The sequence below is a fragment of the Laedolimicola ammoniilytica genome (assembly GCF_025567165.1).
Lineage (GTDB): Bacteria > Bacillota > Clostridia > Lachnospirales > Lachnospiraceae > Laedolimicola > Laedolimicola ammoniilytica.
Map to the genome: position 1 here is coordinate 114,951 of NZ_JAOQKC010000005.1, position 57,671 is coordinate 172,621.

At 52.1% G+C, this 57,671-nt stretch carries 49 protein-coding genes and 1 tRNA gene (2 of these 50 cut by a window edge); 12 read left to right on the forward strand and 38 right to left on the reverse strand.

Annotation, left to right across the window (positions count from 1 at the left end; all coding sequences use genetic code 11):
- The 4 genes from argF to OCV63_RS05380 all read right to left on the reverse strand — a co-directional run.
- Positions 1 to 626 carry the 5' portion of an ornithine carbamoyltransferase gene (argF, locus tag OCV63_RS05365; protein WP_158362503.1) on the reverse strand. Its footprint begins 364 nt before the window's first position, so only the first 626 of its 990 coding nucleotides appear in the window; it begins with the start codon at positions 624 to 626; its stop codon lies beyond the left edge, outside the window.
- A gap of 104 nt (positions 627 to 730) precedes the next feature.
- On the reverse strand, positions 731 to 1,666 hold the full coding sequence (locus OCV63_RS05370) for an SPFH domain-containing protein (protein ID WP_158362505.1): 936 nt from the start codon (positions 1,664 to 1,666) through the stop codon (positions 731 to 733).
- Positions 1,667 to 1,668: 2 nt separating this feature from the next.
- Complete coding sequence (locus OCV63_RS05375) at positions 1,669 to 2,109, reverse strand: NfeD family protein (RefSeq protein WP_158362507.1); 441 nt, start codon at positions 2,107 to 2,109, stop codon at positions 1,669 to 1,671.
- Between the two features lie 184 nt (positions 2,110 to 2,293).
- The gene (locus OCV63_RS05380; RefSeq protein ID WP_158362509.1) at positions 2,294 to 3,313 is read right to left on the reverse strand and encodes an SH3 domain-containing protein; all 1,020 of its coding nucleotides are present in this window, start codon (positions 3,311 to 3,313) and stop codon (positions 2,294 to 2,296) included.
- 399 nt (positions 3,314 to 3,712) lie between these two features.
- Between OCV63_RS05380 and OCV63_RS05385 the strand changes: the two genes are divergently transcribed.
- Entirely contained in the window at positions 3,713 to 4,486 is a 774-nt protein-coding gene (locus OCV63_RS05385) for a LytTR family DNA-binding domain-containing protein (RefSeq protein ID WP_158362511.1), read from the forward strand.
- 27 nt (positions 4,487 to 4,513) lie between these two features.
- On the opposite strand, the gene OCV63_RS05390 is transcribed toward OCV63_RS05385, so the two are convergent.
- The 4 genes from OCV63_RS05390 to coaBC form a co-directional block, all read right to left on the reverse strand.
- The gene (locus OCV63_RS05390) at positions 4,514 to 5,299 is read right to left on the reverse strand and encodes a TrmH family RNA methyltransferase (RefSeq protein ID WP_158362513.1); all 786 of its coding nucleotides are present in this window, start codon (positions 5,297 to 5,299) and stop codon (positions 4,514 to 4,516) included.
- Positions 5,300 to 5,313: 14 nt separating this feature from the next.
- On the reverse strand, positions 5,314 to 6,294 hold the full coding sequence (gene pfkA / locus OCV63_RS05395; RefSeq protein ID WP_158362515.1) for a 6-phosphofructokinase: 981 nt from the start codon (positions 6,292 to 6,294) through the stop codon (positions 5,314 to 5,316).
- A gap of 83 nt (positions 6,295 to 6,377) precedes the next feature.
- A complete protein-coding gene (locus OCV63_RS05400; RefSeq protein WP_158362517.1) occupies positions 6,378 to 9,860 on the reverse strand; it encodes a DNA polymerase III subunit alpha in 3,483 nt (1,160 codons plus the stop codon).
- A gap of 66 nt (positions 9,861 to 9,926) precedes the next feature.
- Positions 9,927 to 11,141 carry a bifunctional phosphopantothenoylcysteine decarboxylase/phosphopantothenate--cysteine ligase CoaBC gene (gene coaBC, locus OCV63_RS05405; RefSeq protein WP_158362520.1) on the reverse strand — a complete coding sequence of 405 codons (1,215 nt, stop codon included), beginning with the start codon at positions 11,139 to 11,141 and terminating at the stop codon, positions 9,927 to 9,929.
- Between the two features lie 174 nt (positions 11,142 to 11,315).
- Here coaBC and OCV63_RS05410 point away from each other — a divergent pair, with 174 nt between their 5' ends.
- Both OCV63_RS05410 and OCV63_RS05415 read left to right on the forward strand, forming a co-directional pair.
- Positions 11,316 to 11,924 carry an ECF transporter S component gene (locus tag OCV63_RS05410; RefSeq protein ID WP_158362522.1) on the forward strand — a complete coding sequence of 203 codons (609 nt, stop codon included), beginning with the start codon at positions 11,316 to 11,318 and terminating at the stop codon, positions 11,922 to 11,924.
- Between the two features lie 59 nt (positions 11,925 to 11,983).
- Entirely contained in the window at positions 11,984 to 12,763 is a 780-nt protein-coding gene (locus OCV63_RS05415) for a type III pantothenate kinase (RefSeq protein ID WP_158362524.1), read from the forward strand.
- A 71-nt stretch (positions 12,764 to 12,834) separates the two neighbouring features.
- Here the strand turns inward: OCV63_RS05415 and OCV63_RS05420 are convergent, their stop codons facing one another.
- From OCV63_RS05420 to OCV63_RS05430, 3 genes are all read right to left on the reverse strand, one after another.
- The gene (locus OCV63_RS05420) at positions 12,835 to 13,068 is read right to left on the reverse strand and encodes a polya polymerase (RefSeq protein ID WP_087163641.1); all 234 of its coding nucleotides are present in this window, start codon (positions 13,066 to 13,068) and stop codon (positions 12,835 to 12,837) included.
- Positions 13,069 to 13,162: 94 nt separating this feature from the next.
- On the reverse strand, positions 13,163 to 13,999 hold the full coding sequence (locus OCV63_RS05425) for a CvfB family protein (protein ID WP_158362526.1): 837 nt from the start codon (positions 13,997 to 13,999) through the stop codon (positions 13,163 to 13,165).
- 181 nt (positions 14,000 to 14,180) lie between these two features.
- Positions 14,181 to 14,882 (reverse strand): acyl-[acyl-carrier-protein] thioesterase, encoded by a 702-nt coding sequence (locus OCV63_RS05430; protein ID WP_158362528.1) that lies wholly within the window; start codon positions 14,880 to 14,882, stop codon positions 14,181 to 14,183.
- Positions 14,883 to 15,069: 187 nt separating this feature from the next.
- Here OCV63_RS05430 and OCV63_RS17530 point away from each other — a divergent pair, with 187 nt between their 5' ends.
- Positions 15,070 to 15,414 carry a hypothetical protein gene (locus tag OCV63_RS17530; RefSeq protein ID WP_331485520.1) on the forward strand — a complete coding sequence of 115 codons (345 nt, stop codon included), beginning with the start codon at positions 15,070 to 15,072 and terminating at the stop codon, positions 15,412 to 15,414.
- Between the two features lie 208 nt (positions 15,415 to 15,622).
- Here the strand turns inward: OCV63_RS17530 and OCV63_RS05440 are convergent, their stop codons facing one another.
- The 4 genes from OCV63_RS05440 to OCV63_RS05455 all read right to left on the reverse strand — a co-directional run bounded on the left by OCV63_RS05440 (position 15,623) and on the right by OCV63_RS05455 (position 18,431).
- Entirely contained in the window at positions 15,623 to 16,324 is a 702-nt protein-coding gene (locus OCV63_RS05440; RefSeq protein ID WP_158362530.1) for an HIRAN domain-containing protein, read from the reverse strand.
- Positions 16,325 to 16,368: 44 nt separating this feature from the next.
- On the reverse strand, positions 16,369 to 16,860 hold the full coding sequence (locus OCV63_RS05445; RefSeq protein ID WP_262670654.1) for a HipA domain-containing protein: 492 nt from the start codon (positions 16,858 to 16,860) through the stop codon (positions 16,369 to 16,371).
- 163 nt (positions 16,861 to 17,023) lie between these two features.
- Positions 17,024 to 17,095, reverse strand: a tRNA-Gln gene (locus tag OCV63_RS05450).
- A gap of 157 nt (positions 17,096 to 17,252) precedes the next feature.
- A complete protein-coding gene (locus OCV63_RS05455) occupies positions 17,253 to 18,431 on the reverse strand; it encodes a cation diffusion facilitator family transporter (protein WP_158362532.1) in 1,179 nt (392 codons plus the stop codon).
- Between the two features lie 255 nt (positions 18,432 to 18,686).
- On the opposite strand from OCV63_RS05455, the gene OCV63_RS05460 reads away from it, so the two are divergent.
- Positions 18,687 to 20,141, forward strand: a complete 1,455-nt coding sequence (locus OCV63_RS05460; RefSeq protein WP_158362533.1) for a nicotinate phosphoribosyltransferase — start codon at positions 18,687 to 18,689, stop codon at positions 20,139 to 20,141.
- A gap of 89 nt (positions 20,142 to 20,230) precedes the next feature.
- Here the strand turns inward: OCV63_RS05460 and OCV63_RS05465 are convergent, their stop codons facing one another.
- On the reverse strand, positions 20,231 to 21,181 hold the full coding sequence (locus tag OCV63_RS05465; protein ID WP_158362535.1) for a LysR family transcriptional regulator: 951 nt from the start codon (positions 21,179 to 21,181) through the stop codon (positions 20,231 to 20,233).
- Positions 21,182 to 21,317: 136 nt separating this feature from the next.
- Between OCV63_RS05465 and aspA the strand changes: the two genes are divergently transcribed.
- Together aspA and OCV63_RS05475 are read left to right on the forward strand one after the other, a co-directional pair.
- Positions 21,318 to 22,745, forward strand: a complete 1,428-nt coding sequence (aspA, locus tag OCV63_RS05470; protein WP_158362537.1) for an aspartate ammonia-lyase — start codon at positions 21,318 to 21,320, stop codon at positions 22,743 to 22,745.
- Positions 22,746 to 22,875: 130 nt separating this feature from the next.
- Positions 22,876 to 24,249, forward strand: coding sequence for a sodium-dependent transporter (locus tag OCV63_RS05475; protein ID WP_158362539.1), 1,374 nt, complete (start codon positions 22,876 to 22,878; stop codon positions 24,247 to 24,249).
- A gap of 148 nt (positions 24,250 to 24,397) precedes the next feature.
- Here OCV63_RS05475 and malQ read toward each other — a convergent pair whose 3' ends face one another.
- From malQ to OCV63_RS05525, 10 genes are all read right to left on the reverse strand, one after another.
- Positions 24,398 to 25,864, reverse strand: coding sequence for a 4-alpha-glucanotransferase (gene malQ / locus OCV63_RS05480; RefSeq protein WP_158362541.1), 1,467 nt, complete (start codon positions 25,862 to 25,864; stop codon positions 24,398 to 24,400).
- A 6-nt stretch (positions 25,865 to 25,870) separates the two neighbouring features.
- A complete protein-coding gene (locus OCV63_RS05485) occupies positions 25,871 to 26,110 on the reverse strand; it encodes an HPr family phosphocarrier protein (protein WP_158362543.1) in 240 nt (79 codons plus the stop codon).
- A 35-nt stretch (positions 26,111 to 26,145) separates the two neighbouring features.
- Positions 26,146 to 27,243 carry an ABC transporter ATP-binding protein gene (locus OCV63_RS05490; RefSeq protein WP_158362545.1) on the reverse strand — a complete coding sequence of 366 codons (1,098 nt, stop codon included), beginning with the start codon at positions 27,241 to 27,243 and terminating at the stop codon, positions 26,146 to 26,148.
- Between the two features lie 88 nt (positions 27,244 to 27,331).
- A complete protein-coding gene (locus OCV63_RS05495) occupies positions 27,332 to 28,342 on the reverse strand; it encodes a LacI family DNA-binding transcriptional regulator (protein ID WP_158362547.1) in 1,011 nt (336 codons plus the stop codon).
- 8 nt (positions 28,343 to 28,350) lie between these two features.
- Entirely contained in the window at positions 28,351 to 29,193 is an 843-nt protein-coding gene (locus OCV63_RS05500; RefSeq protein WP_158362548.1) for a carbohydrate ABC transporter permease, read from the reverse strand.
- A gap of 1 nt (position 29,194) precedes the next feature.
- Positions 29,195 to 30,046 (reverse strand): carbohydrate ABC transporter permease, encoded by an 852-nt coding sequence (locus OCV63_RS05505; protein WP_158362550.1) that lies wholly within the window; start codon positions 30,044 to 30,046, stop codon positions 29,195 to 29,197.
- An 87-nt stretch (positions 30,047 to 30,133) separates the two neighbouring features.
- The gene (locus tag OCV63_RS05510; protein WP_262670655.1) at positions 30,134 to 31,480 is read right to left on the reverse strand and encodes an ABC transporter substrate-binding protein; all 1,347 of its coding nucleotides are present in this window, start codon (positions 31,478 to 31,480) and stop codon (positions 30,134 to 30,136) included.
- A gap of 191 nt (positions 31,481 to 31,671) precedes the next feature.
- Positions 31,672 to 31,941 (reverse strand): hypothetical protein, encoded by a 270-nt coding sequence (locus OCV63_RS05515; RefSeq protein ID WP_158362552.1) that lies wholly within the window; start codon positions 31,939 to 31,941, stop codon positions 31,672 to 31,674.
- 80 nt (positions 31,942 to 32,021) lie between these two features.
- Positions 32,022 to 32,570, reverse strand: coding sequence for a stage V sporulation protein T (spoVT, locus tag OCV63_RS05520; RefSeq protein WP_158362554.1), 549 nt, complete (start codon positions 32,568 to 32,570; stop codon positions 32,022 to 32,024).
- A gap of 407 nt (positions 32,571 to 32,977) precedes the next feature.
- A complete protein-coding gene (locus OCV63_RS05525) occupies positions 32,978 to 33,949 on the reverse strand; it encodes a 2-hydroxyacid dehydrogenase (RefSeq protein ID WP_158362556.1) in 972 nt (323 codons plus the stop codon).
- Positions 33,950 to 34,172: 223 nt separating this feature from the next.
- On the opposite strand from OCV63_RS05525, the gene OCV63_RS05530 reads away from it, so the two are divergent.
- Positions 34,173 to 35,360: an acetate/propionate family kinase gene (locus tag OCV63_RS05530; RefSeq protein WP_158362558.1), complete on the forward strand. Its 1,188-nt coding sequence runs from the start codon at positions 34,173 to 34,175 to the stop codon at positions 35,358 to 35,360.
- Between the two features lie 261 nt (positions 35,361 to 35,621).
- On the opposite strand, the gene OCV63_RS05535 is transcribed toward OCV63_RS05530, so the two are convergent.
- The 9 genes from OCV63_RS05535 to OCV63_RS05575 form a co-directional block, all read right to left on the reverse strand.
- Positions 35,622 to 37,565, reverse strand: coding sequence for a glycoside hydrolase family 25 protein (locus OCV63_RS05535; RefSeq protein WP_158362560.1), 1,944 nt, complete (start codon positions 37,563 to 37,565; stop codon positions 35,622 to 35,624).
- A gap of 139 nt (positions 37,566 to 37,704) precedes the next feature.
- Entirely contained in the window at positions 37,705 to 38,241 is a 537-nt protein-coding gene (locus OCV63_RS05540) for a DUF3877 family protein (protein ID WP_158362562.1), read from the reverse strand.
- A 7-nt stretch (positions 38,242 to 38,248) separates the two neighbouring features.
- Positions 38,249 to 39,310 (reverse strand): peptidylprolyl isomerase, encoded by a 1,062-nt coding sequence (locus OCV63_RS05545; RefSeq protein ID WP_158362564.1) that lies wholly within the window; start codon positions 39,308 to 39,310, stop codon positions 38,249 to 38,251.
- A gap of 283 nt (positions 39,311 to 39,593) precedes the next feature.
- The gene (locus OCV63_RS05550) at positions 39,594 to 40,649 is read right to left on the reverse strand and encodes a SurA N-terminal domain-containing protein (RefSeq protein ID WP_158362566.1); all 1,056 of its coding nucleotides are present in this window, start codon (positions 40,647 to 40,649) and stop codon (positions 39,594 to 39,596) included.
- The gene (gene mfd / locus OCV63_RS05555) at positions 40,646 to 44,002 is read right to left on the reverse strand and encodes a transcription-repair coupling factor (RefSeq protein ID WP_158362568.1); all 3,357 of its coding nucleotides are present in this window, start codon (positions 44,000 to 44,002) and stop codon (positions 40,646 to 40,648) included. Before mfd ends, OCV63_RS05550 begins: the two co-directional genes overlap by 4 nt.
- 169 nt (positions 44,003 to 44,171) lie before the next feature.
- A complete protein-coding gene (pth, locus tag OCV63_RS05560) occupies positions 44,172 to 44,747 on the reverse strand; it encodes an aminoacyl-tRNA hydrolase (protein ID WP_158362570.1) in 576 nt (191 codons plus the stop codon).
- 542 nt (positions 44,748 to 45,289) lie between these two features.
- Positions 45,290 to 45,565: a septation regulator SpoVG gene (gene spoVG, locus OCV63_RS05565; RefSeq protein WP_158362572.1), complete on the reverse strand. Its 276-nt coding sequence runs from the start codon at positions 45,563 to 45,565 to the stop codon at positions 45,290 to 45,292.
- Positions 45,566 to 45,638: 73 nt separating this feature from the next.
- Entirely contained in the window at positions 45,639 to 46,757 is a 1,119-nt protein-coding gene (glgD, locus tag OCV63_RS05570; RefSeq protein WP_158362573.1) for a glucose-1-phosphate adenylyltransferase subunit GlgD, read from the reverse strand.
- Positions 46,757 to 48,028, reverse strand: a complete 1,272-nt coding sequence (locus OCV63_RS05575) for a glucose-1-phosphate adenylyltransferase (RefSeq protein ID WP_158362575.1) — start codon at positions 48,026 to 48,028, stop codon at positions 46,757 to 46,759. The genes glgD and OCV63_RS05575 overlap by 1 nt, the downstream gene beginning before the upstream one ends.
- Positions 48,029 to 48,517: 489 nt before the next feature.
- On the opposite strand from OCV63_RS05575, the gene murC reads away from it, so the two are divergent.
- From murC to OCV63_RS05595, 4 genes are all read left to right on the forward strand, one after another.
- Positions 48,518 to 49,897 (forward strand): UDP-N-acetylmuramate--L-alanine ligase, encoded by a 1,380-nt coding sequence (gene murC, locus OCV63_RS05580; RefSeq protein WP_158362577.1) that lies wholly within the window; start codon positions 48,518 to 48,520, stop codon positions 49,895 to 49,897.
- Between the two features lie 335 nt (positions 49,898 to 50,232).
- A complete protein-coding gene (locus tag OCV63_RS05585) occupies positions 50,233 to 51,324 on the forward strand; it encodes a DnaD domain protein (protein ID WP_158362579.1) in 1,092 nt (363 codons plus the stop codon).
- Positions 51,325 to 51,338: 14 nt separating this feature from the next.
- On the forward strand, positions 51,339 to 52,310 hold the full coding sequence (locus OCV63_RS05590; RefSeq protein WP_158362581.1) for an ATP-binding protein: 972 nt from the start codon (positions 51,339 to 51,341) through the stop codon (positions 52,308 to 52,310).
- A 19-nt stretch (positions 52,311 to 52,329) separates the two neighbouring features.
- The gene (locus OCV63_RS05595) at positions 52,330 to 53,520 is read left to right on the forward strand and encodes a ribose-phosphate pyrophosphokinase (RefSeq protein ID WP_158362583.1); all 1,191 of its coding nucleotides are present in this window, start codon (positions 52,330 to 52,332) and stop codon (positions 53,518 to 53,520) included.
- A 260-nt stretch (positions 53,521 to 53,780) separates the two neighbouring features.
- Here OCV63_RS05595 and OCV63_RS05600 read toward each other — a convergent pair whose 3' ends face one another.
- The 3 genes from OCV63_RS05600 to OCV63_RS05610 form a co-directional block, all read right to left on the reverse strand.
- On the reverse strand, positions 53,781 to 54,470 hold the full coding sequence (locus OCV63_RS05600) for a response regulator transcription factor (RefSeq protein WP_158362585.1): 690 nt from the start codon (positions 54,468 to 54,470) through the stop codon (positions 53,781 to 53,783).
- On the reverse strand, positions 54,467 to 55,963 hold the full coding sequence (locus OCV63_RS05605) for a sensor histidine kinase (RefSeq protein WP_158362587.1): 1,497 nt from the start codon (positions 55,961 to 55,963) through the stop codon (positions 54,467 to 54,469). Before OCV63_RS05605 ends, OCV63_RS05600 begins: the two co-directional genes overlap by 4 nt.
- A 192-nt stretch (positions 55,964 to 56,155) precedes the next feature.
- Positions 56,156 to 57,671 carry the 3' portion of a hypothetical protein gene (locus OCV63_RS05610; RefSeq protein ID WP_158362589.1) on the reverse strand. Its footprint extends 230 nt past the window's final position, so the window shows 1,516 of its 1,746 coding nt (coding positions 231-1,746); its start codon lies beyond the right edge, outside the window; the stop codon is at positions 56,156 to 56,158.

Sequence of the window (57,671 nt, forward strand, 5' to 3'; positions counted from 1 at the left end):
GTCGCTCCGGTCTCCTTCGCCACGCCTTCGCAGTAAGCCACCAGCTCCGCGTTCGGGAAATAAGCCTTCGGTGCGCAGGCGGTAAAGTGCATACCCATCTTCGCGCAGGCGATCATCAGGGAATTACCCATGTTGTAGCGGGCGTCGCCCATGTATACCAGCTTCACGCCCTTCAGATGGCCCAGGTGCTCCTTTACGGTAAGCAGGGTCGCCAGCATCTGGGTGGGATGATATTCATTGGTCAGGCCGTTCCAGACCGGTACGTCGGAATACTTCGCCAGTTCCTCTACGATCTCCTGGCCGAAGCCACGATACTCAATACCGTCGAACATACGGCTCAGGACACGCGCAGTATCCGCGATGCTCTCCTTCTTGCCAATCTGGGAGCCTGACGGATCCAGATAGGTGGTTCCCATGCCCATATCGTGGGCCGCCACTTCAAAAGCGCAGCGGGTACGGGTGCTGGTCTTTTCGAAAATCAACGCTACATTTTTACCGCGCATATCGCGCTCTACGATACCGGCTTTCTTGCGCGCCTTCAGGCTTGCCGCCAGATCTACCAGATATTCGATCTCCTCCGGTGTAAAATCTTTTAATGTCAGAAAATCGCGTCCTTTTAAATCCATTTCTTTCGTCCTCCACCAACATGTCACTGTGAACCAAGTGAACAGTAACAATCAGGCTGCTGGCAGGAAATTCTCCTGCCGCAGCCCTTTTTCTTTCGTAATCATTAGTTTTCCTTCGCTACTTCTGTTACTGCCTTTACCATACCGGCCAGTCCCTGAATGTCGGACGGGATGATGATCTTCGTCGCCTGCCCGTCCGCTGCCTTAGCAAAAGCTTCCAGGCTCTTCAGCTGCAGTACCGCGCTGTCTGCGGAAGCCTCTTTGAGCATCTTCAGACCGTCTGCGTTCGCCTGCTGTACCTTCAGGATAGCCTGAGCCTGACCTTCCGCCTCGCGGATGGTCGCTTCCTTCTTCGCCTCCGCCCGAAGGATAGCTGCCTGCTTCTCTGCCTCTGCGTCCAGAATTGCGGATTCCTTCTGTCCTTCCGCCACCAGAATGGTGGACTTCTTCTCACCTTCCGCACGGAGAATGGCTTCACGACGTTCACGCTCTGCCTTCATCTGCTTCTCCATGGCGTCCTGAATTGCAGCCGGAGGGATGATGTTCTTAAGCTCCACACGGTTTACCTTGATACCCCAGGGGTCTGTGGCGATATCCAGAGACGCGCGCATCTTGGTGTTGATAACCTCGCGGGAGGTCAGTGTCTGATCCAACTCCAGGTCTCCGATGATATTACGAAGGGTGGTCGCTGTCAGATTCTCGATGGCCATAATCGGATTCTCCACGCCGTAAGCGAACAGCTTCGGGTCGGTAATCTGGAAGAATACGACGGTATCAATCCGCATGGTTACGTTATCCTTGGTGATAACGGGCTGGGGAGCGAAATCTACGACCTGCTCCTTTAAGGTCACGCGCTTCGCCACCCGATCGATGAACGGCGCCTTGAAATGAATTCCCACACCCCAGGTTCCCATGTACGCGCCCAGACGCTCGATAACCAGTGCCTGTGCCTGGGGAACGATCTTGATGCAGGAAGCAATGATCAACAGAATAAATACTACCAGTACCAATACTAAAACAGTTCCTACAAAATTCGGCATAATCAGCCCTCCTTCTTCTCTCTCACAATCAGCTTCACGCCTTCTACGGCAATGATTTCCACATGGGCGTCCTTCGGAATGACTTCAGAATCCTTCTCTGTCCGGGCCGTCCAGGTCAGGCCATTTACAAAGACCTCTCCCCGGCCTTCCAGATTATGAATCTCAGCCGTCACCACGGCGGTCTTTCCAAGCAGGCTGTCCACATTGGTCTTCTCCTGCTTCTGACTGTTGAAAAACCGAAGCGCCCAGGGTCTGGTTCCAAAAAGCAGCGCCAGAGACACCGCGCAGAACACTACCCACTGAATCACAGGCGAAACGTCCAGCATCGCGAGAATAAACGTGACCAGAGCCCCTCCGGCAAACCAGATGGTGGTCAGGCCCAGCGTAATAATCTCAATCACAACCAGTACAATCAGTAATATCAGCCAGTACATGGCATTCATCGCTCTGCACTCCCCTTTCGTATCTGTCTACAGATTGTTGTGAATCTTAGCCCTATGATACTATAGTTTTCCCTTTTGCACAAGAAAAATTATTATTAAGAATTCCGAATGAAAATCCCGAAAGGGGCCGCCGCGCTGCCACGGTGACCCCTTTCAAATCATTTCCTGTTCTCTTGTAAATGCTTTAGTAAAATACGTGATTTCCGATTACGATGGAATTCTCTCCCGCTCCAAGACTCGCGTTCTTGAAGTGGGTGTAACCGCCGATATTCGTGTAGCCGTTGATGGCCTCCTGCGCCGCCTGTCTGCAGCTGGCCTTGGGATTGCTCAGATAGCGTCCGATGCTGCCGTTGCTGACTACGCCGAACTGACCCGGCGCGTAAATCACCGCCATAATGCTGCCGTAGCGTCCGCTGCGCACACGGTTCATCACCACCGCGCCCACGGCCACCTGGCCTTCATAAGGCTGATTGCCCGCCTCTGCCTGAATCAGCGCTGCCAGAAGCGTTACCTCGTCGCCGTTGGCCTGCAGCGCGGAGAGCTGCTGCTTCAGCTTCTCTTTCTTCTCTTCAGCTTCCTTTTTCTTTATCTCATCCATAGTCATGGCTTCGCCCAGCTCATAATTCACATCCACATATTCCGCTGAGACATAGCCTGTTTTCTCCTCGGCATACTGCACCATAACCCACTCGTCGCCATCCTCCAGAACCTCCAGCTTGGCTCCCTCTTCCACATTCTTCAGAATTTTAGAATCGGCGCTGGCTTCAGAACGGATCCGAAGTCCTCCGGTCAGGGATGTGGCTGTCAGCGTGGCTGCGTTCTTGGATTCCTCATAGGCGTCTGCTCCGAAATGCAGATACTCATCGCTGACGTAGCCCTCCACATTACCGGAGTGAATCAGGGTCCAGCCTGTGTCGGTCCGGGCCAGCACTTCGCCGCCGTCGCCTTTGAACATCCGCCCCACTGCCGTGGAATCGGCGCTGGGTTCCTGGCGGACGGTCACATAGTCCTCCACCTTGGCCAGTACCTTTTCTTCCCATTCATCCTGTATCTTCAGTGTTTCAAAATCTTCGCCTGTCAGATCCGCCATCACGGACTCGATACCTGCAGATGTCTCTACTTCCAAATTGTCAAAGCCACAGCCCAGAATCCAGAGACCTGCCACTGCCAGAAACAGCGGTATCTTTTTGTTGATTGCGTTCATAAAAACCTCCTGTAAGTCTTAACTGCAATGATGTGTACGGTTGATATTTAACATTTCTATGTCACATATTACAATTATTATTACAAATGTTACGTTTTTGTTACAAGTGGTATTGTAGCAGAGTAAAAAGGATTTGTCAATATTTTAGACATTCCTAACCTTTTATCCCCAATAATACTGCAAAAGACGGCTGTCAGTCACCCGACAACCGTCTTCTGATTTTTGAAAAACACCACATCTGGATTCCCCTTAATTCAGGAAAATAGCAAAGGTTCAAGTGTTACCGACTTTCCTGAATTGCATTTCATTATATTGTTTTATGACAAAATATGCAATATAATATGCCTATACCACTTGTTTTTATGAAAAAATAACTTGTCCGACCAAGGAGGAACTCTTATGAACATCACTGCCCTGGTAAACCGTTCCGCCGATATTATCACGCAATATTATCAAAATAACATCACGCCCTTCCTGGAAGCCTTCCATGATGACGCGCTCTGGATAGGACCTGCCGAAAAACAGATCCTTCGAACCCGGGATTCCATTCTGGAGGCTTTCGCCCAGGAAGAGCATTCCCTCCATTTCATTCTGCACGATCTGACCCTGATCCCGCTGACCGTAGGAAGCAGACACGCCTGTGAAATCATGGTCTTCTACCGGGTGGACACCATCTGGCCCGATGGCAGCTCCAATCAGGTCATTCAGCGTGTACAGCTCACCTGGTGCCTGCAGAACGGCGAACCGCGTATCCGGGTCTGCCATATCTCCAACGCTATTTCCTACGATGAACGCGACAACATTTACCCGGTACATTACGCCGAAACCTTCCGCACTATGACGTTAGCCGGGGAGACACGTTCCGAACGCCTCTCTTTCCGCGGAATGGATAAATCTCTCGTTTATCTGAATCTGGCCCATATCATCTATATCGAGACCAATGGCCGCCATACTACCGTGCATACCATCGACGGCAACTACGCGTCCCTGGACAGCCTGCCTGCCATCGAAAAGCGTTATCCGCACTATCTGGTCCGCAGTCATCAGAGCTATCTCGTTAATCCGGAGCACGTCATTCAGCTCCGGCGCTTTCAGGTACAGTTGACCGGCGGTGTGACCCTGCCGATTCCGGAAAAAAAATATACTGCTGTTAAGGCGAAGCTTGTGAAATAAGATGGATGAAAATTCAGGCAGTTTTATTTATCTTCTCTGTCTGTATGCCTCGTACATCAGAATCGCCGACGCCACGCCCGCATTCAGGGACTCAAGCTTCCCTTCCATGGGAATCCGAATCAGCGTATCCGCCTGTTCTGTCAGCTCTTCTGTGAGCCCATTTCCCTCATTTCCTATGAGAAAGGCCGTACCGCCCCGGTAATTCTCCTGGTCGTAGAAGTTCACGCCCTTCAAATGGGCCGCGAACGACCGGATTCCATGGGCTTTCAGCAGTTCCACGGTTTCGCATAAATTCTCTGTATACAGGGTCGGAACCCGGTACACGGAACCCATAGTGGATCGGATAGTCTTTGGATTATACAGATCCACGCAGCTTTTGCTTAAAATGACGCCGGTGACACCGGCGCCCTCAGCGGTCCTGAGAATCGTTCCCAGATTGCCGGGATCCTGCAGGTTCTCAAGCAAAAGCAGTAGCGGCTTCTCCGCCCTCAGAAGCGTCGGAAGGTCGCTTGCCTGCTGCCGCACGATGCAAAGCACGCCCTGGGGCGTCTGGGTATCGCTGGCTGTCTTGAAAATGTGATCCTGCATTACCTCAAACTCCAGCCCGTCCGCCTGAATCCGCTTTATCAGCGTCTCCTTATGTTTCTCATAAAAAGTCTCTGAAAAATAGACTTTTTCGATGCGCTCTTTCGGCGCTTCCCGGAACATTTTCGGGCCTTCTACCACAAAGACGCCCCGCTCGTCCCGGAGTTTTCTCTTTTTATTTAACTGAACCAGCAGTTTTACCTGCTGGTTCGCCGTACTTGTTATCATATAGTAAGTGTCTCCTAACAATGCTTGGACAGGTCTTTTGCCACCTGATACTGGTACGGGTCGATGCCCTTTACCATGGCAAGCGCCTCGTCAATATCGAAATCCTGGAAGCGTCCGTGCTGGTATCCTACCACGCGGTTGGTCTTGCCCTCGCAGAGCAGGTCTGCCGCCATGGCTCCCATCATGGAAGCGTAGACGCGGTCTTTACAGGTGGGGCTTCCGCCTCGCTGCATGTGTCCCAGAATCGTCGCCCGGGTCTCGATGCCGGTGGCCGCTTCGATCCGACGCGCCATACTGGTGGAATGTCCGACGCCCTCCGCGTTTACGATGATATGATGCTTCTTGCCACGTTTCCGGTTGGCAATAATATTGTTGATAATCTTCTGCTCGTCGTAGTCGTAATTCTCCGGAAGCAGAATGTCCTCGGCACCGTTGGCGATACCGCACCACAGGGCGATATAGCCTGCGTTACGTCCCATAACCTCAATGATACTGCACCGCTCATGGGATGTGGAGGTATCACGCACCTTGTCGATGGCCTCCATGGCTGTATTGACCGCCGTATCGAAACCGATGGTATACTCGGTACAGGAGATATCCAGGTCGATGGTACCCGGTACGCCGATGGTATTGATGCCCAGAGCCGCCAGCTTCTGGGCTCCACGGAAGGATCCGTCTCCGCCGATGACCACGATACCGTCGATTCCATGCTTCCTGCAGATTTCCACGCCACGCTTCTGGCCTTCCTCGGTCATAAATTCTTTACAACGGGAAGTGAACAGCATCGTGCCGCCGCGCTCAATGGTGTTGGATACATCATTTGCGGATAAATCAATGATCTCTTCGTCCAGAAGTCCTGTATAGCCTTTGAGGATACCTTTTACCTGCTTTCCGTTTACCAGCGCCTTACGCACTACGGCACGCACTGCCGCATTCATGCCCGGCGCGTCGCCGCCGCTTGTCAGTACTCCGATGGTTTTAATCTCTTTTGCCATGATGATTCCTCCTCGCCTCTGTCCGGATTCACATTTCCGGGCTATTCCTGTGATCGTTACATGAAACGCCTTTGTGTCCGATTTTACTTCATCCGACGTATATTTTCAATACGTTTCTCCACAACTTTTACATTTCCTTTACCGAAGCTTTGCTCAAGCCTGACCACCAAATCCTGATCCGCATTCACATTTCTGCCGGCCGGGAGGCGCTTGACGCTCTTCTCCGCCGCCGCGTAGAGCACCACCGGATCCTTGCCGTCGCTGTCGGCGATCAGATCAAGCAGCTCCGGCTCCCGTTCCAGGCAGGCCGCCTGATTGGGAAACTGGATCCACAGCTCCTTTCTGCCCGCGTCAAAGGGGATAATCCGGTCGCAGATGAGCTTGCCCGCCCGGTCGTCGCCCACGTCCGCGTGACCGCCGATGAAGATCTTCGCGTCCTCCTGCAGAGCCTCGGCGCTTCGCTCATATACATTCGGAAATACGACCACTTCCACGGTACCCAGCAGATCCTCGATCTGCAGGAAGGCCATAACCTTATTGTTCTTGGTGTATTTGATGGTTTTGCCGGTGATCATGCCGCCGATGACCACGGACTCCCCGTCGTGCACCTTGGTAGCTCCGGTCTCCTCATCCAGGGCAAAATCGGTGGTCACTGCCGTGATATTTTTCTTCCAGCGGTCCATGTATTCCTCCAGCGGATGACCGCTGACGTAGACGCCCAGCACTTCTTTTTCAAAGGAAAGCATGAGCTCCTTCGGGTACTCGTCCACATCAGGCAACCTGGTCTGGAAGCTGGCTTTCTCCTCCTCGCCCACCAGGTCGAACAGAGAGAGCTGGCCGGTCATCATAGTCTTCTGGCTCTGGGCCACCCCGTCCATGATACTGGCGTAGGCCATCATAAACTGCTGTCGGTTGCCACCCAGGCTGTCCAGAGCGCCCGCCTTGATCAGGTTTTCCACTACGCGCTTATTCACGTCCTTACCGCCCATGCGCTCGATGAAATCTGTCAGGCTTTTGAACCGGCCCGCCAGCTGCCTCTCCTCGATGATGGATTCCACCACCGGGCGGCCGATGCTCTTAATGGCGCAGAGCGCAAAGCGGATGGCGCCGTCGGATACGGAGAACCGGGCCTCGCCCTCGTTGATATCCGGGGGCAGAATATCGATTCCCATCTGCCGGCAGGTCAGGATATACTCGGATACCTTTCCGGAATTGTCGATGACGGAGGTCATCAGCGCCGCCATGAATTCCACCGGATAATAATATTTCAGCCAGGCCGTCTGATAAGCCACCACTGCGTAAGCCGCCGCGTGGGATTTGTTGAAGGCATACTTGGCAAAATCTATCATTTCATCGTAAATCTTCTGGGCCGTCTGCTCGGGAATGCCGTTTGCGATACAGCCGGGCACGCCCTCCTCCGGGTTTCCGAAGACGAAATTCTGACGCTCCTTCTCCATGACCGCAGCCTTCTTCTTGGACATGGCGCGGCGCACCAGATCGCTTCGACCCAGGGTATAGCCCGCCAGCTTCTGCACGATCTGCATAACCTGCTCCTGGTAAACGATACATCCATAGGTGGGTTTCAGGATCTCCTCCAGCTGGGAACAGTCGTAGGTGATGCTCTCCGGGTGATCCTTACCCTTGATATACTGGGGAATGAAGTCCATGGGGCCCGGGCGGTACAGGGAGATACCGGCGATGACGTCCTCCATGCTCTTTGGTTTCAGCTCCTTCATGAATCCCTTCATGCCGCTGCTTTCCAGCTGGAACACGCCGTCGGTCCTGCCGGTTCCAAGAGAAGCGTAGACTGCCGGGTCGTCATAATTGATTTTATCGATGTCAATAGTCTGTCCGGTTCGCTCGGACGCCATACGGACCGCGTCCTGGATCACCGTCAGAGTACGCAGTCCCAGAAAATCCATTTTCAGAAGGCCCAGCTCCTCCAGGGTCGTCATGACAAACTGGGTCGTAATGGAACCATCGGAAGCCCGGGACAGGGGCACGTATTCGTCCACGGCCTTCTGGCTGATGACGACGCCCGCCGCGTGCATGGAGGTGTGTCTGGGAAGTCCCTCCAGGCGCATGGACATGTCGATGAGCTCCTGCACCTGCGGATCGTTTTCGTAGCTCTTCCGAAGCTCCGGATTCATTTTCAGGGCCTTTTCCAGGGTAATATTCAGCTCCTGTGGCACCATTTTCGCAATGGAATCCACGAAATTATAGGGTAAATCCATCACCCGGCCCACGTCCCGGATGACGCCCCGGGCCGCCAGGGTACCGAAGGTGACGATCTGCACCACCCGGTCCTTGCCGTATTTCCGCACCACATAATCGATCACCTCCTGCCGCCGTTCATAGCAGAAGTCAATATCGATATCCGGCATGGACACACGCTCCGGGTTCAGAAAGCGCTCAAACAGCAGCTGATAGCGCATGGGATCAATATTGGTGATCCCCATGGTATAGGAAACAATGCTTCCGGCCGCGGATCCGCGTCCCGGTCCCACTGCGATTCCATGTTCCCTGGCGTAATGGATAAAGTCCCAGACAATCAGGAAATAATCCACGTAGCCCATATTTTTGATCACGCCCAGCTCATAGGTCAGACGATCCCGCATGGTACCGTCATCGTCCGGGTAGCGCTCTGCCAGTCCGTCAAAGCAGAGCTTATTCAGATATTCCCAGGAAGTATAGCCCTCCGGCACATCGTATTTGGGAAGCTTGGTAACGCCGAATTCAATCTCCACATTACAACGCTCCGCGATTTTCCCTGTATTTTCCAGCGCCTCTTTCGCATACGGAAAAAGCGCTTCCATTTCCTCCGGGGATTTCACATAATACTGACCGCCCTCGTAGCGCATCCGGTCTTCGTCCGCCAGCTTCTTGCCGGTCTGGATACAGAGCAGGATATCATGGGGCTTCACGTCCTGCGCATAGGTATAATGACAGTCATTGGTGGCTACCAGGGGGATCTGAAGCTCCTGACTCATACGCAGCAACGCCTGATTCACGGTCTTCTGTTCCGGAATGCCGTGATCCTGCAGCTCCAGGAAATAATTTCCTTTTCCAAAGACTGCTTCATATTTTAAAGCAGATTTTTTTGCTTCCTCATAGAGTCCCTTCTGGATATACCGGGGCACCTCGCCCGCCAGGCAGGCAGACAGGGCGATGATTCCCTCATGAAACTCCTGCAGGACCTCCATATCCACACGGGGCTTGTAGTAAAAGCCTTCCACATAGCCGCGGGACACGATTTTCATCAGATTGGCGTAGCCCTGGTTGTTCTCCGCCAGAAGCACCAGGTGATAATACCGGTCGTCCCCTCCGGTGGTCTCCTTGTCGAAACGGGAATTGGGAGCCACGTAAACTTCACAGCCCAGGATGGGCTTGATGCCCTCCGCCCGGGCCGCCCGGTAGAAATCGATGACGCCGAACATGGCCCCATGATCCGTAATGGCCGCCGCCGTCATGCCCAGCTTCTTCACCTGGGCCACATATTCTTTTATCTTATTGGACCCGTCCAGAAGGCTGTATTCTGTATGGGTGTGTAAATGTACGAATGACATGAAGTCTCCTTATAATATGTCTTGCAGCCACCTGCAAGGGCAGCCGCGCTGTCTGTGTCTGCGGTTTTACGATCCCAGTTTTTTACAGATCTCATTTAAGATCTCGTGCGCAGTCTCCTCTTTGGAAAGCAGTGGCAGTTCCCGCTCTCCGTCCTTCGTCAACACGGTCACGCAATTGGTATCAGTCCCAAAGCCCGCGCCCGCCTTCCGGAGGCTGTTGGCGCAGATCAGATCGCAATTTTTGCTCTCCAGCTTTTTCTTCGCGTTGGCCAGCAGATCCTCTGTCTCCATGGCGAAGCCGCAGAGCACCTGGCCTTCCCTTTTGTGCTCGCCCAGATATTTTAAAATATCCCGGGTTCTGGTCAGCTCGATGGAAAGTCCGCCCTCGGCCTTCTTTATTTTATAGTCTGCGGTGGTCACCGGCGTATAATCCGCCACTGCAGCGGCCTTGATAATCACATCGGACTCCTCCGCACGCTCTTTCACAGCCTCGAACATATCCTGCGCTGAGGTTACACGCACCACATTCACCAGCAGTGGCGCTTCCGCCTCCGTGTGGGCTGCCACCAGCGTCACCTCCGCGCCCCGGAGCATAGCTGCGTGGGCCAGGGCAAAGCCCATTTTCCCGGTAGAATGATTGGTGATAAAGCGTACCGGATCGATGGCTTCCCGGGTGGCTCCCGCAGTCACCAGCACCTTTTTCCCTGCCAGATCCTTCTCGCAGGCAATTTCCTTCAGGATATATTCCAGCAGCAGCCTTTCATCGGGCATTCGTCCGTCGCCGCTGTCCCCATTGGCCAGCATACCGGTCTCCGGCGGAATGATCTCATAGCCGAAGCGGGCCAGCTTCTCCAGATTATCCTGGACGATCGGATTGTGGTACATATTGTGATTCATGGCCGGGGAAATGATTTTCTTGCAGGGGCAGGCCATGACCGTAGTAGTCAGCATATCGTCGGCAATGCCGTTCGCGATCTTGCCGATCACGTTGGCAGAGGCCGGAGCCACCAGCACCACGTCCGCCTGCTTGGCCAGCGCCACATGCTCCACACTGTACTGGAAATTCCGGTCAAAGGTGTCGATGAGGCATTTATTGCCCGTCAGCTGCTCGAAGGTCAGCGGCGTGATAAATTCCGTAGCGTTTTTCGTCATCAGTACCTGCACGTTGGCCCCCAGTTTCCGGAGCATCCGCGCCAGATTTACGATTTTATATGCAGCGATACTTCCTGTTACGCCCAGTACCGCAGTCTTTCCTTTTAACGTATTTTTATCCAATGTCATCTGTTATTCCTCCCGTTTTATTCCCCTTGATTATAGGGGAATTTCGCATTTTTTTCAATACAAAGGCCCCCGAACTTTTTATTTGCTTGAATTACAGATTTCCCTATGCTATCATTACCCCGTAATTGTATTGTATCCCTTAAAAGGGAATAATAACAAGGAGGAAAACTGAATATGAAAACATCTACCAAAACACGGCAGCTAACCGTTCTCGGACTGCTGACCGGCATCTTACTTCTGATGGCTTATACGCCTCTGGGATACCTGAACATCGGGCCTCTGGCTATCTCGTTCAACGTGATTCCCGTCGCACTGGCTGCCATTACCCTGGGACCTGCAGGCGGAGCTGCCGCGGGAGCCGTATTTGGACTGACCAGCTTTTTACAGTGCATTGGTGTGGGCGGAGTGAGCTCCATGGGAGTCGTCCTTTTCGGAATTAACCCTGTACTGGCTTTTATCCAGCGCTTTGTACCGCGCCTTCTGGACGGTCTGCTGCTGGGATATATCTTCCGCGGCATGAAAAAGGCCACGAATGCACGCCTTGGCTGCTTCATCACCGGCTTCTTTTCCGCATTTCTAAATACGCTGTTCTTCATGACCGCCCTTGTGGTGCTCTTCGGCAATACTGAGTACATGCAGGGCCTCATCGGCGGTAAAAATATCATTCTGTTCGTATGCGGCTTTGTGGGAATCAACGCAGTATGCGAGATGGTTTCATCGACGATTATTACCGGAGCGGTGGGCTTCGCGCTTTTAAAGGCTGGCCTGATTAACCGCGACTAAATCTGGATTACAGCCTGAAGCACTTGCTGCTGAAGGCGTATAACAGTTAGGAGGAAAAAATGATTCTGACCATTGATATCGGAAATACGAATATTGTCATGGGCTGCTTTCATAAGGATCAGCTGCTCTTCCTGGAGCGTTTTTCCACAGAGCAGGATTCCACGTCCCTGGAATATGCGACCATCATCCGGGAAATGCTGGATCTGCATGAGATAACGCCTGCGCAGATCCGGGGCGGCATCATTTCCTCCGTGGTTCCTTCCGTAACCAACACAGTTCGGGAGGCTGCTGAAAAATTCACCGGCGCCCGGATGCTGGTAGTAGGCCCCGGCATCAAGACCGGAATCAAACTGGCCGTAGACGACCCGGCCCAGCAGGGCAGCGACCTGATCGTAGGCGCGGTGGCCGGCGTCCACAGCTATCCCGTCCCTCAGATTATCATCGACATGGGTACGGCTACCACGGTCTCTGTCATCAACAGGGACAAGGCCTACATCGGGAAAATGATTCTGCCCGGTGTGGCCGTCTCCCTGAACGCCCTCTCCGGCAAAGCGGCGCAGCTCCCCTATATCTCTCTGGAGAAGCCGAAGAAGCTTATCGGCAGCAATACGGTGGACTCCATGAAGAGCGGCATCCTCTACGGGAATGCCGGAGCTATGGACGGACTCATCGACCGGATCAACGAAGAACTGGGCGAGGAATGCACGATGGTCGCCACCGGCGGACTGGCGGGCGTGATTACGCCGCTGTGCAGGCATGAGATTATTCTGGATGAGGATCTGCTGCTGAAAGGGCTGTTGATTCTGTATTATAAAAACTGCGGAAATGAAAAAGAATAAGAGATTTTCTTAAAAAAGGGCTGAAAAAAGCGAGGTATTGTTCCAGCGGAACGAATACCTCGTTTTATTCTTTAACCATTGATCATAAATGAAACTAATTTGTCGATGTCTTCCTTCTCGTATGCGATGATCTCAAGCTCCGGGATTTCTCCGTTGGAGAAGATGTTCGCCATAGATACATACTGGGAAAGCTTTGACTTCAGATTCAGTCTGTCGCCCTCGCCGGTAACCAGCTCAACCTTACCCTTGCAGCTGTCTACTACCTTGAAGAATTTATCGATGTCTGTAATGTTCTGTACTTTCATTCTGATTCACCCCTTTCTTTTCTTTTCTTATTATAACCGCAAAGTCCGGCTTTGGAAAGCACTATTTTTCAATTTTCATAAAATTTAACATTTTTTATAATTTATAGCGGATACTCTTCTCGGTTATCTCTATTTTGCCCTCTTTTAAGAGTCTTCCCACCGCTCTTTTGAACGCATTTTTGCTTAAATGCAGTTCCCGCTCAATCACTTCCGGCGACGCTTTGTCTGTAAAGGGCAGGACTCCGTCAAATTCATCGATGACCTTCAGCACAGCTTCCGCGTCTGCGTCCATCTGCAGGTAGGCTTTTTCCCGGAGACTTAAGTTCAGCTTGCCGTCCTCATGGACGCCGGTGACACGGGCCTCCACGATGTCGCCGATCTTCGCTCCCCCGTGGAAATCTTTTCGGGGCACCAGGCCGGAATAGCGGTTATCGACCGCCACAAATGCGCCGAATTCTTCGCTGATTTCGTAGACAGTTCCTTTGACACGGTCATCCTTTTTATACGGGGACTGAAGCTCCAGGTACTCATACACATTCATGGTCGCGCAGAGGCGGCTGCTCTTGTCGATATACAGCGCTACCAGAACCTCCTGGCCCTCATGCACCCGGCGGGTCTGCTCCCGGAAAGGCAGCAGCAGATCCTTTTCCAGACCCCAGTCCAGAAAAGCTCCTATTTTGCCCACCTGGGCTACTTTTAAGACAGCCAGGCCGCCCAGCTCCAGCTTCGGTTCGTTCGTGGTGGAAATCAGGCGATCCTTGGAATCCTTGTATACAAAAACCGTCAGCTTCGAACCAATCTCCGTCCCCTCCGGCACTTGCTTCTTCGGCAGCAGCACGCGCTCCTCCGCGTCCTCCTGCTCCCCGAGATAGACGCCGAATTCAACTCTTTTTATTACGGTTAATTCCTGTTTTTTTCCTAATTCAATCATGTCTTTCCGTCTCCTGTTCTCTTCGTTCACAGGAGACCGCTCCGCGATGCAACGAAAGGAACCTTCTTGAACACAGTTCAAGAAGTAGCGTTCGCTTCGCAAACTTAACTCGGGATTTTGGCATATACATGCCAAAACACCTCGCGGAACAGTGTCCTGTTGAAATTTACTTAAATAATACTTATGATAATTCTATCACCGCGTAGGGCCGTCCCAGCTCATCGCACAGCCCTACGGTATACCGCCCGTCCTCCAGCGCTACTACCGGATAAATCATATCGCCCAACAGCGCTGATTTCTTATACTCGGCACGCATCTGGTGAATGGGGAAATTCTCCGGTACGTATTCCCGGGCCATCTGGATGTACTGGCCGTTGTTCACGTGATGGTTCGTGTCCAGATGATGCTTCTGCACCGCAAAGGGTTCCTTCGTCTCGCCCTCTTTCGGCATCGGCACCTTCCGGGAGGCGTATTTCATATCCAGCTTTTCCTCCAGCACGTAGGCCTGCTCGATATCCTCCAGCACCCGGGTCGGAAGTCCCGTGTCCGTGTCCAGAAAGCTCCAGAGGCTGTTGGCATAGGCAATCAATTTTCCCTCCTGGTCCCGCATGGTAAAATTGCGGTAGCCCGCAAAGTTCTTGAAATAATAGGGCCAGGTGCCAATCTCGATCTCCTCGCAAAGCTTCGGATACCGCTCAATCACAATCTGCCAGGACGAAAGCACCCAGACCCGGTGCAGCTCCTCCAGGCGCTCCACGCCATTATTCAGCATCTCTGACTGAAAGGTACTGCAATCCTGAAAATAATTGATGATTCCGTTCAGTGACAGTTTCTTATCCTCGCCCACCTCGCTGTAGCGGACCCGGCTTTTAAATGAATACATATGTTACGCTCCTTTTTATCCCTCTGCGTTTCGTATTTATTATAGCGAAACACCCGCGAAAACACAAGCGCTTCCTCTTCCCCTATACCCCTACCTCTATGGCTTATTGGCAAAAATTATCAGTAGGATATACTGGAACAACGGTGTTTCAAAGACGCTATTTTATGCTAAAGGAGAACTTTGTGTTATGAAGAAAAATACCAAACGCTACATTGCCGCTTCCGCAGCCTTCATTCTGGCCTTTGGAATCGCGCCCAGCGCAAATGCCATGCACATCATGGAGGGCTACCTTCCCGCAGGCTTCTGCGTAGCCTGGGCCGATGAAATCTTTTTATTCAAGGATGGAAGCGTTCTGAAATCCGGAACGCCGGAGGAGGTCTTTACCGACACCTCTGCCCTCAGGGAGACCAACCTCACCCAGCCTGCCGTGCTGGAGCTGTTCGACAGTCTCTGCGCAAAAGGAATTTTAAAGAAAGAATGGAAAATCCCCAGGAATCTGAAGGAACTGGAAGCCTATATCAGCGCACTGTAATATAGAGAACTCCTCAGCAAATTATGATTCTGTTGTACAAAACATATACACATACAGATAAAAGGGACTGCCGCTCCATCACCTGTTATTGATGATGAAGCGGCAGTCCCTTCCGGTATTCATTTCCTTATAGCAGTCATCGGCCTTCTCATTTACAGTACACAATACTTTTTCTACCTTTGTATAAAATAATGGCTGGTTATATACCTCAATTTTGTGTTTTCTCAACCTTTACCATCACTTCAATACACTCATCGCAATTCTGTTCTTTTTCTACTTTTGCAACATAACATCCCGAAATTCTTTTTTCATTCATTAATTTTAAAAACGCCTGTGCGTAATATCGTGGGATATAACCCAGCTTTTCTTTTCTTTCATTTAAGACAATAATTGCATTCTTGTCATAGGGATTATCCGGCTCACTACATAAAAAGCATTCATCACCACGTGTCACAGCAACTGCGTTTTTACAGGCTTTTCCTTCACACCCCAGATAATGTCTTACCCCTGCCAGATAAAAAGTTTTTTCAAATTTCTCTTCCACATCCAACAATGGATCTACAAACTGTAAATTATCAATGGGAAGCCGTGCTCCGCTTTTCTTCAACAATTCATAGGCATCATATTCTTTTAATCCATATTTATCAAGAATTTTGCCGATATCTTTTCTCTTTCTGTCTGGAAGTCTGCTGGAAAAAACAGGAAAAAGTTCTTTGCACCGGTACATAACATCCAGATTTTCAAATACTACCAATGGCTTAAATCCCGCATCCATTGCTGCTTTTATTTCTCCGCAATACTGAAATTCATACTCTCCGTTTCTGGAAAGTTGTCCGATAATATATTGTCTTCTTGTAGTACTGCACTTCCAAATCAGGTACAAATACTCCTTCCCATCCTTAACAGACATTTTATTCCGCCTTTCTCCTATAAACATCCTGTAACATTTGGATTTTAGAATCTAAATACAACTGCCCAATTACTCTGATGTCGATCTGTATTCCCTATCAAATAGTCAAACAACAACATATTTAAAAATCCATCCACCGGAACAAATTTTTCTATCGAAGCCAAAATCATTTCGATGGAATATCTATGCTGCGTCTTCACATCTATAAATTTTTCCACATCATACGTCGGATATAATAGAGAAATAAAATAAATCCCCTCAATCAAAGTCTGGTTTTCCTGTTCAATAATATTATAACTGACGGATCCCTCTCTGCCTTTATAAGTTCCAAGTTCAAACCTTGCACATGGAATGTCCAAGACCTGCGCTATCTGAAAAGCTATACACTCTGATACATGATCTGTGGTACCAATATCTTTTTTAAATTTAAATAATCCTGTTTGACCTGTATCCGGGTTTTTCAGCCAAATTTTTTCACTGCGACCGCTTCCTTCTGATGTACCTTCATATTCTTCCCAAAAAGAAAAATCTCTCATACTCTTTCCTCACATATATTATATTTTTATAATGTTTGAGTTTGTTACAGACTTTTGCTTTTGTAAAATAGAACATTTCAGGCTTTCATTTTATCATAGCTTTTTTTATATCGCAATCTCTTCGTAGATCAAAAAAAGGAACCTCACAAGAGATTCCTTTTACCAGGGCTACAAGGATTCGAACCTTGAAATGACGGAGTCAGAGTCCGTTGCCTTACCGTTTGGCGATAGCCCTATGTCTTAGCGACGAATGTTATAATACCATAGTATTTTACAGATTGCAAGTGTTTTTTTCATTTTTCTTGAAATTTTTTCTTGAAACTCACTTGCGGGATTACTCCGGTGGAATTTCATCCCGCAAAGTGAAATTCACTTTTTCATCTTGCCATTTTTCAGGTCTCCGCCATAAACGCATTGTCAAAGGTAATCACACACTGAAACCGGCTGTCCAGGGCATGTACTTTTTCCTGAATGGCTTTGCGCAGCTTCGGCCGTTCCTTTTCGCCGTAGGAGAAAGGCACAACCACGTCAAAGATCAGATTTATCTGCTTCTCTCCGTCCACAATCCGGAAATCATGCAGGGTAAGCTGGGGATCCAACTCCTGAAGCACCTTCAGTACCTCCTGTTTCAGCGCTCCTACTCTCGCGTCCTCCGTTTCCACCGGATCCATATGAATCACCAGAAAGATTCCCAGCTTCTTCACCGCGTCCCGCTCGATCCGGTCAATAATCTCATGGGACGTCTCGATATCCACATCACTCGGTACCTCCGCGTGAATAGACGCAAGACTTTTGGTTGGCCCGTAGTTATGGACGATCAGGTCATGGCTGCCCAGAATGCCGTCATAGCTTTCCACGAAATCCATGATCTTCCGGTACAGTTCCGGATCCACAGACTGCCCAATCAACGGCTCCAGCGTATCCTTCGCAATCCCGATACCAGCCCACATAACCAGCAGAGAAACCACCAGTCCCACATAGCCGTCGATATTGATATTTGTAAAATAGAAAAACAGAATAGAACCCATGGTGGCCAGCGTGGTCACCACATCCCCCAGGGCGTCCGCGGCTGTGGCCTGCATCACCGTAGAATTGACCCGTCGTCCAAGCTTCTTATTAAAGAGGCTGAGCCAGAGCTTCACAGCCACGGAAGCCAGCAGAATTCCCATGGAAATCAGGTTGAAGCTCAAATCTTCCGGCGTACGGATTTTCGCAAGGGCATTCTTCAAGAAGGTAAAGCCCACCTCAATGACCAGAAATGACACGATCAGAGCCGCAATATATTCAATGCGCCCATGGCCGAAGGGATGTTCCCGGTCGGCGGGCTTCTCCGCCATTTTGACGCCCACGAAGCCAATGACCGAAGAGGCCGCATCGGACAGGTTATTGAAGGCGTCGGCCATGACGGACACGCTGTGGAGCACCAGACCTACGGTCAGCTTCCCGGCGAACAGCAGCAGATTGCAGACGATGCCCACCAGGCTGGCCAGCACGCCATAGGCCGTCCGGACCTTCGCCTCCTCCGTATTTTCATAATTTTTCACAAAGGTTTTCACCAGTAATTCTGTCATCTTTCATTTCCCCCATGTTCAAGCAACTGTTGTCTATCACTAACTTCCCATATACAGAGATAGCACCAGAATACAGCCTTCGCCGCATCTGATGCTATTCTGTTTATCTTACATTATTTCTATGAAAAAGGGAAGAGGATCTTGTTATTTTTTTGTAAATGTGCTATCTTGGTAACATCTTAATTTAATGACAAGACAGCTGTCGGTTCAGGGAGAGCCGTCGCTGTCCGAGAGTGCGAAGGAGCGCAAACGATTATGAGTACAATGAACCTGACTCTGCTGACCGATCTTTATGAGCTCACCATGATGCAGGGCTATTTCAAAAATCACACCAATGAAACTGTTATTTTCGACGCCTTTTACCGGAAAAATCCCTCCGGCAACGGCTTTGCCATCGCGGCTGGCCTGGATCAGGTGATCGATTATATTAAGAACCTGACCTTTAACAAGGACGACATCGAATATCTGAGAAGCCTGAAGCTCTTCGACGAGGACTTTCTGGAATACCTGAGCAATTTCCATTTCTCCGGCGATATCTATGCGATTCCTGAGGGAACCGTCGTATTTCCGCGGGAGCCGCTGGTGAAGGTAATCGCGCCGATTATGGAAGCCCAGCTGGTAGAAACCGCTATTCTGAATATCATCAATCACCAGAGCCTGATTGCCACCAAGTGCGCCCGCGTGGTATACGCTGCCAAGGGCGACGGTATCATGGAGTTCGGTCTGCGCCGGGCGCAAGGACCGGACGCCGGTATCTACGGCGCCCGCGCTGCCATGATCGGCGGCTGTATCGGTACCTCCAATGTGCTGACCGGCCAGCTCTTCGATGTTCCGGTAAAAGGCACTCACGCCCACAGCTGGATTATGAGCTTCCCGGATGAGTATACTGCTTTTAAGAAGTATTCCGAGCTGTATCCGGATGCCTGCATTCTACTGGTGGATACCTATGACACACTGAAATCCGGCGTGCCGAACGCTATCCGCGTCTTCAAGGAGATGCGCGAAGCCGGTATTCCGCTTACCTCCTATGGTATCCGTCTGGACAGCGGCGACCTGGCTTATATGTCCAAGAAAGCCCGCAAGATGCTGGACGAGGCCGGTTTCCCGGATGCGGTTATTTCCGCTTCCAGCGATCTGGACGAGTACCTGATCAACAGCCTGAAGGATCAGGGCGCAGCCATCACCTCCTGGGGTGTCGGCACCAACATGATCACCTCCAGCGACTGCCCGGCTTTCGGCGGCGTATACAAGCTGGCGGCTGTACAGGACGAAAACGGCGAGTTTATTCCGAAGATTAAGCTTTCCGAGAATTCTGAGAAGATTACGAACCCGGGCAACAAGACCGTATTCCGTCTCTATGACAATGAGACCGGCAAGATCCGCGCGGATCTGATTGCGCTGGCCGACGAGACCTTTGATCCGGAAAAGGATCTGCTGATCTTCGATTCCATAGAAACCTGGAAGAAGACCACCTTAAAGGGCGGCACTTACCATGTACGGGAGCTGCTGGTTCCGGTGTTCCTGAAAGGCGAGTGTGTATATACTTCTCCGAGCGTTATGGAAATCCGAGATTACTGTAAGAAGGAGCAGGAAACCCTCTGGGATGAGACAAGAAGACTTACCAATCCACATCAGGTATATGTGGATCTGTCTGATAAGCTGTTCCGGATTAAGACGGGACTGCTGGATCAGATGAGCCAAGGGAAATAAAACGGACGAAAAACCAGGGTGTGGCCCTGGTTTTTCTGACTTTTGATTTCGCAAGGGGTGGAGCTGCCTGGGACAGGCTCCGCCCCGTTTTAGGTTTGAGGGGCCGGAGTGGTGGTGTGTTTCAGAAATTCCTCCATGGCCCGGGTCCGGTATCTTCCCGCTTTCCAGTAGAACCGTAATCTTCGGCTGCGACGGGCCTCCGGCAGCTTGAAGTAGACCACGTCAGGTCGGGCTGGAACTTCGCGGATCAAAGTGTCGCTTACGAAGGCGACGCCGAGACCGGAACAGACGACATGGTAGGATGTGAGCTGCTGGTCCAGCTCCAAAGAAATGTCAGGAGTGATGCCGGCGGTCTGGAGAATTTCTACGGCGCGCTTGCGGGTGTCGTTTTCGGGCTTCAGCATGACGAAGGGTTCCCGGGCGAAGAGCTCCAGCGGGACGGGCTTCACAGACTCGTCCTTCCAGCCGCCGGTCACGATCATTTCCCGGGAAACGATGTAGGGGCTGGCTTCCCGGATAGCCGGGAACTTGTAAGGAACGGCCAGGAACAAGGTCTCTTCCCGGTAGATGGCGTGGTCAAAAAGCTTCGGATCCAGCTTACAGTTGTCCAGCATCATGTCGATGCGGCCCTGCTGCAGAAGGCGGGCCAGCTCGGCGGTGCTCTCTTCCACCAGCTCCACGTGTACCTTCGGGTAGCGGGCTGAGAAACGGCCAATGAGGCCGGGCAATACCCAGGACGCGAAAAGGCTGCTGCCGCCCAACACCAGCCGCCCGGTCTTCAGTTCTCCCCAGTCATTGACGTAATCGGCAAATTCATTTTCCACGGCCATGATTTTCTCTATAGACTGAATATATTTTTCCCCGCATTCCGTCAGGGACAGGGGCTTGGTGCTCCGGTCAAAGAGCGGATACCCCACCTTTCCCTCGATCCGTTTGATATTGGCGCTTAAGGACGGCTGGGAGATACACAAGCGCTCTGCCGCCCGGGAGATACTTTTTTCCTGATAAACCGCATAGACGTATTCCATTCCGCGAAACATAATTTTTTCTCCTATAGTATAGTTTTAAAGTTATATAACTTATATCAATATATGTATTTGATTATATTATAACAGCTGACTATAATGAAGACAACAAGAGAAATAAACACAGGAGTTATGTTAAAGGAGAAGGGTTATGAGCGAAAAGATAGAATACAGAGTAGAGAAAGACTCCATCGGTTCCAAAGACGTACCGGAAGACGTATATTACGGCGTCCAGTCCCTGCGTGCCGCAGAGAACTTCCATATCACCGGACTGAATATGCATCCGGAAATCATCAACAGCCTGGCTTACATCAAGAAGGCTGCCGCAATCACCAACTGTGAGATTAACCTGCTGGACAAGAAGATTGCTGACGCGATTGTCAAGGCCTGCGACGAGATTCTGGCCGGTCAGCATCATGAGGATTTCATCGTGGATCCGATTCAGGGCGGCGCCGGAACCTCTATCAATATGAATGCCAATGAGGTCATCGCCAACCGCGCCATCGAGCTTCTGGGCGGCCAGAAGGGCGATTACTCCATCGTACATCCCAACGACCATGTAAACTGCGGCCAGTCCACCAACGACGTCATCCCCACTGCAGGCAAGATGACTTCCCTCCGTCTGCTGCAGAATCTGAAGAAGGAGCTGCTTCGTCTCCACGCCGCATTTTCCGAAAAGGCGGAAGAATTTGACCATGTGATTAAGATGGGCCGTACTCAGATGCAGGACGCAGTTCCCATCCGTCTGGGACAGGAATTTAAGGCTTACTCTGTCGCAGTTATGCGTGATATCCGCCGTATGGACATCGCCATGGATGAGATGCGTTCCCTGAACATGGGCGGTACTGCCATCGGTACCGGTATCAACGCCGACGAAGCGTACTTAAAGCGTATCGTTCCGAACCTGTCCGAGGTATCCGGTATGGACTTTATCCAGGCCTTCGACCTGATTGATTCCACTCAGAACCTTGACCCGTTCGTATCCGTATCCGGCGCTATCAAGGCCTGCGCCGTTACCTTATCCAAGATTGCCAATGACCTTCGTCTCATGTCCTCCGGTCCCCGCGCAGGCTTCCATGAGATCAACCTTCCGGCAAAGCAGAATGGTTCTTCCATCATGCCGGGCAAGGTAAACCCGGTTATTCCTGAGGTAGTCAACCAGGTTGCCTTCAATGTCATCGGAAATGACATGACCATCACCATGGCTGCTGAAGCAGGCCAGCTGGAGCTGAACGCTTTCGAGCCGATCATTTTCTACTGCCTGTTCCAGTCCATCGATACTCTGGCTTACGCCGTAGAGACCTTCGTAGACAACTGCGTCGTTGGAATCACTGCCAACGAGGAGCGCTGCCGTTATCTGGTAGAAAACAGCGTGGGTATTATCACTGCCATCTGCCCCCATGTGGGCTACCAGAAGGCTGCCGATATCGCCAAGAGAGCCATGAAGTCCGGCGATTCCGTCCGGGAACTGATTCTGAAGGAGAACCTGCTGACGGAAGCAGAGCTTGATGAAATTCTGAATCCGGTTCAGATGACCGAGCCGGGTATCTCCGGCAAGGAGCTTCTGAAAAAAGATTAATGTCCCAACTTTAAAAGCCGTCATCCGCGTTTACTGCCATCTTTCGCGGATGACGGTCTTTTATTGCTTTTTTTCGCCCTCTGTGGTACACTATACCCTACATGACCAATCAACATAGGGGGATAGATTTATGAGTTCACATAACCACAAAAGAAGCTCTTTTTCGGGAAAACTGGGCTTCGTGCTTTCTGCTGCAGGCGCTTCCGTAGGCCTGGGCAATATCTGGCGCTTTCCGTACCTGGCGGCCAAATATGGCGGCGGTATTTTCCTTCTGGTTTATATCGTTCTGGCCCTGACCTTTGGCTACACTATGATCGTGGCTGAGACAGCCCTAGGACGTATGACAAAGAAGAGCCCGGTCGGCGCTTACCATTCCTTTGGAAAGTCTAAATGGCTGTCCTTCGGCGGCTGGATCAACGCGATTATTCCGGTACTGATTGTGCCCTACTATTCCGTTATCGGCGGCTGGGTTATCAAATATCTGGTAGAATATATCATCGGAAACGGACATACCCTGGCTGCGGACGGTTATTTCTCCGCCTTCATTTCCAATGGCGTCTCCACAGAGCTTTGCTTCATCGTATTTTCTCTGTGTACCCTGCTGATTATCTACGCAGGCGTCCGCAATGGAATTGAGCGGGTATCCAAGATTATGATGCCCATTCTGGTGGTGCTGTCTGTGGTTATCGCGGTTTATTCCGTGACCCGGCCCGGGGCTTTGGCTGGCGTGAAGTATTTCCTGGTACCGAATCCGGAGAATTTTTCCTGGATGACCGTGGTGGCGGCCATGGGGCAGATGTTCTATTCTCTGTCCATCGCCATGGGTATTCTGGTGACCTTCGGCTCTTATATGAAGAAAGATGTTTCGATTGAAGAGTCCACGAAAAATGTGGAGATCTTTGATACTGCTATCGCGATTATGGCCGGCCTGATGATCATTCCGGCAGTATTCGCCTTCTCCGGCGGAGATCCGGATACCCTGCAGGCAGGTCCGGCTCTGATGTTTATCACCATTCCGAAGGTATTCGACAGCATGGGAATGGGTACTATCGTGGGTATCCTGTTCTTTGTCCTGGTACTGTTCGCCGCTATGACCAGCTCCATCGCCCTGACCGAAAGCGCGGTGTCCACCTTCGAGGACGAACTGGGCTGGGGCAGAAAGAAAGCAACCGTCATGATCGGCATTATCATGCTTGCCCTCGGAACCCTGTCCTCCTTAGGCTACGGTCCCCTGGCCGCTGTGGAAATCATCGGTATGCAATTCCTGGATTTCTTTGATTTTCTGACCAACTCTGTGATGATGCCCATCGCGGCAGTCGCTACCTGCCTTCTGATTTCCAGAGTCATCGGCGTAAAGGGAATTGAAGAAGAAGTGCTCCACGGGGAACACTCCTTTAAGAGAAAGAAGATTTTCCGCGTCATGATCCAGTATCTTGGCCCGGTCTTTGCAGTCATTATCCTGCTCAGCTCCGTGGCAAACGCCTTTGGGTGGATTTCGATGTAAGACTTTTACATCATTCTTGTACGATTTGTTTACAGATAATATATGATCTATTTTATGCTTAATTGCAGCTTTTCTATCTTTTGTAAATAATTGGATAAAAAACAGGACATAGCTTTTGCCATGTCCCGTTTTTTTCATCCGTGCTTTTTTATTTTTCCAGCCTTCCGCAGGCTTCCATCTTCTCTCGAAGCTCTGCAGCCAGCTCTGGCGTAAAGCTTCCCTCCTTCGCCCTCCAGCGCCAGTTTTCGCCTACGGTGGACGGGGTGTTCATGCGGGCTTCGCTTCCCAGTCCCAGGATATCCTGCACCTGTACGATAGCAAGCTCTGCCCGGCTCTTCCAGATGGCAGTGAGCATAGCCCGGGCTGCCGCCCCATCCTCTGTCTCATGGAGATATTCCCTGGCACAGGCCACATCCTCCGCCGGAGCTGTTTTCATCCAGCCCAGCGCCGTGTCGTTGTCGTGGGTTCCCACATAGGCCACGCAATGCTCCGGATAATTTTCCGGCAGATAGGCGTTGCCGCCTCCGTCCCGGCTGTCAAAGGCAAATTCCAGTACCTTCATTCCCGGAAAACCGCTGTCCTTCAGAAGCTGGTGGACCGACTCGGTCAGATACCCCAGATCCTCCGCAATGATCCGCTGCGGCCCAATCTGTTCCTCCACTGCCCGGAACAGAGCGATTCCCGGTCCCTGCTTCCAACGCCCGCCCCGGGCCGTTGTGTTTCCATATGGAATCGCATAGTAGGAATCAAAGCCCCGGAAATGATCGATCCGCAGGATATCATAGACCTTGCAGAGATACTGAATCCGTCTGACCCACCAGTCATAATCGTTCTTTTCCATATATTCCCAATCGAAGAGGGGATTTCCCCAGAGCTGTCCGTCTGCGGAAAAGCCGTCCGGCGGACAGCCGGCCACTTCCCTCGGGTTCCGGTTCTCGTCCAACTGGAACAGCTCCGGATGTGCCCACACGTCCACGCTGTCCAGGGACACATAGATGGGCAGATCTCCAATCAGACAGATTCCCTGCTCATTGGCATAAGTGCGAAGCTCCTCCCACTGCCGGAAGAACAGATACTGAAGCACCTTCCAGAAGCGGATCTCCTCGGCATACCGAAGCTCGATTTCCTCTGTCGAAAGGGCTTCCCACTCCTGCCAGGACGCTCCTCCATGGGCGTGCTTCATGGCCATGAAACGGGCGTAATCTCCCAGCCAGTAATCATTGTTCGCACAGAATTCCGGATAATCCGAAGGAATCCGCGTAAGGAACCGCTCTGCGGCCTTCCGCAGAATCGGGTAACGCTTTTCGTACAGGGCTCCATAATTGACCTTCTCCGGCACGCTTTCCCAATCTACCTCTCCATACTCCTGCCATTCCAGAAGTCCGTCTGCCTCAAGCAGCTCCAGATCAATAAAGTAAGGATTGCCCGCGTAGGTAGAAAAGGACTGGTAGGGAGAATCCCCGTAGCTGGTGGGACAGATGGGAAGCAGCTGCCAGTAGCCCTGGCCCGCCGCCTTCAGAAAATCAATGAATTCCCGCGCCGGTTTTCCCATGCTGCCGATTCCGTAAGGACTCGGCAGGGAAGAGAGGTGCATCAAAATTCCACTGCTTCTCACCGGCCATCACGCTCCTTTTTCCACAAGATAGGGTTTCAGATCCTCCTGAAGCTTTTCATCCCCGTCCGTATAGGCACAGAGATCCAGCGGGTGGGTCAAATCCAGGGAAAAGATACCCATAATGGATTTGGCGTCAATGGTATAGCGTCCCGACACCAGATCGAAATCATAGGGATAGCGGGTAATGGTATTTACAAAGTTTTTTATTTTTTCAATGCTGTTCAATAAAACGGTATATTTCGTCATCGTGATTTTTCCTCCTGACTGCCCGATTTTTAATCCTAATGACAGATGATGGCTTCCGTCTCCGCGTCAAAGACATGAATTTTGTTCACATCCAGAGCCAGCTTTGCCACATCCTCTGCGCGGATTCCGGTGCGGGACGGCACTCTGGCCACCAGCTTCTGTCCGAAGCAGGTCAGATACAGATAAATCTCAGAGCCCATCATTTCCGCCAGATCTACCTTCGCCTCAATATTGGAAGCGTCGGAGATAGCCAGGAAGGACTCTTCCGCGTGAATGTCCTCCGGGCGGATGCCCATGATAACCTCTTTGCCCACATAAGCCTGGAGCTCCGGCTTGTTCACCGGAATCCGGTAATCGCCAAATACCAGTACGGTTCCGGCAGCATCCTTCTCCACCTTCACGTTTACAAAATTCATCTGGGGAGAACCGATAAAGCCTGCCACAAACTTGTTGCAGGGATAATTATACAGGTTCTGGGGCGTATCTACCTGCTGGATAATACCGTCCTTCATGACTACGATACGGTCGCCCATGGTCATCGCCTCAGTCTGGTCATGGGTTACATATACGAAGGTAGTCTGCAGACGCTTATGTAATGCGGCGATCTGGCTTCTCATCTCGGTACGGAGCTTGGCGTCCAGGTTGGACAGGGGCTCGTCAAGCAGAAATACCGCAGGGTTCCGCACCATGGCGCGGCCCAGTGCCACACGCTGTCTCTGTCCGCCGGACAGCGCCTTGGGCTTCCGGTCCAGATACTCCGTCAGACCCAGAATCTCGGCTGCCTCACGTACCTTTTTGTCAATCTCGTCCTTGGGCGTGCCATGAAGCTCCAGGGCAAAGGACATATTTTTGTATACCGTCATATGGGGATACAGGGCATAGCTCTGGAATACCATCGCGATATCCCGATCCTTGGGCGCCACATCGTTCACTCTTCTGTCGCCGATGTACAGGTCGCCTGAACTAATCTCCTCCAGACCCGCAATCATGCGGAGGGTCGTGGACTTTCCGCAGCCGGACGGACCGACTAGCACGATAAATTCCTTGTCGTGAATTTCCAGATTCAAATCCGGAATCACTGTATTTTTATTGTCATAGGTTTTCACCACATGCTTAAATGTAATATCTGCCATTTTTCTTCCTCCTTACCGTGTCCGCCCAGAGCGTACACCGTAATTATTCCATATCTTCACCGTTACCCATCTTATCTTCTGTTCTGTCTTAGCGGGCGATTTTCGCCGCGCTCTCTCCCTCCACGATATCGAAGGGAAGAAGCTCATGCACCGCCGGACGCTCTCCCGCAATATCCGAGAGCAGAATTTCCAGGCTCCGGTCGGCTATCCTTTCTCGGGCCTGGCGCACCGTAGTGAGCCGCGGAGAAAGATAATTTCCCAATTCAATTCCGTCAAAGCCCATCACGGAAACGTCCTCCGGTACCCGAAGTCCCCGGTCCCGGATAGCGCGGATGGCGCCCACTGCCAGTACATCTGCCATGGCAAATACCGCCGTCAGATCCGGCATTTGCTCAAACAGCTGCTCCATGGCGTGATAGCCCTCCTCCATGGAAAAGAACGCCGACCGGTATTGCCGACCGGGCTCCAGCTTTATACCCTGCTCCGCGAAGGCCTTTTCGCAGCCCTTGTACCGGGTATGGGCCGCATGGGACTTTTCCATATAGCCGCCCAGGATACCGATGTTCCGGTGACCCAGCTTCAAAAGATGCGTTACCGCTGCCTGCGCTCCTGCCTCGTCGTCTGTACTGACACTGGAGAGATTGTCAAAGCCCAGCTCCGCCGCCGAATTGGTAACCAGCACGCAGGGAATCTCCAGCCGGTCAAACCGCTCTTTGAAGAACTCCAGATCGCTTCCCAGAAAAAGAATCCCCAAGGGATGCCGCTCCAGGCACACCCTTTCGGCCCGCTCCACCTCATTTTCCTCCTCACCGATATAGTAGATGAAGGGAGCATACTTTTTCTCGCTCATAAGCCGCTGCAGCCGCTCCACGATGGAAGCGAACAGCATATTCTGGGAACCCTTTACGATAATCGCGATTCCGCTGCTGGCCTGCTGCTTCAGGTGCTTGGCGTTGCTGTTTAGTTTGAAATGGTGCTTTTCCACCACCGCCATAATGGTTTTTCGCGCTTTTTCCGATACGTCCGGATGATTATTGAGCACACGAGACACCGTGCCCACCGCGTATCCGGACTCCTTCGCAATGTCTTTGATTGTCATCTGTATGTTTATCCCTTAACTGCTCCCGCAGCCACTCCTTTGATAATGTGTTTCTGGCCCAGCAGATATACGGTAACAATGGGAATTACGGTTAACATAATACTTGCCATCATAGGACCCATCTCTACTTTACCATAACTTCCGCGGAAATACTGAATCAACATGGGAATGGTCTTATAATTCTTAATATCCAGTACCAGGGTCGGCAGAAGGTAGTCGTTCCATACCCACATGGCCTCCAGGATTCCTACGGATACCAGGGTCGGCTTCAGCATGGGAAGCACAATCAGGAAGAAGGTCTGCAGCGGATTGCAGCCGTCAATCATGGACGCTTCCTCCACCTCCAGGGGAATGGATTTCATAAAGCCCGCGAACATGAAAACTGCCAGGCCCGCGCCGAAGCCCAGGTAGATAATCCAGATATTCCAGGGCTTGTTAAGGTTTAAGGAATCCGCTGTCTGGGACAGGGTAAACATCACCATCTGGAAGGGTACTACCATGGAAAATACAAACAGGTAATACAGAATCTTTGACAGCTTTCCCTTTACCCGGGTGATGTACCAGGCGCACATGGAGCAGCAGATAAGAATCGCCGCCACAGAGGTGATGGTAATCAGAAGGCTGTAGCCTAAGCTCTGTAAAAAGCCTTTGGAGGCAATCGCGTTGGCGTAGTTCGCCAGGCCTGCGAAGGTGTCCGCCGTCGGCAGGGTGAACGCGCCGGCGGTGGTAATCGCCGTCTCCCTCTTTACAGAGTTAAAGAGAATCATGACGATCGGATAGACGTACAACAGTGCCAGAATGCTCAGAAACACTACCATGACGGTATCCTGTATCTGTTTTTTCTTTCTCATCTTACTGCTGCACCTCCCTCTTACGTGTAGCCCGCAGCTGGAGCACGGAAATTACGATAACCAGCAGGCAGAACAGTACGGCCTTGGCCTGGCCGAGGCCCTTCCACTGGGCGCCTGCCCTTGCGTAGAAGGTCTGATAGATGTTCAGTGCCAGCATCTCTGTCATATGGTTCGGATCTCCTCCGGTCAGTGCCAGGTTCTGGTCAAAGAGCTTGAAGGAGTTGGTCAGCGTCAGGAATACACAGATGGTAATGGACGGCATAACCATAGGAAGCTTCACCTTCCATAAAGTCTGCCAGGGCGTCGCTCCGTCGATCTGGGCTGCCTCCAGCAGGTCATCGGAAACATTCTGCAGTCCCGCGATATAGATGATCATCATGTAACCAATCTGCTGCCAGCACATGAGAATAATCAGTCCCCAGTAGCCTGCGGAGCTGTTCAATGCCAAAAGCGGCTGTCCCACGATGGAGAGCACGCAGTTGATCAGAATCTGCCAGATATATCCCAGCACGATACCGCCGATCAGGTTCGGCATAAAGAAGATCGTACGGAAAATATTGGTACCCTTAAGCTTCCGTGTCAGAAGCAGCGCCAGTGCAAAGGCAATGACGTTAATCAGCACAATAGAGGCCACCGCGAAGAGCACGGTAAACTTAAAGGAGCTTAAAAATGTAAGGTCGGAAAAGATTTTTTTATAATTTCCAAAACCTGTGAATTTCGCGTTTTTTACTGTCGTAAACTGGCAGAAGGACAGATACAGTCCCTCAAAGAAGGGAATGATAAATCCAATCGTAAAAGCCAGAAGCGTGGGCAGTACAAAAAGGGGCGACCAGCGTTTGATCGCTTTTTCCATGATTCTGCACTCCTTTCTGAGTTAAAATTGAGTAGAAAAGGGGCAGGCAAGTATAAACTGCCCGCCCCTTAAAATAGTCTCTTTCTTTTACTGGCCGTTCGCCATCTGGTACTCGGTTGCCCATCCGTCAACGAATGCGGATACAACGCCTGCCCAGTTTGCGTCGGTCTGGTCTGCTGCGTATGCGGTCAGAGCCTGGCCTACGCCGTTCTTCCACTCCTCAGAGGGCATGGTGGTGAAGTTCCAGGATACCGGAGTCTTGCCTTCTGCAGTGTACTCTGCGTCCTGCTTTACAAACAGGTTCTTGGATTCCTGCGCGCCCTTGAACGGAATAACGAAGCCCATATCCTCAGCCATGGTCTTGGTTCCCAGCTCAGAGGTTACACACCAGTTCATGAAGTCCAGAGTTGCCTTAATATCTGCCTCGTCTGCCTGGTTGTTCACACACCAGTAGTTCTCTGTACCGGTGCAGAGACCCTGATTTGCCTCGTCGCCAGCGCCGATATAAATCGGAATCATAGCCAGGTCGTCATCGGTATAACCGCCGTCGCCTGTCAGGTTCGCGTACTCCCAGGAACCATTCTGGAAGAAGACTGCGTCGCCTGCCAGGAACTCGTTTCTGGAGTCGTCGCCGGTCTTAGCGGAAAGCTCCTTCGGATCGCAGGTGCTGTTATTGATGTACAGATCCCACATATCGCGGTAGTTGTCCAGATAGGTTCCCTTGATGGCGTCTGTGCTGCTGATACCATCGGTCTGATACTCAAAGTAAATCGGCAGGTTTGCCAGATGGGTCTTGAATCTCCAGTCAGAGGAGCCGTCCATACCTGCGGAGGTAAATGCCGCAAAGCCAAGCTCAGAGGAGCGTGCTGTGATATCCTCGGCTACCTTTTTCAGATCCGCGAAGGACTGGATATCGTCGATAGTGTAGCCTGCCTTCTCCAGCAGTGTCTTATTTACAATCAGTCCGTAGGACTCGATTACATATGCGATGCCGTATACGGTGTCGTCTTCCTTCAGCGCGTAGTTATCGCTGGTCAGCTGTCCGTAGATATCGGATCCTGCCAGGTCATAGCAGTAATCCTTCCAGTTCGCCAGACCCACCGGTCCGTTTACCTGGAACAGGGTCGGAGCGCCGCTCTTGCCCATCTCACTCATCAGAGTGGTCTCATAGTTACCGGATGCTGCCGTTACAACGGTTACCGGTACGCCGGTCTCGTCGGTATAAGCCTTTGCCAGGTCCTGCCACTGCTGATCCTGCTCCGGTTTGAAGTTCAGATAGTATACAGAGCCTTCTGCTCCGCTTGCTTCTGTGGTATCTGCCTTCGTGTCTGTAGATGTAGAGGTGTCTCCTCCGTTGGAAGATCCGCCGCAGCCTGCCAGCATGGAAACTGCCAGAGCGCCGCTCAGTGTCAGGGCTAAGAGTTTCTTGTTCATAATGATTTCCTCCCGTTCATGGTGGAATTCCTTGTTGGAATCCGTTTTGGAAACGTTTCATTGGAAACGTTTCCAGTTCTTATGCTTCTATCATAGTCTCTTTCACGAAAAAAAGCAAGAAGTTTTTTCTACTCCCTGCTTTTTTCGTCAGTTTTACAGATTATTAAGCTTGCTTTTTGTGCAATTTTTCACTAGATCCACTCGCAATCACCGCCGGTGACTGCCAGGCTTAAGAGTCCGTCCATTTTTTCGATCTCTTCCTCGCCCTCCAGCTTCTCGATGAGCTCCGCCGTATCCATCACATCCTCCATGGATTCATCCGGCCCGATCTCATAGTCGATATCCATCGCGCAGTCCGGGCATGGAATCCGCTGCATGGTCTGCAGGGATAAAAAGCGGTTGCCGCATTTTTTACATTCATAGAAGCCGCATTCTTTGGTTCCTTCGGGTACGTAGTACATACTTTATGCCTCCCAGTCTCTGATGTTTCATATTTTAAACAGAAACCGGTATAACGTCAATTATTTTAAACATAAATTGTCTAATTCTCCATCTGCCGCCCCAGAAAATTCGCAGCGGTCAAGGCCAGTTTCAGCTCCATATCACCCATTTTCACCTTTGGATCCCGGGAAAAGAGGATGACGGCGCCGATGGCGTCGCCCCCGGCGATGATGGGACAGATGGTCTCGCTGCAGATCTGCCCGGCGTCCTCTTCCACGAGACCCACAAATTTTTTCTCGCCCGCCTCCGTCTGCTGGTTTTCCCGCTCCTCGATGAGCTTCTCCAGCCCGGGACTGATGGATTTTCCCAGATATTCCTTCTTTGCGCCGCCCGCCGCCGCAATGACCGCGTCCCGGTCGCAGATGCAGACCATCACGCCCGCTACCTGCCCCAGACTATCCGCGTATTCCTTCGCGAAGGTTCCCAGTTCCCCAATGGGGGAATATTTTTTCAGAATAATCTCGCCTTCCCGATCCGTGAAGATCTCCAGTGGATCGCCCTCCCGGATTCGAAGCGTCCTGCGTATCTCCTTCGGAATCACCACTCTGCCCAGATCGTCTATCCGCCGCACAATTCCCGTTGCTTTCATATTGTATTTTCCTCCATTGCATACATTAAGCTTTGGAGTTATTATGTGGAAATCCGGCGAAATTATACTGATATTTTTTATGTACCGGGATAACACAGTCGAAACTTCTGTATTATACTAAGAAAGAATGTGCCAATGGCACATTCTCGCGTCGAGGCGCGGTTGCTTCAGCAACCATCTACCACTGCGCCGAGTGCGATCCCCCGGAGGGGCTTTTTGCTCTATAAGAATCATGACTTTCACACTTTAATGTAACACGATATTTCCTATAGAGTAAAAAAACAGGAACAGTTGCTAAGACTTTACAGAAGCTGTAACGTTAAATTTTCTTTCATACGCGCAAAGAACCGGAAACTTTCTTATTTTATTGAAAGTTTCCGGTTCTTTTATTCTATCAAAATCCGTTTTTATTTGATCTCATTTACCAGATTGTTATTCTGGAAGAACTCCTTCACATTGTTCAGGGTGGTCTCCGCGATATTAGACAGGGCTTCCTCAGTCAGGAACGCCTGATGGGAGGTCAGAAGCACGTTGGGCATGGACACCAGAAGCTGCAGGGTGGCGTCGTCCACGATTTCACCGGAGCAGTCCTCGAAGAAGTAGTTGGCCTCCTCCTCGTATACATCCAGACCTACGGCGCGCAGCTGCTTGTTCCACAGGGCCTCTACCAGGGCAACGCTGTCTACCAGGGCGCCGCGGGAGGTGTTAATGAGGATGGCGCTGTCCTTCATGATGGCGAAGCGCTTCTCGTCTACCATGTGGTGGGTCTCGTCGGTCAGCGGGCAGTGCAGGGAGATGAAATCACTCTCGCGGAACAGGGTATCCAGATCCACGTAGTCGATGCCCTCCACCGGGTACATATCATAGGCAATGACTTTCATGCCGAAGCCACGGCAGATGTCAATGAACATGCGGCCGATACGACCGGTTCCTACGACACCGACAGTCTTGCCGTACAGGTCCACGCCAGTCAGACCATTCAGGCTGAAATTGAACTCACGGGTACGGTTGTATGCCTTATGGGTCTTGCGGTTCAGGGTCAGCAAGAGGGCCATGGCATGCTCTGCTACCGCATGGGGGGAGTAAGCCGGTACGCGGACGGCCTTCAGGTCGCCCAAGGCCTTCAGATCCAGGTTGTTGTAGCCTGCGCAGCGCATGGCTACCATCTTTACGCCCAGCTTCTTCAGCTCATCCAGAACCTCTGCGTCGATGGTATCATTCACAAAGGCACACACCACGTCGCAGCCCTTCGCGGAGTCTACGGTCTGTGCATTCAGTTTATGCTCCATGTAGCGGATATCAATCTCTCCATCGCTGTTCCACTTCTTAAAAGCCTCAATCTCATAAGGTTTTGCATCGAAAAACGCCATTTTAATCATAATATTTCCTCCTGTGCGAGCTGCATCGGAAAATGAATTCGTTACTGTGAACCGTAACATGAATTACAAATTTTCACTCACTGCTTTTTTATATTGTGTATGCTTTTGGTTTTTGCTATACTAATAAAATAACAGGAGATTTCTGTTTTGACAAGATTATAAGTGATATTTTTTTAACAATATTGTGTATTTTTTAACGAACAATCTGCTTTGGAGGGGTTTTATGAAGGTTTTAGTCTGCAATGCCGGGAGCACGTCTCTCAAATTCAAACTATTCAACATGCCCGCTGAGGAGGTGCTTGCCGAAGGAAAAGTAGAGCGCGTCGGCACCGACACAGCGATTTTCCATTTTTCCAAACCGGACGGTTTCCGCATCTTCCAGGAGAATCTCTCCATTCCTACCTATACAGAAGGCATTCAGCTCTTTCTGGACCGGATTCTCGATAAAGAGAACGGGGTTCTGGGGAATCTGTCTGAGCTCGCACGGGTGGGATTCAAGACGGTGCTCTCCAGGGACCATTACGGCATCCACGAGCTGACGCCCGAGGTGCTTCAGGGCATGGAGGACTACATGGTAGTGGCTCCGGCCCACAATAAGCCTTATCTGGAGGCTATCCGCCAGTTTCAGAAGCTGACGCCCGACGCCATGCTGGTAGGTGCTTTTGAGACGGCTTTCCATCAGACCATCCCGCAGGAGCGGCGTATCTACGGCATCCCCTGGGAGTGGTACGAGACTTACGGCATCCAGCGCCTGGGGTATCACGGCGCTTCCCATAGCTACGTGGCCGAGACCCTGACCGACCTGTACGGATCCACAGGCAAGGCCATCTCCTGTCACCTGGGCGGCAGCGGTTCCTTATGTGCCATCGACGACGGGAAAAGCGTCGACACCAGCTTCGGTATCTCCCTGCAGGTGGGCGTGATTCAATCCAACCGCTGCGGCGATATCGACCCCTTCATTGTTCCCTTTTTACAGAAGGAGGGGCTTTCCCTGGATGAGGTTTTGGATGGCCTGACGAAGCGGGGAGGACTCCTTGGCATCTCCGGCGTCAGCAATGACCTTCGGGACGTACAGGAAGCCGCTGACGCAGGAAATGACCGTGCCAAGCTCGCCATCGACGTCTTCTGCAATGGCATCGTCCGTCACATCGGCGCTTACTACGCAGAGCTGGGCGGCCTTGATCATCTGGTCTTCACCGGCGGCATCGGCGAGCACGGCACCCGCATCCGCGAGTCCGTCTGCCATCAGTTAGCACATATGGGGATTCTATTAGATGATAAAAAAAATCAGAACTGTACCGGAGCGAACACGGTGATTTCCCGCGACAATTCCCCGGTTACCATCCACGTCATCCCGGCCAACGAAGAGCTGGGTGTGGCAAGAAAAACTTACGCCTATCTCAGGACCTAACACGGTCCGATCACATTCCCCTCGAAAAGGGCTCCGTCCATTGGACAGGGCCCCTTTCTTTTTGCAACCATCTACCACTGCGCCGCAGTGCGATACTATTTTTTATGTAACAGGGGATTCCATAGGAGCAACCATCTACCACTGCGCCGCAGTGCGATACTATTTTTTATGTAACAGGGGATTCCATAGGAATTTCCTGTTACATGGATAAAAAGCGCTTCACCCCGCATCGGGTGAAGCGCTTTCGCCTGCCTGTCATTTTTAGATGGAACTGATATTCATATCCACATTGCCCGGCACGCCGTCCACAGAACCCTTGGAGGTGTTCTGCCAGATGTCGTAGCGTCCGCCGTAGCCGCACTTTTCTGCGTAGTGGGCTACCCAGATGCGGTAGCTGCCGAACTGGGATACGTCCAGATGGGACGCGAACCAGCTCTTGCTTGCGTAGACCATGGGCTTGTAACCGGAGTTTGCCACAGTGTTGCAGAATGCCACGGTAATCCTGGTCCGTTCTGCCTTGGAAAGTCCGTCCGCACGGCCTCTTCCGCCTGCCGCGTACTCGCTGTCGATGGCGATGGGCATGTTGATGCCGTACTGGTTCGCCAGCTTCACGGCCATACTTGCTTCCTCTACAGCCTCAGCCTCGGTAATGGCCTGACTGAAGAAGTAGATACCTACACGCAGGCCTGCTGCCTTGGCGCCGGAAATATGGGATGCGAACTTCGGATCCTGAACCAGGACACCGGAACCGTAACCACGGTAGCCGCAGCGGATGATCGCGAAGTTGATGCCCGCGTTCTTTACCTTCTGCCAGTTGATACCGCTCTGATACTTGGACACGTCGATTCCGATGGTGCCGGAGCGGACGCCCTCGCTGCTGAAGGTGTACTGGATCCCCTGGATAACCTGAGTTCCGGTCACTTTATTGCCATTTTTATCGAAATAATAGGTTGCTCCGTCGATGGTCTGCCAGCCGGTGTATTTCACGCCGCTTGCGCTGTCCTCGTATACCGGATCGCTGCTGGTGTCATAGACCGGCGCGCTGCTGGTATCGTAGACAATCTTCTCCGTGGGCGCTGCCTTCAGAAGCATCAGACCGCGGACTACCACGCTGGCCGCCGGAGTGGTGGTCGACAACGCTTCGGAAGCCGAGGGTTCGCTGGGACTCGGGCTGGGGCTCGGAGTCTCGCTGGGACTCGGGCTTGTACTCGGGCTGGGGCTCGGAGTCTCGCTGGGACTCGGGCTTGTACTCGGGCTGGGGCTCGGAGTCTCACTGGGACTCGGGCTTGTACTCGGGGTCTCGCTGGGACTCGTACTCGGGCTGGGGCTCGGAGTCTCGCTGGGACTCGTACTCGGGCTCGGCGTCGTATTCGTTGTCATATCCGCGCCGCAGCGGTCACATTTCTTGTCCCCGTTGCTGTCCACATGATCTGCAGCCGGCTCGGAAATAATCTTCGCGTACATGGGCGTACCGTATTTATCCAGCTTCTGCTTGGCATATACCAACTGTCCCCACTGATCTACCTTCTGCTTCGGCTCGGTCTTGGCGGACTCCACATATTCCACCGTATCCTTCAGGGTCTGGGCCGTACCTGCGCTGTCGTTGCCGGTAGTATTGGAATCCTCCTTGGCCACGTTGATCTGGCTCTCGCTCTTGATCTCCGCGGATACGTCCACTGCTTTATACTCGATATTGGCCTTGACGTCCGCCGTGATATCCGCCGGTACGCTGTAGCCGCCGGAAGCCTTCATGGATACCGTACACTTGCCCGGCTTCATGGACTTCACGTAGATAATGCCGTCCTTATCCTTATCTGTATAGCTCTCCGTCTTCTTGGCGGAATCGGTCACAGTCACCTCAAAGGCTGTTCCGGTAATGACCTTTCCGGTCTTCTGGTTTACGATCTGAATCTTCAGATCCTTATCCAGGGAAGTCGCCTTCAAAACCACCGAAATCTCCTTGGCATCCACCTTCGCCATCTGTGTGTTGTCTCCATCCAGACGGGTCAGCTCAGCCACATAAGACTTGTTCATGGTCAGTCCGATGACACTGGCCTCTGCAGTCTCCTCCTCAGAATCCTGCTGCAGATCCGTCACAGTCGGAATCATATCCTCCGACACCTGTGTTCTGGAGCTGCAGCCGCCAAGCAACGACACAGTCAGAACCGCAGAGAGCAGTAATGCCCCCACTCGTTTCGCTTTCATAATACCTCCTCATTTGTTCCTCGGCCCCTTTTATCGGGGCTTTATTTCTGCTGCTTTGGATTAGCAGTCATTGTCCTATATAATATAACACCTATATTTGTAGTTTTCAACCGCCCGGGCCGAATTTTTTACAAAATTGTTACAACAATTTCTGGTAATCCTCTTTCAGGAAGCGATGGTAAATGAGGTGTCCCATCTCTTCCTTTACACAGTAATAGTACTCGTCCACGGACGGATCCTCGAAATGCAGGGCTTCGTCAAAGTCCGAGCCCTCCGGCATCTCCTCGCACACGTAAGCACCGAACTTCTCGAAGACCGCCTTCACATCCCCCACGCTCTTATCGTGGGGATTGGAAAACAGGTCAATGATGGCTTTCAGGAAGGCCACGTCGCCCATGTGCTCATGGACGTACTTTGCGCCCTCCGGCGGCACGCTGACCTCGATGCGGCCTGCGCTTACCCGGAAGCTCATAGCTCCCAGCACGCTCTTTCTATCTGCAAATAGAGCCGTAAGCTCCGTTACCATTTCCTTCGCTGTCTCACAATTTGTTCCCAGTAAAAGATTCAAGGAGGCCACGGGGTAGTAAAGCCTCATGGTCTCCTCTTCAAACCCGAGCTTCAGCTGGGCCTCTTTCATCTGGTCAATGAGATTCTGTTCCAGTCTCTCTTTTCCCATAATGATATTATTCCTCCGCAGTCTCGGTGTTCAGTTTATAGATGCGGTCAAAGGTCAGATCCGCCAGCACGTCGTCCCTGGTCTCGAAAGCATGTCCCTCTTCCAGTTCCGTGCATTTCTCCTGATACAGAGTGTTCTTGCGCTCGGTCACAATGGAATCCTTCTTATTGGCTGTGGCATCCTCGTCAAAGGTGCTGACCATCTGTACCGCGTAGTATCCGGTATCTGTATCCACGATCTCAGCGAGCTCGCCGTCCTTCAGTGCGTCTGCAGCAGTGCGTACCTCCTCGGCCGGTGTGGTGCTGTCCGCGCCGTAAGTGGTCTCGCTGGCTGAGAGCTTGGAGTTCTCATCCCGGTTCTCATTGGCCGCGTCCACGGCTGCCTTCAGGTCGCCGCTCTCCCTGGCCGCGTCCAGGATATCCTGAAGCTCCTGCTTCTTCGCCGCCTTCTCCTCGTCGGTCAGATCGATGGTATTGCCGTCATCGTCTGTCTCGGTACCTGCGGTGGACATGTATACATAGACGATGCGCTTCTGCGCCGCTTCTTCATCAGAAACCTCCGTATCCACATCCACGGTCAGCGGCGCGAACATCTTCTCCTGAATGGTCATCAGGGTCAGCACATGCTCCACATCCGCCTCGGTCACGCCCAGGGCGTTCTGCACCTTGGTGTCATTATCCTTCATAAACTGAGCTGCTGCGTCAGCAATCGCTGTCTTTTCGTCATCCGTGACTTCCACGCCATAGTTCTCTGCCTCAGCCTCCAGCACATACATCTGATTGAACTGCTCCATCAGGCTTGTTTTTGCGGTCTCGCCGTATATGGTGCCGGTACCGGACAGGTCCTGGCCATATACATTGGTCATACCCAGCATGGATCCGTAGTAGGACTCCATCTGCGCCTGCTGATAGCGGAGCAGGAAGCTTACCTCTCCCAGGGGCACATTGGTCGTCTCGTCCATCACTGCCACGGTCTGTGTACCGTCCAGCGTATTGCTTTTTCCACATCCTGCCAGCGCGCCCGTAAGCATCAGTCCGGCTGCCAGAACTGCGATTCCTTTTTTCATCATTTTTGTAAATCCTTTCCTGCCCGCCTCTATGAAAAAGCGAGGTATTCTGAAACTACTATCCACTTACACTATTCCGCGAGGTGTTTCCGCACATTTTGCGCGGAAATCCCGGGTTCTTCAGCGCGAAATCGCATAAGATGCGATTTCTGTGCATCGCGAAGCGCGTTACTGAAAACGAAGTGAACAGTAACCATTCTGGATTTATTATAGCCGTTTTTGTCGCTGCGGGCAAGGCTTTCTTGTGTTTCCCTCGAGATTTCACCTTGTTTTCACAACTTCATTTTCAGGAGTGGGTTCCGTCTCCGCCAATCTCTGTGACGAGCCCGTCTACCTGTACCGTATCCCAGACTTTTTCGTCCACCTGAAGCGGTGTCTCTTCCGCCCAGGCGTCCTCCAGACTCTTAAGATGCTCCTGCTTCGCGGATTCCTTCAGTTCCTCCAGTCGGTCCGCGGTGGCGTCCTCATCCAGATCGGAGACATGCTGTATCACATACCAGCCTTCCTCCGTGGTGACGACCTCCGACACGCCGCCCACCGGCAGCTCCCGGGCCTTCTGCGCCACATCCGGGTGGGCTCCGCCGTCGGTCTCTTCATTAAAATACACGTCGATGACCGTATGGGGGTACTGTTCGCCCGCCGCTGAAATATCGCCAAGCTCTGCCGCCAGAGCCGCAAAATTCTCCGCGTCCTTCTGAATCTTCTGAAGCTCTTCCTCTGTAAATGGGGTGTAATTGCCCTCCAGATCATAGAGTCCTGTGTTGGAAAACAGTGCGTAGGTCAGCCTGCCGACCCTTGCCTCTTCCTCGCTTATCTCCGGCTCGTATTCCGCCCGGATAGCCTCAGCCACCTTACCCGCCAGCTCGTTGCGGGTAAGATAGCGTTCCACACTCTCCCGGTCCGCCCCGGCAGCCTTAAGCACCGCCTCTGTGTTATTTTCCATAAAATTCTGTGCCCGGAAGGCAATCTGCTCCTGCTCCTCGTCGGTCAGTGTCACGCCATACTCGGACGCGTGGGCGCACAGAAGATGGAGCTCCGTCAGGGTGTCCAGCACGCTGCTCTTCAGAAGCTCCGCCAGGGTCTGGCCGCTGTCGTCGGCCTCCTGCTGCCACAGGGTCTCCCCGAAGCTTTCATAGTAGGCGTATTCCCACTGCTCCTGCAGCATCCGGGTATAGAACAGGGCCTCTTCCAGGTAAATGGGTTCGTCGCCCAGGGTGGCCAGGGCCGTTCCGGTCTCCTGCTCCAGCGCCCGCGGAACGGACGCTTCCCGTTTCCCGCAGCCGATCACCGTCACTGCCGCCAGCACCACAAGGATTCCAAGCTTCTTTAAATTTTTTCTCATGTACGATCCTCCAGCAATTCCTGCATTTGTTCAAGGATGCTCTCCGCCAGCTTCAGGGGATCTGCCTCCTCGCCGCGGCTGTTCTTCTGTCTGCGGTAATAGAATGCCGGTTTCTCGCCTTTGATGAATTTCATCCTTCCGTCGAAGCGGGCCAGAAATTCCGGGAATGCCGCCGGGTTCAGTCTTGCCTTCTCATACAGAGCCAGCCGTATCTCATCGGGTTTCTCAACAATCTCTTTAACATATACGTTGTGAGCCCTGATTTTCAGACAGGCTACGGCAAGAAGATTTTGTACGGCCTTCGGAAGATCGCCGAAACGATCCAGAAGCTCATCCTGCATGTCTTCACTCTCCTCGAAGGTCTCGATCCCGGCAATGCGCTTGTAGATGTCCAGCTTCTGGCTTTCACTGCGGATGTAGGTGCTTGGAATATAGGCGTCAATGTCCATATCCACCGTGGTCTGGAACTCGTCTTCATCCACATCCAGGCCCTTTTCCCGCTTCACGGCTTCGTTCAGCATCTTGCAGTACAGATCGTAACCCACAGCCTCCATATGGCCGTGCTGCTGCTCGCCCAGCAGATTGCCCGCGCCCCGGATTTCCAGATCCCGCATGGCGATCTTGAAGCCGCTGCCCAGCTCCGTAAATTCCTTGATGGCGCCCAGACGCTTCTCGGCCACCTCTTTGAGCATCTTATCCCGCCGATACATGAGGAAGGCATAGGAAGTCCGGTTGGAACGGCCCACGCGGCCACGGAGCTGATAGAGCTGGGACAACCCTAAGTTATCCGCGTCGTGGATGATCATGGTATTGGCGTTGGAAATGTCCAGGCCGGTCTCTATAATGGTGGTGGACACCAGCACATCGATTTCCCCGTTGATAAAATCGAACATGATGCGCTCCAGTTCATGCTCCTTCATCTGACCGTGGGCGAAGGCCACCGTGGCCTCCGGTACCAGCCCGGCCACCTGGGCCGCCACCTCTGCGATGTTATTGACACGATTGTATACATAATACACCTGGCCGCCCCGGGACAGCTCCCGGCTGATGGCAGCACGGACCATCTCGCTGTCATATTCCATCACATAAGTCTGAATCGGCAGACGATCCTGGGGCGCTTCCTCCAGCACACTCATGTCGCGGATGCCGATGAGGCTCATATGCAGGGTTCGCGGAATCGGCGTGGCAGTCAGGGTCAGGACGTCCACATTTTCCTTAAGTTTCTTGATTTTCTCTTTGTGGGCTACGCCGAAGCGCTGCTCCTCGTCAATGATCAGAAGACCCAGATCCTTGAATTCCACATCGGAGGACAGGACCCGGTGGGTTCCGATGACGATGTCCACGAAGCCCTTTTTCAGATCCGTGATGGATTTCTTAATCTCGCCCGGAGTGCGGAACCGGGACAAAAGGTCGATGCGCACCGGGAAATCCTTCATGCGCTGAACGAAGGTATTATAATGCTGCTGGGCCAGAATCGTAGTCGGCACCAGGTAGACTACCTGTTTATTTTCCTGCACAGCCTTGAAGGCGGCGCGGATAGCGATCTCGGTCTTGCCGTAACCCACATCGCCGCAAATCAGGCGGTCCATAATCTTCGTACTCTCCATGTCCCGCTTGGTGGCTTCGATGGCCAGCTGCTGATCCTCCGTCTCCTCGAAGGGGAACAGCTCCTCGAACTCCGTCTGCCAGACCGTATCCGGGCCGTAAACATAGCCCTGCTTCTCCTGCCGGGCCGCGTAGAGCAGCACCAGATCTCTGGCCACCTCCTGCACAGCTCCACGGACCTTCGACTTGGTGCGGGTCCACTCGCTGCCGCCCAGGCGGTTCAGCTTGGGTTTTCTGGCGTCGGATCCGGCGTATTTCTGGATCATTTCCAACTGGGTCGCCAGGATGTAGAGATTGCCGCCCTTGGCGTATTCGATCTTGATGTAGTCCTTCATGACCTTGTCGACTTCTACCTTCTCAATGCCGCGGTAGATGCCGAGACCGTGATTTTCATGCACCACATAGTCGCCGGGCTTGATATCTGAGAAGCTCTGGATCTTCTGGCCCTCGTAGGTCTTCTGCTTCTTCCGCTTTTTTGTCTTCTCCCGGCCGAAGATATCGGTCTCGGAAATGACAGCAAAGCGAAGCATCGGATACTCATACCCCCTGTGCAGGCTGCCGTGGACCACCATGATTTCTGACGGGTTCACGACGCGCCCGGGATCCTCGCTGTAGAAGCTGTTCAGCTCCTCGTCCTGCAGATCCGCCGCCAGACGCCTGGCTCTGGTTCCGGAAGCACACATGAGGATGATGGCGTACTTTTCTTTCTTCCAGCGCTTCAGATCTTTCACCAGGGTGGGGAAGCTGTTGTTGTAAGGATTGATGGAACGGGCGTCGATCTGATAGCGGCCTGTGACCTCCCATTCCGGCGCTTTCTGCTCCAGCAGGCTGAAGGCCAGGCAGTTTCTCCGGTTCAGGCGGGACGTGATCTCCTCGCTTCCATATAAGAGGCGTGCCTCCTCGGGCAGGGCCTCTCCTTTGGCCGCCCGATTGGCCATGCTTTCCTCGAATTCTTTCTCTACGGTGCGGCCCTTTTCCAGAATCCGGGTAGGCTCATCCAGGAAAATCAGGGATTTACCCGGTTCAAAATAGTCCAAGAAGCTGACGGTCTCCTCTTTTTCATCGGGCACTGGTTCCGCCGCCGGATAAATGACAATTTCTTCCAGATTTTCCATGGAACGCTGGCTTTCCACATCAAAGCTTCGGATGGAATCCACCTCGTCGTCCCAGAACTCGATCCGCCAGGGGGCGTCCTCGGTCAGGGCATAGATATCCACGATGCCACCGCGGACGGCGAACTGGCCTGGAGCCTCCACCTGGATCTCCCGTTCGTAGCCCAGACGGCTCAGCTTCTCCGCCAGGGCGTCGATCTGGACAATGCTGTCCTGGCCGATACACAGAATGGAGTCTTCCACTTTTTTCAGGGGGCGCAGGCGATCCATCAGGCCGTCGAAGGTGGTAATCACCGTGACTTCTTCCCGGGTAAGCAGGGCCTGCAGGGCGCGGACTCTCTGCTGCACCAGCAGGTTACCCTGCATGTCTGCATGGAAAAACAGGAAATCCTTCGCCTGATAGAGGACGGCCTGCCGGTCGAAATACCGGCAGTCTTCGTAGATTTCCTTTGCTTTCTGTTCGCTGTAGGTGATGATCAGCCTCTGTCTATAGCCCTGCCACAGGGCACAGGCCGCGTGTACCTTCTGGGAGTCTACGCAGCCGGAGATCCAGAGGACTCCTTTATTTTTTTTCAGCTTTTCGGCGATCTGCCCGTAGGCGCCAAGCTGCTGAAAGGGCTTGATAAATGCTTGCATGCTGCACCTCTGATAAGTCATAACAGTTCAGTACCTGAACTGTTATAATGCAAAATCCATGAAAATCAGCTTCACTGATGGGATTTTGCACTCCTGAATCACTTTCTTACGCCTTCAGCAGCAAGTGCTTCAGGCTACTTCATAGTTACTGCTTTCTCTTAGTTACTATTTATTCATGCTTTTTCTTATTATACAGGTTCATGGCTTCGTCGGTGCGATCCTGAACCATCAGCTCTACGGCGTCCGCGGCCTGGGCGATGGCTTCTTCGACTTTTTGGCGATCCTCCTGGGTAAAATGGCCGAGGACGTAGGCGGCCAGGTCGTAGTCTTTCGGTTTTTCGCCTACGCCGACGCGGACACGTTTAAATTCCTGGGTGCCCAGGTGGGCGATGATGTCTTTGATGCCATTGTGGCCACCGGCGCTGCCTTTTTTACGGACACGGATGTAACCGGGCTCCAGAGCGATGTCATCGTAGATGACGATGACTTCGGTGGCGGGGTCTAACTTATAGAAGTTCACGGCCTCGCCGATGCTGTTGCCGCTCAGGTTCATGTAAGTCTGAGGCTTCAGAAGAAGGACTTTCTGGCCCTCAATGATGCCGGTTCCGCAGATGGCCTGGAATTTTTTGGTGTTCATGGAGATGTGGTAGCGGTCGGCGAGATACGTGATCGTGTCAAAGCCGATGTTGTGGCGGGTGTGATCGTATTGTGCGGTGGGGTTGCCAAGGCCGGCGATGATATACATGGTGGGGTTCTCCTTTTTCTATTTTCTATGACGGACGCTCTGCAGGGTTCGGAAATCGTGTGTTCGGACGTTTCACGGACACCCTGATTTCCCGAATCCCACAGAGCTGGTTATGGTGAACTACCGGGGGAAGCACCGCGGCCTGAGGCCGTGAGTGCTTCCGGGTTGTTTGAGTCGATAGGGTTCTTTCTTTCCTATCATACAGGAGTTTTGCGGCGTTGGCAAGGGGCGAGGCCTCACTACGTAGTGTGGCGGGACAGATAGGGGGTGGGGGACGTTAGCGTATTTCCCGTAGGGAGGAGCAGGCTGGCAGGGCTCATGGGCGCCTGTTTGAGGCCGGAGGCCGAGTTGCGCAGGAATGAGCCCGGATCGGCCGCCTGCGACGAGTAGGGAAATCCGCGTGTCCCCCACCCCCTATCTGTCCCGCCGCACGCTCGTCCCCAACACACCCTCCGCCTCGCGTCCCCTTCCACAACCGTGCAAAAAAGGCGCCGCCCCTTCCGGACGACGCCTTCCCCCTACATTATATCTCGCTCCACTAGCTAAGCCTCTTCTTCTGCCTCTACCAAAGCTGCCTCGTACTTATCCAGAATGATTGTCTGAATGTGATCTCTGGTGCCGGAGTTGATGGGATGTGCGATATCCCGGTATTCTCCGTCAGACGCTTTTCTGCTCGGCATCGCGATAAACAGTCCTTTTTCGCCCTCGATCACCTTGATATCATGAACCACAAATTCATCATCAATGGTAATCGACACGACGGCCTTCATCTTACCTTCCTTTGACACCTTCCGTACGCGTACGTCTGTAATCTGCATACTTCCTGCCCCTTTCTTCTGCCCTTTTCAGGTCAGTTTATCATTTCAGTGCTCTCTTGTGGGCCGTCAGTCGTTACAGTACGTAACGCTCATTTTTCTCGACGACTATCTTAACCCCATGCTCACCGATATAGCGAGAGTTGGCACGAATTGTATCACGACTTTCTACGATGCAGTTCTCTATGTAAGTATTATCGCCGATATACACTTCGTTGAGAATAATGGAGTTTTTAATCACACAGTTATTCCCCACGAACACTTTCTTAAATAAGATGGAATTCTCCACGGTTCCGTTGATGATACAGCCGCTGGATACCAGTGAGTTTTTCACATCTGCGCCTGGATTATACTTGGCCGGAGGAAGATCCAGCACCTTGGAGTATACGTCCGGGTAGGTCTTGAAGAAGTATTTGCGGACGTCCGCCTTCAGGAAATCCATATTGGTCTCGTAGTAGGATTCTACGGACGCGATGTTGCTCCAGTAATCTGTGGTACGGTACGCAAAGATTCTCTTCAGGTTCTTATAACGAATCAGGATGTCGCGCACGAAATCGTAGCGATCCTCCTGGGCACATTTCTCGATCAGCTCAATGAGCTGTCTTCTGCGGATCACATAGATACCGCAGGATATGGTGCTGATCTGGGACTCCACCGGCTTCTCCTCGAATTCGGTGATGCGCCCTTCTTCGTCGGTCTTCACTACGCCGAAGCGGGATACATCGGTGCCCATCGGCATGTCCTTACATACTACAGTAATGTCGGCCTTTTTCTCGATGTGGTATTCCAGCACTTTATTGTAATCCATCTTGTAGACTGCGTCTCCGGACGCGATGATTACATATGGTTCATGACTTTTCTTCAGCCAGTCCAGATTCTGATAGATGGAATCTGCAGTTCCACGATACCAGGAGCTGTTCTCTGCAGTAATCGTCGGTGTGAAGATATACAGGCCTCCCTGCTTTCTTCCGAAGTCCCACCATTTGGATGAATTCAGGTGTTCGTTCAGGGAGCGCGCGTTATACTGTGTCAGCACTGCTACTCTCTGGATATGGGAGTTGGACATGTTGCTGAGCGCGAAGTCAATGCTCCGGTAACTGCCTGCCACGGGCATAGCCGCTACGGCGCGCTTGTTGGATAACTCTCTCATTCGGTGGTTATTTCCGCCTGCCAGTACAATTCCTATCGCTCTCATTACCGTTCACCTGCCTTTATTAATGTCTCGCCGCTTGCCAGCACGCCTTCGTCGTAATCATCCGGCGTGGTATCCCCGGAAATAGCGGTGTTCTTTCCTATCTTTACATTAGGCGGTATGTAGGAATTCTCTCCGATAGTAACCAGTCCAAAGGAGTAAATCTTCGGCTGTACCTTGTTCGGAACCTCCTCGCCGATGCCCATCTGTACGCCGTCGGAAATCTCAGCCTCTTCCGCGATGATGGCTCTGTCGATAGTACAGTTCTCGCCGATGGTCGTATTCTTCATGATAATGGAGTCGCGCACCACTGTGCCCTTTCCTATGGTAACGCCGGCGCCGATAACAGAATTGTATACATCTCCGTATATCTCGGCTCCTCCGGTAATCAGGCTTTTCTCAATCTTGGATTCCGCGGATACATACTGAGGCGGTACGGCGTCGCTCTTGGTATAAATCTTCCAGAATTCTTCATAGAGGTTGAATTCCGGAATGATATCGATGAGCTCCATGTTCGCTTCCCAGTAAGAACCGAGGGTTCCTACGTCCTTCCAGTAGCCGTTAAACTCGAAGGCAAACAGACGGTTGCCATTGTCATGGCAGTACGGGATGATATGTTTTCCGAAATCACAGTTTGGCTGGCTGGAAAGCTGAATCAGCGCATTCCGCAGGATCGGCCAACTGAAGATATAGATACCCATGGAAGCCAGATTGCTTCTGGGGTGCTCCGGCTTCTCTTCGAACTCTGTAATCTGGTTATTGTCATCGGTGATCATGATGCCGAAACGATTGGCTTCTTCCATCGGTACCGGCATAACGGCAATCGTTACGTCCGCGTTATTTTCCTTATGGAAATCCAGCATCACCTGGTAATCCATCTTATAGATATGGTCTCCGGAAAGGATCAGTACGTAATCCGGATTATAGGTATCAATGTAATCCAGATTCTGGTAAATCGCATTGGCTGTTCCGGTATACCATTCGCTGTTTGTACTCTTCTCATACGGCGGGAGTACAGTTACACCGCCCACGTTGCGATCCAGATCCCACGGCATTCCAATTCCGATATGGGTGTTCAGACGCAACGGCTGATACTGTGTCAGAACTCCGACCGTATCTACACCTGAATTGATGCAGTTGCTCAACGGGAAATCAATTATTCTGTACTTTCCACCGAAAGATACAGCGGGCTTCGCTACTTTCGCAGTTAAAACCCCGAGACGGCTTCCCTGACCGCCAGCCAGCAGCATGGCTATCATTTCTTTCTTAATCACCTAATCACCTCTTGCCCAAGTTTTTCATTCATGTCCCATCTTTTTGTCCAATCAGTAACAAAAATCCTCCCCATTTGTCACTGGTTTCTAACATATTATACCATACCATTTGTAAATAGTGAACATGAAATTGGAAAATTTTGATTTTATTTTAAACATTTTGTGACAGTTTCAGAATCCAGAATTCGACATATTATCTATTATGTATTAAAATCAGGTTAATTTCTTGTTTAATATTCATATTAAAACCCTATATCAGTATATTTTTTCCGTTTTTTCACAAAACACCAATATGAGATTTCCACTCATTTCCAGAGCCTGATGGTACAAATCGCACAAAGGTCTTTCTGCCAAGCCCAACCTTGCCAACTTTCTGCTCTAATGCTATACTATTGCTATATAAAATGTGACAGGGAATATCTGGAATTTTTCCAGGCTTCCTGCGCACGCAAATTCAAAAACCATAGAAAAAACGAGGATGTGTATAGTATGTATCAACTTCATTTTCATAATCCGGTACCCATTCATTTCATCGGCATCGGCGGCATCAGTATGAGCGGCCTGGCCGAGATTCTGCTGAAGGAGGGCTTTCCGGTATCCGGCTCCGACAGCCATACTTCCGATCTGACTGATCACCTGGCGAAGCTTGGCGCGCAGATCGGCATCGGCCAGAAGGCTTCGAATATCCCGTCGAACTGTGAGGTCGTAGTCTACACGGCGGCCATTCACCCGGACAATCCGGAATTTACGGCAGCAAAGGAGCGGGGCATCCCGATGCTTTCCAGAGCGGAGCTTCTAGGACAGCTGATGCGCAATTATAAAGAAGCGATTGCGGTATCCGGCACCCATGGCAAGACCACAACCACGTCCATGATTTCCACGATTCTGCTGGCTGCCGAGGCCGATCCCACCATTTCCGTGGGCGGCATCCTGCCTGCCATCGGTGGCAATATCCGGGTGGGCGGCTCCGACACCTTCCTGACCGAGGCCTGTGAGTATACCAACAGCTTCCTGCACTTCTTCCCGACCATCGGGATTATATTAAATATAGAAGAGGACCATATGGATTTCTTCAAGGATCTGGCGGATATCCGTCATTCCTTCCACCGATTCGCGGGACTGCTGCCGGAAAATGGTCTTCTGATCATCAACAGCGACATTGAAAATTATCAGGAGATTAGCGAGGGGCTGGCCTGCCGCGTCGTGACCTTCGGTTCTACTGCAGACGCCGATTATCATGCGGAAAATGTGTCCTATGATGAGCTGGCTCACGCCGCCTTCCGTGTGGTGAAGCACGGCGAACCGGGTCAGGAGTACCATTTGAACGTGCCGGGCGGGCACAACGTGCTGAACGCCCTGGCGGCCATCGCCCTGGCAGACTCTCTGAAGATTGCTCCTGAGACCATCCGCAGGGGCCTGATGAATTTTTCCGGCACGGACCGCCGTTTCCAGTACAAGGGCGAGGTGAACGGCTTCACCATTATCGACGATTATGCACACCACCCGACGGAGATCAGGGCGACCCTCCATGCGGCGCAGCACTATCCCCACAAGGAGATCTGGTGCGTGTTCCAGCCCCACACCTATACCCGTACCAAGGCCTTCTTCAACGAGTTTGCTGAGGCGCTGACCCTGGCCGATCATGTGGTGCTGGCAGATATCTACGCAGCCCGGGAGACCGATACCTTAGGCATCAGCTCCAGGCAGCTGGCTGACCGCATCCGGGAACTGGGCACTGACGCCTACTATTTCCCCAGCTTTGAAGAAATTGAGAATTTTTTATTGGAAAAATGTATGCACGGCGACCTGTGTATAACTATGGGTGCCGGAAACGTGATAGATATCGGCGAAACGCTGCTTGAAAAATAGTTATCCACATTATCCACATGCTTTCGGGTGTTTTCTCCCCGCAAAGCATGTGGATTTTTTTGTGGACAATCTGTTGACATAAAGATTTCGCAATTTATTATGTAAATCCGCTGTTTTCGCCTGTTTTACAGGGTTCCCGGGTTTTTCCAGTCCCATTTCCGGTTGCAAATAATATTTTTCCACAAAGTTATCCACATTATCCACATTTTAGCTTATACACATCCCGGGGAGAGCCTCTGTCAAAAAAGCCTGTTCTCTTTTTTTCGATTCTATGCTACAATAGAGGAGCTTAAAAAGAGCGTAAACAGTAACCTTTTTTGATTCAGGAGTGCAGCATGAGCGGATTTGTATTACACGGAGACGGTGACCACGGACATACCCTGGTGTCGAATCTTTTTCTGGACAACTATATGCCGGAAGCCAACGGCGAATATGTGAAAATCTATCTGTATCTTCTGCGCTGTCTGAAGTCAGACACCCAGGAGCTGTCCATCGAACTCATCGCCAATAAATTCGAGAATACTGAGAGCGATGTGCGCAGGGCGCTGAAATACTGGGAGCGAATGAAGCTTCTGAAGCTCCAGTATGACAATTCCCAAAATCTGACAGGCATTCAGATTGTGAATGAACCGGAAGCAGGCAATGTAAAGACAGAAACGCAGACTCCTGTGGCTTCGCAGTCCGCAGCTGCAATCGGCCAAACGGCCGCGGCTGCGCAGACCGCCGCCGGTTCTGTCCCGCCCATAGCGTCATCGACGCCCTCCGCCATCCTTCCGAAGGATCCCCTGACCCCGGACGAGGCCCAACAGCTCCTCTTCATCTGCGAGCAGTATCTGGGCAAGCCCTTAAGCTCCACCGAGGTCAGCAAGATTCTCGATTTGCACGATATCTTCGGCTTCAGTTCGTCTCTGATAGAATATCTCGTAGAATACTCCGTATCAGGCGGACATAAAAGTATCCACTACATAGAGGCGACGGCCCGTGCCTGGCATCAGGCAGGCTGTGTCACTGTAACCCAGGCCAGGGAGCAGGTGACCATCTTTAACCGGGCTTATTTCAAGATCCTGAAGGCCTTCGGCATCGCAGGACGCAATCCGGTAGACGCAGAGATCACCTGTATGGATAAATGGCTCAAGGACTACGGTTTCTCCCTGGAAGTGATTTCTGAGGCCTGCAGCCGCACCATGGCGGCTATCCATCAGCCCAGCTTTCCCTACACGGATAAGATTCTGGCCTCCTGGAAGAAGCAGGGCGTGAAGTCCCTAAGCGATATCCAAAGCACCGACCAGAACCGGAGCACCCGGAAGGCCAAAGAAGAGGCTGCGCCTGCAGCTCCCAAACGGCCTGCCTCGCCCAACCGTTTCCACAATTTTCAGGAACGCGACTATGATTTTAAGGAGCTGGAAAAGCAGCTCATTAACCAATAACCGGAGGACGCCTTATGTCTCTTATGAACACCCAGTACGATTCCATTATGCGCATGTACGCAGCCCGGCAGGCCCGAAGCCGCCAGGAATACGAAGAGCGCATGGAACAGATACAGAAGGACGTCCCGGAGCTCGCCCCCCTGGACGCCGATATTACGGCCTGTCAGGCCGCCCTGGTGCGCTCTGCGGTGGAGGAGAATCCTGCCAGACGCGCCGATCTTAAGAGCCGTCTGAAGAACCTCCAGGAGCAGCGGAACGCCTTGCTTTCCGCCCACGGCCTGACCCCGGCCTCTCTGGAACCGGTCTATGTCTGCCCGGACTGCAAGGACACCGGCTACATCGGTTCCGACAAGTGCCACTGCTTTTTGCAGGCGGAAATTGATTTATTATATCATCAGTCCAATTTAAATGAAGTTTTAAAGCAGGAAAACTTTGACACCTTCTCCTATAACTGGTATGATGGCGATGAGAGGGATTCCATGCGCCGCACGGTGGCGGAAGCCCGGCTTTTCATTGAGAACTTTGATACGCAGTTCCAGAACCTGCTCCTCCTGGGAGCCGTCGGTACAGGCAAGACCTTTTTGTCCAACTGTATCGCCAAAGAGCTGATGGACACCTGCCATTCCGTGGTCTATCTGACTGCCTTCCAGCTCTTCGATATGCTGTCCAAGGCTGCCTTCGGAGGCGAACGGAACGCACAGAATTATCAGCAGACTTATCCCTATCTGTTCGACTGTGATCTTCTGATCATCGACGATCTGGGAACAGAGCTGCCCAATTCTTTTACGGTATCGCAGTTCTTCCTGTGCATCAATGAACGGATTCTCCGGAAGAAGTCCACGCTGATTTCTTCGAATTTGGATATGGAAGCGCTCCGCAGCATCTATTCTGAGCGCACTCTGTCGCGGATCATCAGCAGCTACACGATTCGTCAGCTGCCTGGAAGCGACATCCGAATTAAGAAAAAATTATATCATCACTCATAAATTTACGGAGGTAACAATTATGTTATTGCAGCGCAGCCAGCGTGTTCTCGAAACTATTCCCGTCGGGTCCCTGGGCCTGATCCCCTTAAAGAGCTGTGAGGAGCTCGGCAAAAAGGTCAACGACTATCTGGTCGAGTGGCGTCACAGCAACGATCTGGAGCACAAGTCCAACATCGCTTTCACCGGCTATGAGCGTGACTCCTATCTCATCAAGGCCTACACGCCCAGATTTGGTTCCGGAGAAGGAAAAGGTTCCATCAAGGCCTCTGTCCGCGGAAATGACCTGTATCTGATGGTGGATGTCTGTAATTACAGCCTGACCTACAACCTGTACAATTACACCAACCACATGTCCCCGGACGACCATTTCCAGGATCTGAAGCGCGTCATCGCTGCCATCGGCGGAAAAGCCCGCCGTATCACCGTATTTATGCCCTACCTCTACGAGAGCCGCCAGCATAAGCGGAACTCCCGTGAGTCTCTGGACTGCGCGCTGGCTCTGCAGGAGCTGGTTGCCATGGGCGTCGAGAACATCATCACCTTCGAAGCGCACGATCCCCGCGTACAGAACGCGATTCCGCTCCACGGCTTCGAAACTGTCACCCCGGCTTATCAGCTGGTTAAGGGACTTCTGAACAACACGCCGGGTCTGCAGATCGACAGCGACCACATGCTGGTCATCAGCCCGGATGAGGGAGGCATGTCCCGCGCCGTATATCTGGCCAATGTGCTGGGTCTGGATATGGGTATGTTCTACAAGCGCCGCGACTACACCCGTGTGGTAAATGGCCGCAACCCCATCGTAGCTCATGAGTTCCTGGGCTCCGATATTGAGGGCAAGGATATGATCATCGTGGACGATATGATTTCCTCCGGCGAGAGCATGATCGAGGTTATGAAGGAACTGAAGAGCCGCGGCGCTAACCGCATCTTTGTCTTCTGCACCTTCGCCCTGTTCACCAACGGCCTGGCTGAGTTCGACAAGGCCTATGAGGACGGCCTCATGACGAAGCTCTTTTCCACCAACCTGGTATACCAGACTCCGGAGCTCTTGAGCCGCCCGTATTATGTAGACTGCGATATGAGCAAGTACATCGCTCTGCTCATCGACACCCTGAACCACGACGTATCCATCAGCGACCTTCTGGATCCTTACGACAGAATCCAGGCGCTGCTGACACGGTACCGGAACGGGGAGCTGCATAAATAAATTCTAAGTACGCAAAAAGGAGCTGCACGATTTTAATCGTGGCAGCTCCACTTATTCCTGCGGAGCAGACTATATGGGGCTCGTTTTGTTAGACTTTGAACCGGTAACCCACGCCCCATCGCCGTGCGCGTAGCACTTTATTCCTGCGGAGCAGACTATATGGGGCTCGTTTTATCAGACTTTGAACCGGTAACCCACGCCCCATCGCCGTGCGCGTAGCACTTTATTCCTGCGGAGCAGACTATATGGGGCTCGTTTTGTTAGACCTTGAATCTGTAACCCACGCCCCATATAGTCTCAATATACTGGGGCTTCGCGGAATTCACTTCTATCTTTTCCCGAATCTTCTTAATATGCACCGTCACCGTCGCAATATCTCCCACGGAATCCATATCCCAGATTTTCCGGAATAGTTCTTCCTTGGTAAATACGTGGTTCGGATTCTCCGCCAGGAAGGTCAGCAGATCGAATTCCCGGGAAGTGAAGTTCTTTTCTTCCCCGTTGACCCAGACCCGGCGGGCGGTTTTGTCAATCTTGATGCCGCGGATCTCGATAATACTGTTCTCCTTTACATTGCTGCTCACCAGACGCTCGTAGCGGTTCAGATGTGCCTTTACCCGGGCCACCAGCTCGCTGGGACTGAAGGGCTTGGTCATATAGTCGTCCGCGCCCAGACCCAGGCCACGGATTTTGTCGATATCGTCTTTCTTGGCCGAAACCATGATAATCGGAATATTCTTTACCTCGCGAATCTGACGGCAAATCTCAAAGCCGTCCACGCCCGGCAGCATCAGATCCAGAATCACCAGCTGGAATTCCTCTTCCAGCGCTTTCTTAAGACCGAGAGTGCCGTCCGACGCGATTTCAACCTCAAAGCCGCTCAGTTCCAGATAATCCTTCTCCAGATCCGCAATGGCCTCTTCATCCTCTACAATCAAAATTTTATTCATGTTGCCGGTACCTCCTGATATTTTCTAAGAACAAAGTACATGACAGTTCCTGTATGTTCCTTGCTTGTAGCCCACACCTTGCCGCCGTGATCCTCGATAATCTTCTTTACGATGGACAGGCCGATGCCGCTTCCGCCCTTGGACGAATTGCGGGACGCGTCGGTCCGGTAGAACCGGTTGAAGATCAGCGGCAGATCCTTGGTGGCGATGCCCTTACCGTTATCCTCAATCTCCACCTGGACGAAATCGCCCACGTCCTTGACACGGATATTGATATAGCCCTTGGGTTTGTCGATGTATTTGATCGAATTGCTGACAATATTGTTGATGACGCGCTTGATCTGCTCCGCGTCGGCGATGACCTGCACGTCCTCATCCACATAATTAAAGTAGGCCAGCTCGATATTCTGCTCCTCCAGCTCCAGGGAAAGTTCCTCCACACAGTCCGCAAAATAAGCGTTCACATTGATGTGATCGAAGGTGTACGGAATCCGGTTTGTGTCAATCTTGGAATAGAAGGTCAGCTCATTAATCAGCCGCTCCATATCATTGGCCTTATTGTAAATGGTACGGATGTATTTTTCCTGTTTCTCCGGCGTATCCGCCACGCCGTCCATAATACCCTCCACGTAACCCTTCACCGCCGTGATCGGCGTCTTCAGATCATGGGAAATGTTGCTGATCAGCTCTTTATTCTGCCTCTCGGACTCCAGTTTCTCCTCAGCAGATTCCTTCAGACGCCGCCGCATCTCCTCAAAGTCCGTGCAGAGCTCGCCAATCTCGTCATCACCGCCCGCCGGCATCTCAAAATCCAGATTTCCGTCGGTGATCTTCTTGGTCGCCACCTGCAGATGATGAATCGGCGTAACGATACTCTTATAGATCCAAGCTGTCAGAATCAGACTGGTGAAAACCAGAATGATGACCAGCACCAGGACGCTGTCTACCACCATAGATTCCACCTCCGGAATCATGCTGCCGATGGATGTCACGATAAAGGCCGTTCCCCGGGTTCCGTCGCTGAAAGAGAAATCCAGCTGCTTCACCAGAGCCTGCAGATTCCCGCCGATATAAGTCCCCACATCCTGATCCGAGTTATGGGTCCGGTAATCCGGAAGGCTGTCCAGCAGCTCCTCCTGATCGAAGTCGTTATCATTTCCCACAAAAATATACGTATCTGCCTTTCTTACCACGAGAAAGGAATATCGCGCTTCCAGATCCAGATTCAGGGAATCCAGATATTCCGCATCCAGAAAGGCGTCCGGATCGGTTCCCGCCTTGGCTTTCATTCCCGCATAGGCGTCCCTGGTAATCCGGCTCAGCATGGCCGGCGTGTTGGACAGGGTCTCATAGCTGGTATTCTCTATGCCATAGAGCTTCTTAACCGCATTCATCTGGTAGCGGCTGATGCCGAAGAAGGCCAGCGCCGTGAACATAATCGGGGCCAGAATCAGAATTAAAAAAGTAATCAGAAGTTTTGTCTTGAGTTTCATGACGTTTCCTCTTATTTTACAAAAATTACAGTTTTATCCGTTGCTCCGAAAAGCTTCAGATACTTATTTATTATAGCATATCCGTCCGCTCCATGCTCCAAAACTCTCTCGAAAAAATATAAACTTTTTGTAAACAAAAGGGCCGTCGGATCCCTCCGACGCCCCTCGTCTCTCATTTTCTGTTATTTCCAATCAGTTTCCTGTCTCTGCGCGGAAGACTGCGGCCCGCTCCGGCGACATCAGTACCGTGCCGGTTCCCTGATACACCGTCTCGTACTCCCTGTCCGTAAACAGGTGGGACAGATCGCAGGCCATGAACTCCTCCGCCCAATGGGCCATATAGACCACGTCCGGGAATTTGTCCGGGTGCAGGTCATAGTAGTCGTAAAGCTGGGTGCTGCCCTCGTGTACCTGCCAGGTGGAATAATTGCCGCAGCCCGCGTCCGTGTAGAGATAGATCCAGGGGGCCACGCCCACCACCATCAGCTCATCCTTTTCCGTCAGATCCAACCTATCGATCTCATCCAGTACCTTCCCGTACCACTCCGCCATCTCCGGCGTCGTGAACACATTTTTCAGAGGGCCGCGCTTCATCTGGGCGGTCAGCTTCCAGCCCCGCTCGTCGCCCCAGTCGTAGGTCATCCGCAGGAAGAACGTGCCAAAAAACTGGAATCCAATCACCAGAGCCGAACAGACGCACACCGCCCTCCAGCCGGTTCCCGGCTTTCTGCGGGCCTTCTCCTCCCGGATCCAGTCCGCCACGAACAGAAGACCCACCCAGGAGCACATGCCGTAGGCCACACTCAGGGTCACAATTCCCGTATTGGTGGCGTACTGAACCAGCAATGTGAACACCATGGCCGGCAGATACCACCAGCAGAAGAGCCGCTTATCCCTTTTTTCCGTGACCAGATAGGCCTCCAGACACCAGAAAGCCAGCGGCAGCATCTGATAATTCACAGTAATATTTTCAAAAATAAAGGTATAGTAAAACAGGTACGGCACCACGCAGAGGGACGCCAGAATCATGTACCGCAGCCCGTGCTCACAGCGCATTCTGTCCAGTCCTGTGGCCAGGTACACTACGCCCAGCCCCACGAACATCCAGCGGTAATTTTTGAAGCACAGATGGAAATACCGCCAGGTCTTGTACCAGTAGCCCTGCTGATGCTCGGAATCGCCCACGATATGCGGCACATTGGCCACCATCTCCGCCAGGGTTCCCCGCTGAAAGATAAAGGCCAGGAAGAGTGCCAGAATGATACAGGCCCCCAACGTCATCCAGAGAAAGTTCTGAAACTGCAGTGCTCCCTCCGGCCGGGTTCCCCGCTTTCTGTGCCGCAGGGTCACCACCAGGCAGAGCAGGCCGTAAGCCACATACATCAGGATGGCGAAAGGATTCGCCAGCACAATCATGGCCATCAGGATGCCGCACAGAATGTATTCCGGCACCGAATGTTCCATCCGGGCCGAGAGAACCGCCAGGAGCACCGGCAGCAGTCCGAATTCAATGGAATTGTAGGACATGGCGCAAATACTGAAGGGGGCAAAAATTGCGAACAGGAACACGGGTCCGAAGGAGGCGTAACCCCGCCGCTGGAACCGCAGATAGAAAAACAGGGTCAGTACCGCCGAGTAGGCCAGATAAACAAACCGGCTGGCCATCACGATGCCCTCTGTGGTCCCCATGGCAGTCCGGATCAGGCAA

Coding starts and splice junctions, on each gene's coding strand:
- OCV63_RS05370 (WP_158362505.1), bottom strand. CDS start 1,666: ATGCCGAATTTTGTAGGAACTGTTTTAGTATTGGTACTGGTAGTATTT.
- OCV63_RS05375 (WP_158362507.1), bottom strand. CDS start 2,109: ATGAATGCCATGTACTGGCTGATATTACTGATTGTACTGGTTGTGATT.
- OCV63_RS05380 (WP_158362509.1), bottom strand. CDS start 3,313: ATGAACGCAATCAACAAAAAGATACCGCTGTTTCTGGCAGTGGCAGGT.
- OCV63_RS05385 (WP_158362511.1), top strand. CDS start 3,713: ATGAACATCACTGCCCTGGTAAACCGTTCCGCCGATATTATCACGCAA.
- OCV63_RS05390 (WP_158362513.1), bottom strand. CDS start 5,299: ATGATAACAAGTACGGCGAACCAGCAGGTAAAACTGCTGGTTCAGTTA.
- pfkA (WP_158362515.1), bottom strand. CDS start 6,294: ATGGCAAAAGAGATTAAAACCATCGGAGTACTGACAAGCGGCGGCGAC.
- OCV63_RS05400 (WP_158362517.1), bottom strand. CDS start 9,860: ATGTCATTCGTACATTTACACACCCATACAGAATACAGCCTTCTGGAC.
- coaBC (WP_158362520.1), bottom strand. CDS start 11,141: ATGACATTGGATAAAAATACGTTAAAAGGAAAGACTGCGGTACTGGGC.
- OCV63_RS05410 (WP_158362522.1), top strand. CDS start 11,316: ATGAAAACATCTACCAAAACACGGCAGCTAACCGTTCTCGGACTGCTG.
- OCV63_RS05415 (WP_158362524.1), top strand. CDS start 11,984: ATGATTCTGACCATTGATATCGGAAATACGAATATTGTCATGGGCTGC.
- OCV63_RS05420 (WP_087163641.1), bottom strand. CDS start 13,068: ATGAAAGTACAGAACATTACAGACATCGATAAATTCTTCAAGGTAGTA.
- OCV63_RS05425 (WP_158362526.1), bottom strand. CDS start 13,999: ATGATTGAATTAGGAAAAAAACAGGAATTAACCGTAATAAAAAGAGTT.
- OCV63_RS05430 (WP_158362528.1), bottom strand. CDS start 14,882: ATGTATTCATTTAAAAGCCGGGTCCGCTACAGCGAGGTGGGCGAGGAT.
- OCV63_RS17530 (WP_331485520.1), top strand. CDS start 15,070: ATGAAGAAAAATACCAAACGCTACATTGCCGCTTCCGCAGCCTTCATT.
- OCV63_RS05440 (WP_158362530.1), bottom strand. CDS start 16,324: ATGTCTGTTAAGGATGGGAAGGAGTATTTGTACCTGATTTGGAAGTGC.
- OCV63_RS05445 (WP_262670654.1), bottom strand. CDS start 16,860: ATGAGAGATTTTTCTTTTTGGGAAGAATATGAAGGTACATCAGAAGGA.
- OCV63_RS05455 (WP_158362532.1), bottom strand. CDS start 18,431: ATGACAGAATTACTGGTGAAAACCTTTGTGAAAAATTATGAAAATACG.
- OCV63_RS05460 (WP_158362533.1), top strand. CDS start 18,687: ATGAGTACAATGAACCTGACTCTGCTGACCGATCTTTATGAGCTCACC.
- OCV63_RS05465 (WP_158362535.1), bottom strand. CDS start 21,181: ATGTTTCGCGGAATGGAATACGTCTATGCGGTTTATCAGGAAAAAAGT.
- aspA (WP_158362537.1), top strand. CDS start 21,318: ATGAGCGAAAAGATAGAATACAGAGTAGAGAAAGACTCCATCGGTTCC.
- OCV63_RS05475 (WP_158362539.1), top strand. CDS start 22,876: ATGAGTTCACATAACCACAAAAGAAGCTCTTTTTCGGGAAAACTGGGC.
- OCV63_RS05485 (WP_158362543.1), bottom strand. CDS start 26,110: ATGACGAAATATACCGTTTTATTGAACAGCATTGAAAAAATAAAAAAC.
- OCV63_RS05490 (WP_158362545.1), bottom strand. CDS start 27,243: ATGGCAGATATTACATTTAAGCATGTGGTGAAAACCTATGACAATAAA.
- OCV63_RS05495 (WP_158362547.1), bottom strand. CDS start 28,342: ATGACAATCAAAGACATTGCGAAGGAGTCCGGATACGCGGTGGGCACG.
- OCV63_RS05500 (WP_158362548.1), bottom strand. CDS start 29,193: ATGAGAAAGAAAAAACAGATACAGGATACCGTCATGGTAGTGTTTCTG.
- OCV63_RS05505 (WP_158362550.1), bottom strand. CDS start 30,046: ATGGAAAAAGCGATCAAACGCTGGTCGCCCCTTTTTGTACTGCCCACG.
- OCV63_RS05510 (WP_262670655.1), bottom strand. CDS start 31,480: ATGAACAAGAAACTCTTAGCCCTGACACTGAGCGGCGCTCTGGCAGTT.
- OCV63_RS05515 (WP_158362552.1), bottom strand. CDS start 31,941: ATGTACTACGTACCCGAAGGAACCAAAGAATGCGGCTTCTATGAATGT.
- spoVT (WP_158362554.1), bottom strand. CDS start 32,570: ATGAAAGCAACGGGAATTGTGCGGCGGATAGACGATCTGGGCAGAGTG.
- OCV63_RS05525 (WP_158362556.1), bottom strand. CDS start 33,949: ATGATTAAAATGGCGTTTTTCGATGCAAAACCTTATGAGATTGAGGCT.
- OCV63_RS05530 (WP_158362558.1), top strand. CDS start 34,173: ATGAAGGTTTTAGTCTGCAATGCCGGGAGCACGTCTCTCAAATTCAAA.
- OCV63_RS05535 (WP_158362560.1), bottom strand. CDS start 37,565: ATGAAAGCGAAACGAGTGGGGGCATTACTGCTCTCTGCGGTTCTGACT.
- OCV63_RS05540 (WP_158362562.1), bottom strand. CDS start 38,241: ATGGGAAAAGAGAGACTGGAACAGAATCTCATTGACCAGATGAAAGAG.
- OCV63_RS05545 (WP_158362564.1), bottom strand. CDS start 39,310: ATGATGAAAAAAGGAATCGCAGTTCTGGCAGCCGGACTGATGCTTACG.
- OCV63_RS05550 (WP_158362566.1), bottom strand. CDS start 40,649: ATGAGAAAAAATTTAAAGAAGCTTGGAATCCTTGTGGTGCTGGCGGCA.
- mfd (WP_158362568.1), bottom strand. CDS start 44,002: ATGCAAGCATTTATCAAGCCCTTTCAGCAGCTTGGCGCCTACGGGCAG.
- pth (WP_158362570.1), bottom strand. CDS start 44,747: ATGTATATCATCGCCGGCCTTGGCAACCCCACCGCACAATACGATCAC.
- spoVG (WP_158362572.1), bottom strand. CDS start 45,565: ATGCAGATTACAGACGTACGCGTACGGAAGGTGTCAAAGGAAGGTAAG.
- glgD (WP_158362573.1), bottom strand. CDS start 46,757: ATGAGAGCGATAGGAATTGTACTGGCAGGCGGAAATAACCACCGAATG.
- murC (WP_158362577.1), top strand. CDS start 48,518: ATGTATCAACTTCATTTTCATAATCCGGTACCCATTCATTTCATCGGC.
- OCV63_RS05585 (WP_158362579.1), top strand. CDS start 50,233: ATGAGCGGATTTGTATTACACGGAGACGGTGACCACGGACATACCCTG.
- OCV63_RS05590 (WP_158362581.1), top strand. CDS start 51,339: ATGTCTCTTATGAACACCCAGTACGATTCCATTATGCGCATGTACGCA.
- OCV63_RS05595 (WP_158362583.1), top strand. CDS start 52,330: ATGTTATTGCAGCGCAGCCAGCGTGTTCTCGAAACTATTCCCGTCGGG.
- OCV63_RS05600 (WP_158362585.1), bottom strand. CDS start 54,470: ATGAATAAAATTTTGATTGTAGAGGATGAAGAGGCCATTGCGGATCTG.
- OCV63_RS05605 (WP_158362587.1), bottom strand. CDS start 55,963: ATGAAACTCAAGACAAAACTTCTGATTACTTTTTTAATTCTGATTCTG.